Origin of the sequence: Shewanella morhuae (assembly GCF_900156405.1) — a bacterium.
Classification (GTDB): domain Bacteria; phylum Pseudomonadota; class Gammaproteobacteria; order Enterobacterales; family Shewanellaceae; genus Shewanella; species Shewanella morhuae.
The window spans coordinates 1-44,774 of the sequence record NZ_FTNN01000005.1 but is presented as its reverse complement, the minus strand read 5'-3'; the positions used below and the strand labels follow the sequence as shown (position 1 = coordinate 44,774).

Annotated in this window: 37 protein-coding genes, 1 tRNA gene and 2 pseudogenes; 19 read left to right on the top strand and 21 right to left on the bottom strand. The window is 45.0% G+C overall.

Annotated features, from left to right (window positions below; translation table 11 throughout):
- Nucleotides 1–691: 691 nt before the first annotated feature.
- Nucleotides 692–2,812 (bottom strand): fatty acid oxidation complex subunit alpha FadJ, encoded by a 2,121-nt coding sequence (gene fadJ / locus BW947_RS07615; protein WP_076498112.1) that lies wholly within the window; start codon nt 2,810–2,812, stop codon nt 692–694.
- A gap of 5 nt (nt 2,813–2,817) precedes the next feature.
- Nucleotides 2,818–4,128 carry an acetyl-CoA C-acyltransferase FadI gene (gene fadI, locus BW947_RS07610; protein ID WP_076498110.1) on the bottom strand — a complete coding sequence of 437 codons (1,311 nt, stop codon included), beginning with the start codon at nt 4,126–4,128 and terminating at the stop codon, nt 2,818–2,820.
- 262 nt (nt 4,129–4,390) lie between these two features.
- Between fadI and BW947_RS07605 the strand changes: the two genes are divergently transcribed.
- The 15 genes from BW947_RS07605 to BW947_RS07535 all read left to right on the top strand — a co-directional run bounded on the left by BW947_RS07605 (nt 4,391) and on the right by BW947_RS07535 (nt 22,335).
- Nucleotides 4,391–5,347 carry an AAA family ATPase gene (locus tag BW947_RS07605; RefSeq protein WP_076498109.1) on the top strand — a complete coding sequence of 319 codons (957 nt, stop codon included), beginning with the start codon at nt 4,391–4,393 and terminating at the stop codon, nt 5,345–5,347.
- Between the two features lie 24 nt (nt 5,348–5,371).
- Complete coding sequence (locus tag BW947_RS07600; protein ID WP_076498107.1) at nt 5,372–6,325, top strand: DUF58 domain-containing protein; 954 nt, start codon at nt 5,372–5,374, stop codon at nt 6,323–6,325.
- Nucleotides 6,326–6,327: 2 nt separating this feature from the next.
- Nucleotides 6,328–6,936, top strand: coding sequence for a DUF4381 domain-containing protein (locus BW947_RS07595; RefSeq protein WP_076498106.1), 609 nt, complete (start codon nt 6,328–6,330; stop codon nt 6,934–6,936).
- Nucleotides 6,930–7,946: a vWA domain-containing protein gene (locus BW947_RS07590; RefSeq protein ID WP_076498104.1), complete on the top strand. Its 1,017-nt coding sequence runs from the start codon at nt 6,930–6,932 to the stop codon at nt 7,944–7,946. Before BW947_RS07595 ends, BW947_RS07590 begins: the two co-directional genes overlap by 7 nt.
- Nucleotides 7,946–9,916, top strand: a complete 1,971-nt coding sequence (locus BW947_RS07585; protein WP_076498103.1) for a VWA domain-containing protein — start codon at nt 7,946–7,948, stop codon at nt 9,914–9,916. The genes BW947_RS07590 and BW947_RS07585 overlap by 1 nt, the downstream gene beginning before the upstream one ends.
- Entirely contained in the window at nt 9,910–11,571 is a 1,662-nt protein-coding gene (locus tag BW947_RS07580) for a BatD family protein (protein ID WP_076498101.1), read from the top strand. The genes BW947_RS07585 and BW947_RS07580 overlap by 7 nt, the downstream gene beginning before the upstream one ends.
- Nucleotides 11,572–11,666: 95 nt before the next feature.
- Nucleotides 11,667–12,230, top strand: a complete 564-nt coding sequence (locus BW947_RS07575; protein ID WP_076498099.1) for a sigma-70 family RNA polymerase sigma factor — start codon at nt 11,667–11,669, stop codon at nt 12,228–12,230.
- Entirely contained in the window at nt 12,223–12,927 is a 705-nt protein-coding gene (locus tag BW947_RS07570) for a DUF3379 domain-containing protein (RefSeq protein ID WP_076498098.1), read from the top strand. The genes BW947_RS07575 and BW947_RS07570 overlap by 8 nt, the downstream gene beginning before the upstream one ends.
- Before the next feature lie 146 nt (nt 12,928–13,073).
- Complete coding sequence (putP, locus tag BW947_RS07565) at nt 13,074–14,525, top strand: sodium/proline symporter PutP (RefSeq protein ID WP_076498096.1); 1,452 nt, start codon at nt 13,074–13,076, stop codon at nt 14,523–14,525.
- Nucleotides 14,526–14,878: 353 nt separating this feature from the next.
- Nucleotides 14,879–16,186, top strand: coding sequence for an OmpP1/FadL family transporter (locus BW947_RS07560; RefSeq protein WP_076498094.1), 1,308 nt, complete (start codon nt 14,879–14,881; stop codon nt 16,184–16,186).
- Between the two features lie 209 nt (nt 16,187–16,395).
- Nucleotides 16,396–17,112, top strand: a complete 717-nt coding sequence (locus BW947_RS07555; protein WP_076498093.1) for an SIMPL domain-containing protein — start codon at nt 16,396–16,398, stop codon at nt 17,110–17,112.
- A gap of 176 nt (nt 17,113–17,288) precedes the next feature.
- Entirely contained in the window at nt 17,289–18,302 is a 1,014-nt protein-coding gene (locus tag BW947_RS07550; protein WP_076498486.1) for an efflux RND transporter periplasmic adaptor subunit, read from the top strand.
- Between the two features lie 35 nt (nt 18,303–18,337).
- Nucleotides 18,338–21,568: an efflux RND transporter permease subunit gene (locus BW947_RS07545; protein ID WP_076498091.1), complete on the top strand. Its 3,231-nt coding sequence runs from the start codon at nt 18,338–18,340 to the stop codon at nt 21,566–21,568.
- A gap of 60 nt (nt 21,569–21,628) precedes the next feature.
- On the top strand, nt 21,629–21,841 hold the full coding sequence (locus BW947_RS07540) for a YgaP family membrane protein (protein ID WP_076498090.1): 213 nt from the start codon (nt 21,629–21,631) through the stop codon (nt 21,839–21,841).
- Between the two features lie 92 nt (nt 21,842–21,933).
- Nucleotides 21,934–22,335 carry a rhodanese-like domain-containing protein gene (locus BW947_RS07535; RefSeq protein WP_076498088.1) on the top strand — a complete coding sequence of 134 codons (402 nt, stop codon included), beginning with the start codon at nt 21,934–21,936 and terminating at the stop codon, nt 22,333–22,335.
- A gap of 180 nt (nt 22,336–22,515) precedes the next feature.
- Here the strand turns inward: BW947_RS07535 and BW947_RS07530 are convergent, their stop codons facing one another.
- The 10 genes from BW947_RS07530 to BW947_RS07485 form a co-directional block, all read right to left on the bottom strand.
- Nucleotides 22,516–23,058, bottom strand: a complete 543-nt coding sequence (locus BW947_RS07530) for a YaeQ family protein (protein WP_076498087.1) — start codon at nt 23,056–23,058, stop codon at nt 22,516–22,518.
- Between the two features lie 121 nt (nt 23,059–23,179).
- On the bottom strand, nt 23,180–24,091 hold the full coding sequence (locus tag BW947_RS07525) for a precorrin-2 dehydrogenase/sirohydrochlorin ferrochelatase family protein (RefSeq protein ID WP_076498085.1): 912 nt from the start codon (nt 24,089–24,091) through the stop codon (nt 23,180–23,182).
- A 19-nt stretch (nt 24,092–24,110) separates the two neighbouring features.
- Entirely contained in the window at nt 24,111–24,470 is a 360-nt protein-coding gene (locus BW947_RS07520) for a rhodanese-like domain-containing protein (RefSeq protein WP_076498083.1), read from the bottom strand.
- Between the two features lie 168 nt (nt 24,471–24,638).
- The gene (locus BW947_RS07515) at nt 24,639–24,956 is read right to left on the bottom strand and encodes a putative signal transducing protein (RefSeq protein WP_076498082.1); all 318 of its coding nucleotides are present in this window, start codon (nt 24,954–24,956) and stop codon (nt 24,639–24,641) included.
- 227 nt (nt 24,957–25,183) lie between these two features.
- The gene (gene secF / locus BW947_RS07510) at nt 25,184–26,131 is read right to left on the bottom strand and encodes a protein translocase subunit SecF (protein WP_076498080.1); all 948 of its coding nucleotides are present in this window, start codon (nt 26,129–26,131) and stop codon (nt 25,184–25,186) included.
- 12 nt (nt 26,132–26,143) lie between these two features.
- Entirely contained in the window at nt 26,144–27,994 is a 1,851-nt protein-coding gene (gene secD, locus BW947_RS07505; protein WP_076498078.1) for a protein translocase subunit SecD, read from the bottom strand.
- Nucleotides 27,995–28,011: 17 nt separating this feature from the next.
- The gene (yajC, locus tag BW947_RS07500) at nt 28,012–28,344 is read right to left on the bottom strand and encodes a preprotein translocase subunit YajC (protein ID WP_076498077.1); all 333 of its coding nucleotides are present in this window, start codon (nt 28,342–28,344) and stop codon (nt 28,012–28,014) included.
- Between the two features lie 26 nt (nt 28,345–28,370).
- Entirely contained in the window at nt 28,371–29,495 is a 1,125-nt protein-coding gene (gene tgt / locus BW947_RS07495) for a tRNA guanosine(34) transglycosylase Tgt (RefSeq protein ID WP_076498075.1), read from the bottom strand.
- 162 nt (nt 29,496–29,657) lie between these two features.
- Nucleotides 29,658–30,695, bottom strand: a complete 1,038-nt coding sequence (gene queA, locus BW947_RS07490; RefSeq protein ID WP_076498074.1) for a tRNA preQ1(34) S-adenosylmethionine ribosyltransferase-isomerase QueA — start codon at nt 30,693–30,695, stop codon at nt 29,658–29,660.
- Between the two features lie 63 nt (nt 30,696–30,758).
- Nucleotides 30,759–30,968 (bottom strand): hypothetical protein, encoded by a 210-nt coding sequence (locus BW947_RS07485; protein ID WP_076498072.1) that lies wholly within the window; start codon nt 30,966–30,968, stop codon nt 30,759–30,761.
- A 106-nt stretch (nt 30,969–31,074) separates the two neighbouring features.
- Here BW947_RS07485 and BW947_RS07480 point away from each other — a divergent pair, with 106 nt between their 5' ends.
- Both BW947_RS07480 and BW947_RS07475 read left to right on the top strand, forming a co-directional pair.
- Nucleotides 31,075–31,698, top strand: a complete 624-nt coding sequence (locus tag BW947_RS07480; RefSeq protein ID WP_076498071.1) for an acyl carrier protein phosphodiesterase — start codon at nt 31,075–31,077, stop codon at nt 31,696–31,698.
- 75 nt (nt 31,699–31,773) lie between these two features.
- Entirely contained in the window at nt 31,774–32,445 is a 672-nt protein-coding gene (locus BW947_RS07475; RefSeq protein WP_076498070.1) for an RluA family pseudouridine synthase, read from the top strand.
- A 77-nt stretch (nt 32,446–32,522) separates the two neighbouring features.
- Here BW947_RS07475 and BW947_RS07470 read toward each other — a convergent pair whose 3' ends face one another.
- Nucleotides 32,523–32,963 carry a hypothetical protein gene (locus BW947_RS07470; protein ID WP_076498068.1) on the bottom strand — a complete coding sequence of 147 codons (441 nt, stop codon included), beginning with the start codon at nt 32,961–32,963 and terminating at the stop codon, nt 32,523–32,525.
- Nucleotides 32,964–33,307: 344 nt separating this feature from the next.
- On the opposite strand from BW947_RS07470, the pseudogene BW947_RS07465 reads away from it, so the two are divergent.
- A pseudogene (locus BW947_RS07465) lies at nt 33,308–34,688 on the top strand (Gfo/Idh/MocA family oxidoreductase).
- Between the two features lie 118 nt (nt 34,689–34,806).
- Here BW947_RS07465 and BW947_RS07460 read toward each other — a convergent pair.
- From BW947_RS07460 to BW947_RS07430, 7 genes and pseudogenes are all read right to left on the bottom strand, one after another.
- Nucleotides 34,807–35,331: a CIA30 family protein gene (locus BW947_RS07460; protein WP_076498484.1), complete on the bottom strand. Its 525-nt coding sequence runs from the start codon at nt 35,329–35,331 to the stop codon at nt 34,807–34,809.
- A gap of 81 nt (nt 35,332–35,412) precedes the next feature.
- Entirely contained in the window at nt 35,413–36,636 is a 1,224-nt protein-coding gene (gene sstT / locus BW947_RS07455; protein WP_076498066.1) for a serine/threonine transporter SstT, read from the bottom strand.
- A 163-nt stretch (nt 36,637–36,799) separates the two neighbouring features.
- Nucleotides 36,800–37,696, bottom strand: a complete 897-nt coding sequence (locus BW947_RS07450) for a chemotaxis protein (RefSeq protein ID WP_076498064.1) — start codon at nt 37,694–37,696, stop codon at nt 36,800–36,802.
- Between the two features lie 139 nt (nt 37,697–37,835).
- Nucleotides 37,836–38,306: a phosphatase domain-containing protein gene (locus tag BW947_RS07445; protein ID WP_076498062.1), complete on the bottom strand. Its 471-nt coding sequence runs from the start codon at nt 38,304–38,306 to the stop codon at nt 37,836–37,838.
- A 72-nt stretch (nt 38,307–38,378) separates the two neighbouring features.
- Nucleotides 38,379–39,662: pseudogene (locus tag BW947_RS07440) on the bottom strand (DEAD/DEAH box helicase).
- Nucleotides 39,663–39,709: 47 nt separating this feature from the next.
- Nucleotides 39,710–40,267: a methylated-DNA--[protein]-cysteine S-methyltransferase gene (locus tag BW947_RS07435; RefSeq protein WP_076498060.1), complete on the bottom strand. Its 558-nt coding sequence runs from the start codon at nt 40,265–40,267 to the stop codon at nt 39,710–39,712.
- A gap of 67 nt (nt 40,268–40,334) precedes the next feature.
- Nucleotides 40,335–41,966, bottom strand: coding sequence for an AlkA N-terminal domain-containing protein (locus BW947_RS07430; RefSeq protein ID WP_244153234.1), 1,632 nt, complete (start codon nt 41,964–41,966; stop codon nt 40,335–40,337).
- 286 nt (nt 41,967–42,252) lie between these two features.
- Here BW947_RS07430 and BW947_RS07425 point away from each other — a divergent pair, with 286 nt between their 5' ends.
- Complete coding sequence (locus BW947_RS07425; RefSeq protein WP_076498059.1) at nt 42,253–44,082, top strand: ABC transporter ATP-binding protein; 1,830 nt, start codon at nt 42,253–42,255, stop codon at nt 44,080–44,082.
- A gap of 597 nt (nt 44,083–44,679) precedes the next feature.
- On the opposite strand, the gene BW947_RS07420 is transcribed toward BW947_RS07425, so the two are convergent.
- Nucleotides 44,680–44,755: transfer RNA gene (locus BW947_RS07420), tRNA-Glu, on the bottom strand.
- Nucleotides 44,756–44,774 lie beyond the last annotated feature (19 nt).

Sequence of the window (44,774 nt, the reverse complement as noted above, 5' to 3'; positions counted from 1 at the left end):
GGTTCTCCATATGTGAAATTCAAACCCCTTGAAGTTGCGGGCTCTCCATATGTGAAATTCAAACCACTAGAACAAGTTGCATAACATTAATCAGGTTAGGGAGAGTGACTATGCTAAATTCAATCAAAAAAGCACTCGGTTTATCTAAGCCAGCACGTAAAAAGGTTAAGTTACCTGATGGTTTAAACCAACTTGAAGTGATTTCAGCAAAGGGTTGGTGGAACTAGATTTAAGCCTTAAGTAATGAGTCTAATGAAGAAATAGCAATAAGAAATTAGATGACATTAGGCACAGTTTAAAAACTAAAGGGAGCATAGCTCCCTTTAGTTTTTAATATTTATTAAAAGCCACATCTTTAAAAATAACTAAAAATCATCACGCTCGGAATTTTACTCCTCATCAAAATACAATCGCTTGTGAGCCATTCAAATTAATACCCATGTTGATCTTCGTTCAAATATTAGACTAAGCGTTCTATGCGTACCCGCTATCAACATCTTTCACTAAACACTGAACTAACGCATCTAACTCAAGGGGATAAAATTAAAGTCAACTTCAACCATTTAAGGGCGCTGCTCATACAAGAATTACATCAGCATTGTGAGTGTTTTTTAGGCAAAACAATGCCTTGTGGCAATAAAAAAGCGGCAATATTATGCCGCTTTTTTGTTCAATATAGAATGGTGAAGACTTAGAAGAAGCGCGAGTTTTCTTGAGCCATCGTTTTTAAGCGTGCGCAAGGTTCGAATCTGCTACCTAATTGACTTTGATAGCCCTCAAGAATTCGCACTAAGTTAGCTGCACCTAAAGTATCAATATAATGGAATGGACCACCGAGGAATGGCGGGAAACCAATGCCGAAAATAGCACCAATATCCCCATCTCTTGGCGATGCGATAATACCATCATCTAAACAACGTACGGCTTCGTTAAGCATTTGCACGACGCAGCGCTCAGCAACCGCTTTGGCGTCTTTATTAGTGCCTGGCTTAATGCCTAACACGCCATAAACACTCTCATCGACAGCTTTGGCTTTCTTGCTCGATGCGCCATATTGGTAGAAACCTTTGCCATTTTTACGACCTTTTCGATCGTCAGCCAAAAGCCTTTCAAATGCCGCAGGTGCTCTAAAGCGCTCGCCCAATTCTTTCTCAAGAATTGGTGAAATCTTAGCGCCCACATCGATACCCACTTCGTCGAGTAAAGTAATAGGTCCAACAGGGAAACCAAATTTCACTAAGGCTTTATCTAAATGTTCAACACTTTGGCCTTCAAGTAATAATTGCGCGGCCTCGTTCATGTAGAGCGCTAGAATTCGGTTCACATAAAAACCTGCGCCATCCTGCACCACTATCGGCGTTTTACCTTGCTTACGAGCAAATGCGACCGTGGTTGCAATAGTTTCTGCCGATGTTTTAGCGTGGGCAATGACTTCCACCAGCGGCATTTTCTCTACTGGCGAGAAATAATGTAGACCAATAACGTTCTCAGGACGCGTCGCCGCCTCGGCGATTTGACTAATCGGTAATGATGAAGTGTTTGAGGCAAAAATAGTATGCTCGCCGCATTCACGCTCAATGTCTTTTACCATTTGGTGCTTAAGCGCTAAGTCTTCAAATACTGCTTCCACGACGATATCGGCATCTTTTACGCCTTTATACTCTGTGGTTGTAGTCATCAGTGCCATTAAATTGTCACGGGCAGCAGGCGTCATGTGGCGACGTTTTACGCCTTTATCCAATAACTTATAAGCGTAGGCTAGCGCATTGCTTAAACCTTTTTCACTGATATCTTTGACGCGAACGGGGATCTTAGCCTTGGTCGTTGTCACCGATGCAATACCGCCGCCCATTAAACCGCCACCTAAGATCACGGCTTTTTTCACTTTGCGGGGAATCGCACCCACGGCGCCGGTTTCTTTCTTCATTTCTGTAGTCGCGAAGAAAATACTGCGCAGCGCAGCAGATTCTTTTGAAACCACTAATTCAGCAAAATGGCTGGCTTCGACGTCTAATCCCTTTTGCATGCCCTTAGCAATCCCTTGGCGCACGCAGTCAATTATTTTGGCGGGTGCGGGATAATTGCCTTGGGTTTTCTTTTCGACTTGTTTAGTCGCTTGGCTAAAAATAATGTTACGGCCAAAGCTTGTGCCTTCAAGGACTTGATTAACAAGTGATTTTTTAACCGATTTCGGCGAACGCTTGCCCGCAAGCGCCATATCGACGGCGGTTTGTAACAAAATCGTCTGCGGCACAACATCATTTACTAAGCCCATTTTCAAGGCTTGTTTAGGTCGAATTTGTTTACCTGTCAACATCATGTCTAAAGCAGTCGTAATACCAACTAAACGTGGCAAACGTTGAGTACCGCCACCACCAGGCAATAAACCCAGTTGCACTTCAGGTACACCGAGCATAGTCTTGCCATCGTCACTGCATACCCTTTGATGACAAGCTAATGCTAACTCTAAACCGCCACCTAAACAGGCGCCATGGATAGCCGCAACCACCGGAATTTTTAACGCTTCTAACTCATTAAAAACCACATGACCTTGCTGAGATAAGGCTTTGGCGTCGCCCGCAGTTTTACAGGCATCGAGCATGGAAATATCAGCGCCTGCAACAAAAGAATCTTTTTTACCCGAAATAAGCACTAAACCACGAATATTCGGATCACTCTTGATCTCTGCCAGAATTTCACTGATTTCAGGGCCAAATTGTGTTTTTAAGGTGTTCATGGTTTCGCCAGGAACATCCATTGTCAAAATGGCAATACCGTCGTCGCGGCGGGTTAAATTAAAGGTCTTTTCCATGCCGATTACTCCACTTCAACTATCATAGCCACACCTAAACCACCGGCTGCACAAGCCGTAGTTAGGCCAGTTCCACCACCGCGGCGTTTCAGTTCACGACACACTTGCGTGATCAAACGAGTTCCCGTTGCAGCAAAAGGATGACCATAGGCCAGCGAGCCGCCGAGCACGTTAAACTTACTCATGTCGATTTCACCAATGGCGCGGTTACGGCCAAGTTTTTCTTCGGCAAATTTTTTCGAAGCAAACATCTGCATATTGGCTAATGTCTGCGCTGCAAAAGCCTCGTGCATTTCAATTAGCGTGAGGTCTTCTAACTCCATTCCAGCCCGTTTCAGTGCCAGTGGCGTTGCGTAAGACGGCCCCATCAACATGTCTTGCCACACATCAATGGCGCTAAAGGCGTAACTCTTAATGTAACCAATAGGCTGATAACCTAAAGCTTTGGCTCGGCCTTCACTCATCAAAATAATGGCCGATGCACCGTCCGTCAGTGGCGTACTATTGGCCGCCGTCACAGTGCCATGCTGCCGATCAAAAGCCGGACGCAACTTAGCGTATGACTCAAGTACCGAGTTGTCGCGGATATTGTTATCACGATCGATAAACTGCTTATATGGTGGCACATGGGCAACCATCACTTCATCGCGAAGTTTGCCAGCGGCCCAAGTTTCACTCGCTAACGTGTGTGAGCGGTGTGCTAACGCATCTTGGTCGGCGCGGCTAATATTGTAGGTTTTTGCCATTTGCTCAGCGGTTTGCCCCATAGACAAGCCCGTTGAATACTCAGCTACCGCAGGCGGCACTGGAAATAAATCTTTAATGCCTAAACGGCGGAATATTTGTAATTTTTGCCCAAAGCTACGGGCTTTATTCAAATCGACTAACGCATGGGCTAACTTTTTTGACACACCGATAGGCAATACAGAGGATGAATCAGCGCCGCCGGCAATACCGATTTCGATATTACCCGTCATGATAGATTCAGCTACGTTTACGGCAGATTGAAAGCTCGTCGCACAAGCGCGAGTGACACTATAGGCATCGGTCGATACATTCATGCCAGTACCAAGTACGATTTCACGAGCAATGTTAGGTGCAGCAGGCATTTGCACGACTTGTCCATAGACCAGCTGTTCAATCAGCTTAGGGTCAAGTTCAGAGCGCGCCAATAATTCATTGACCACCATTTTGCCCATATCGAGCGCCGACACACCGTGAAATGCGGTGGCTTGCTTTGCGAATGGCGTTCTTAAACCCGCTACAATGGCGATACGTTCGCCCTTGGCGTTCGTAACCTGTTGTCTATCACTCATTTGTCACCCTCTTTATGTGCGCAATCGCTGAGAGATTTCAGGCGGCGCTATCGATTTCCGTGTTTGACCCATTGATTTGCGGCGAAAATCGCCCAATAACAGGTCTGACCATTAAAGTGTGATCTGATTCTAACTTCTTGTCAGCAAGTTTTAAACACCTGTTTGTTTTTTTAACACTAGCCAAACCCTAAGGGAATTCTTTACCATAGCTGTTGTCTATAGCCCACATACGTATTTTCAACATAATAAAACGAGTAGCATCATGCCTTTGAGTCGCTTCCATGCATTACGCACTTACCTCAATAAGGTTGTTTTAGGGCAACCAGTATTGACCGAAAATCTGCTCATTGCCTTAATTGCCAATGGCCACTTATTAGTTGAAGGGCCGCCAGGACTTGCTAAGACCCGAGCGGTGAAAGCCTTATGTGACGGGGTTGAGGGCGATTTTCACCGCATTCAATTCACCCCTGATTTGTTACCTGCTGACTTAACTGGTACCGATATTTATCGCTCGCAAACTGGTACTTTCGAATTTGAAGCCGGACCGATTTTTCACAATTTAATCTTAGCCGACGAAATTAACCGCGCTCCAGCCAAAGTACAATCGGCCTTATTAGAAGCCATGGCCGAAGGTCAAGTTACCGTCGGTAAGCACAGTTATAAGCTTCCACCGCTGTTTTTAGTAATGGCAACCCAGAATCCGTTAGAAAACGAAGGCACTTATCCTCTGCCCGAAGCACAGCTTGACCGTTTTTTAATGCATTTAAATCTTGATTACCCAAGCGGCGAAACTGAAATCGAAATTCTGCGCCAATCGCGTAAAGAAGCATTAACCCACGAGTTGCCAACAATGGAGCCAATTGCGCAGGCGGATGTGTTTGCCGCCCGTGATGAAGCCATGGAAATCTATCTTGCCGAACCGCTCGAAAAGTACATAGTCGAAATCGTGATGGCGACCCGCGAGCCTTCACGTTACAGCGAAGACTTAGCGAAATGGCTAGAGTATGGTGTCAGCCCGCGCGCAACGATTTCGTTAGAACGCTGCGCCCGCGCCCGCGCTTGGCTGCACGAACGAGACTTTGTTTCACCAGAAGACATTCAAGCCGTAGCGCCCAATGTATTAAGACACAGATTATTACTGAGCTACCAAGCGCAGGCTGAAGGCGTGAGCCGCGATCACGTGATCAACCACATCTTGAGTCAAGTTGCAGTACCTTAACGGTGAAGATAAGGGTGAAATAAGATGAGTGACACTGCGCAACTTTCAGCCGCGGCCGATGGCTTGCCGCTTTTTGCCGATGGTTTGCACTTAACGGAGCAAGAACTGCTGGCGTGCCAAAATATTGCCCGCGCTATGCCCGAGCGTTACAGTCGTGCCCGCGCCAATTTAGCCGGCCATCGCAGCAGCTTAATCAAAGGCCGCGGCATGGAGTTTGCTGAAGTGCGCCACTATCAACAGGGCGATGATGTGCGCACCATTGATTGGCGCGTTACTGCTCGCACAGGCACGACTCACACTAAATTATTTGTCGAAGAACGTGAGCGCCCTATTTTACTATTAATCGACTTGAGCCAAAGCCTCTATTTTGGCTCGCGTTTATTACTGCAATCGGTGCAAGCCGGACACCTTGCGACCACTTTAGGTTGGAATGCCATTAACCATGGCGATAGGCTCGGCGCCTTGATTGCCAGCGAGTCCGAACATGTCGAGCTCAAACCCCGCAGTCGTCGTCAGGGCATATTGCAGTTAGTCTCAGAGCTGCGCCGCGTGCACGAAAATCAGCTTAACCGTGTTGGCAGTGCTCAGCGCGATCCCGATCATATTTTGCGCGCCTGTCAGCGATTACAACGTATCGCCAAACCCGGTTCCTTAATTTGGATAGTGACAGATGGCAGCCATTTTACGCCCCAGTGTATTGCACCATTAACTGAGCTAAAGCGTCATTGTGATGTTGGCGCCTATCTGATTACCGATCCCCTGCGCCAAGGCACTTTGCCGTTACCGCACAACTTTAGTTTACCGGTACGCGATGGCGATGAAGATTTAGTGCTCACCCGCCACAGTTATCAGGCTTGGCTCGACATGCAGCAGCGTCAGCAACAAGGGTTTATCAGCATGATGCAGCAATTGCGTGTGCGTACTCAGCTAATAGATGCGGGTATTCCTTTAGCTAATCAATTGGAATTATTGCGTTAACAATGAGTGCAGAAATAGTGAATTCACACATAGCGACTCCTGAAATAGCAAATCTACCGGCTGCACCGATGATGTCTGCCGTGCCAAATCCTGCACTTGCAGAGCTGCAGGATATTATACATCCCGATCCCATCGGTGCTTGGCCTTGGGCCATCGGTTATTGGTTAGTTTTAGCAATAGTAATTAGCCTCATTACACTGTTAGTTATTTGGCTAAGAAAACGTGCCCGTTACTTCGCGCCAAGAAGAGCCGCAAAACAGTTACTCAATCAGCTTGATAGACAAGCGCCCTCTTATGTCTCTGACGTCAATAGCATCCTAAAGCGCACCGCCATGAGTTACCTCAGTAGAGAAGCGATAGCGTCATTAGATGGAAAGGCATGGGCAACTTGGCTAGACAGCTATTTACCCGCGCATAAACGCCAACGTATCGGTCCCTTGCTAACCAAACGCCATCAAGCAACGCCACTAACATTGGATGAAGCCAATGAGTTACACGCGCTGGCACAGGCTTGGTTAGCATCAAAAGCCAAACTCAACGCCCCTGAACTTAGTCAAATTAACGCTCAAGTTATGCCTGTTGATAGTCAAAAATCGGAGGCACAATGGTAACTATTGCATGGCCTTGGCTATTGATATTACTGCCGTTACCTTTGATTTTTTGGCGCCAACAAACCATACAAGTAGAGGGTGGCCGGCTGCAATTACCGGGAATGAGCCAAACAGGTAAACAAAGCTTAGCCGCCAACACACGCCAGAGCCGTAAACGCTACTGGCTGATGTGGTGCTTGTTAGTGCTTGCTATCGCTCGTCCACAATGGCTTGGGGAACCCATCGAGTTGCCAAGCCAAGGCCGCGATCTGATGATGGCAGTAGATTTATCCGGCAGTATGCAGATTGAAGATATGGTGGTAAATGGTAAAACCGTCGACCGCTTTACTTTGATACAACACGTCGTCAGTGATTTTATTGAACGCCGCAAAGGCGACCGTATCGGCTTGATTCTATTTGCCGATCACGCTTATTTACAGGCACCGCTCACCCAAGATAGACGTTCAGTGGCGCAATTTTTAAAAGAAGCGCAAATCGGCTTAGTCGGTAAACAAACCGCCATAGGTGAAGCCATAGCCCTAGCGGTAAAGCGTTTTGATAAAATGGACGAGAGTAATAGAGTGCTGATTTTATTGACCGACGGCTCCAATAATGCGGGCAATATCGAGCCAGAACAAGCAGCGCAGATTGCCGCTAATCGTAAAGTCACCATTTACACTGTGGGTGTCGGAGCTGATGTGATGGAGCGGCGCACACTCTTTGGCCGCGAACGGGTTAATCCCTCGATGGATCTAGATGAAAACCAGCTTAAGCATATCGCTGAAGTCACCCACGGCCGTTATTTTCGCGCCCGTAACAGCCAAGAACTGGACCAAATTTACCAAGAAATTGACAAACTCGAGCCAGTGAGTCGCGACCAATTGAGCTATCGTCCGCAGGCAGACCTGTTCTATTGGCCGCTGGCTTTAGCGTTACTAACGAGTCTGTGGATTGCCTTAGGTCAATTACCATTTTTTGCTACGCGCCGAGTTAAACTCGCTGCAACGAGTTCACGGGGGAACATAAAATAATGAGCCTACATTTTATTCGTCCCGAATGGCTACTCGCCCTAGTGCCGCTGGCCTTGGTGTTACTCAGTTTATGGCGACAACACCAGAGTCATAGCGCGTGGAACCGTTATATTGCGCCGCACTTAGCCAAAATATTAGTCACCCAAGGCGATAAAAAATCCCGCCGTCCGCTGCATTTATTAGCCTTCACTTGGCTGATTGCGACGATTGCCCTTGCTGGGCCTGCCGTTAATAAACAGTCCTTACCCGTGTTTGCCACCGAACAAGGCCGTGTATTAGTGATGGATATGTCGGTATCTATGTTTGCAACCGATGTGACGCCAAATCGTTTAACCCAAGCCAAATTTAGGGCAACAGACTTACTACGTAATCTAAAAGAAGGTGAAACTGGTTTAGTCGCTTTTGCTGGTGATGCTTTTACTATCAGTCCATTAACGCGTGATACCGGCACACTACTCAATTTACTGCCCACATTAAGCCCTGAGATCATGCCAGTGCGCGGCTCAAATTTAGCTGCGGCGCTTACTCAAGCTAAAGCTCTATTGGCGCAAGGTGGCCATATTCACGGCGATATCATTGTCATGACCGATGGCATTACTGCCACGCAATTTGATGAGGCAAACTCGGTATTAAGTGGCACGCAATATCGTCTTGCCATAATGGCTTTTGGCACCAGCCAAGGCGCGCCAATCCGTCTACCCGATGGACAATTACAACGAGACAATAGCAATGAAGTTGTGGTTGCTGCGGTAAATTTTGGCTTACTGCAAAAGCTGGTTGCAAACAATAAAGGCATCTTGATTCAGAACCGCGCCGATGGTAACGATCTCGACCAATTACAAAGTTGGTTAAGTGATGCTGGCGATGCTAAAGCAACAGAGCTTGACGGCGAAACCTGGCAAGATCTCGGCCCTTATCTGGCACTATTATTGCTGCTTCCCGCGCTGTTCAGTTTTAGGCAAGGCATCATTGCGGGTATCGGTGGCGGGTTTGTTGCCTTATTGAGCGGCCTACTATTAGCGGCTGCGCCGCAATCTGCCCATGCCAATATATGGGAAGATTTATGGCAAACCGCCGATCAACAAGCAATGCAAGCCTATCAATCACAAGACTATGCTAACGCTGCTAAGCAGTTTGAGTCACCCCAATGGCGTGCTAGTGCTCAGTATAAAGCCGGTGATTATGAGCAAGCGCTCAAAACCTTCGAGCAAGATAACTCAGCCCAAGGCCTTTACAATCAAGGCAATGCGTTGATGCAACTCGGTAAACCTGATAAAGCGAAAGAACGCTATCAAGCCGCGCTTGAAAAACAGGCCGATTTCCCTGCGGCAAAAGCCAATCTTGAACTTGCTGAAAAACAATTGAAAGAACAGCAAAAACAGCAAGGTAATAACGGCCAACAGAGTAAAGACCAAGATCAAAAAGAAGATCCGCAATCTGGTCAAGATAACGATCAACAGAATGGTTCTGAGCAAAATAAGCAAGATCAAACAGGGCAAGAATCTAAGGAGCTGCAGGATACCAATGCTGAACAAGATCCTCAGCAAAGCCCTGAGCAGCAAAAAGCAGATGAACAGTCGTCAGAACAAAATCAACAAACTAGCAATGATCAAAGTAATAAGGATAAACCTCAACCTGATAGCCAAGAAAATCAGCCACTAGATAATGAGGCTAACATGCAGGCACAGGCTAAAGCTGATGCAAATAACAAACAAATGCCTGAGCAAGAAAAACAAAACGTTAGTGCTAAAGATACTCCAAAGCAAAATGATCAAGATAAACAAAACATTGCTATGGATGAATCTATCGAAGCGCCGCCAACAAACAGTGAGCCGCTTCCACCCGAAATGCAACGCGCACTGCGGGGCGTGAGCGAAGACCCTCAAGTATTACTGCGTAACAAAATGCAGTTGGAATATCAAAAACGCCGCCAAAATGGCCAAATATCAAAGGATAACGAACAGTGGTAATCAGACAATTTTTTATCCTGCTACTCCTTGCTATCGGAGTGGTTAATCCCGCTTTTGCACTCACTAAGATTGAGGCAACAGTTGATCGCAACCCCGTGATGTTGGGCGAATACTTTGTGCTTAATATCAGTGTTGATGATGAAATCGATACCGGTAAACTCGACACTTCAGCCCTATTGAGGGACTTTATTGTTGGTCGCACCAGCGTAAGTCGCAGTACACAAATCATGAATTTTGATGCGGTTAAAGAAACCCGCTGGCAAGTGCTGCTTGCACCAAAACAAAAAGGCCAATTGACTATTCCAGCCTTTAGTATTGACGGCATAAACTCGGCGCCTATTCCACTGCAAGTGGTCGAAAGCGGTGGTCAACCCGCACAAATGAAAAACCTATTTATCGACGCAAAAGTGTCAACTGACGAAGCCTATGTCGGCCAATTAATTACCTATAAAGTAAAACTCTATCTCGCGGTAGAATTACAGCGAGGTGTGTTGAGCGCACCGGTGATTGAGGGCGGGCAAATCAAACAAGTCGGTGAAGATAAAGATGGCTCTGAAATTGTCGATGGGCGTCGTTATCGCGTAATTGAGCGTACCTATGGCATTATTCCCGACTTACCGGGCCAAATTAATATTAAGGGAGCCACCTTTGCCGGCGATGTATTGGTTGAATCCCAACGCCGTGGCGGTATGTTTGGCTTTAATGAAAGTCGCCCAATGCAAGCGGGAGCGCCATCGCTCACAGTACAAGTCAATCCTGCTCCCGCCAGTTTTCTAGGTCAGTGGTTAGTTGCCGATCTGGTAGTGTTAAAAGAAACGTTTCCGGAGGACATTACAGAGTTTACCGTCGGCAGCCCCATCACTCGCACGATAACGCTTTTAGCCTCAAACGCTGATGAAAATAGTTTGCCAGATATCAACCAGACGCTTCCTGATGAGCTGAAGTTATATCCTGAAAAACCCCAGCGACAGACCTTTGTGCGTGAAGCGCAAATCGTGTCTCAGTACAGTATTTCGTCGGCTATTGTCCCCAGTAAAGCGGGAACGTTTACTTTGCCCGAAATCAACATACCTTGGTGGAACCCGCACCTTAAACGAGAAGAAACAGCAACACTACCAGCACGTACTATCGTGGTGAAAGGTGGCGCTATCACGGATACGCCCACAGCCCCCGCTTGGCAAGCTAACTCAACGGCTGATAACAATGACTCTTGGATGGTTAAGGCATTTGCTGCGCTATGGTTGATCACTTTAGTGGTTTGGATTATCACTTTAATTGCTTGGCGCCGTGCTTTAAAAAATCAAGTAACGGCACCGATTGCGCTTAACTCGGCTCCAGCAGCAACGATATCGGGTTTACACAGCTTAGAAAAAGCCTGTGCCAGTGGCGATGTGGGCCACATAATGTTGCAATTACAGCGCTATTTTAGCGAGTTAGAGCAAACGCCAATGACACTCGATAAGATTGCCGAGCAGTCTTTACCACTGGCTGAAGCGATACAACAACTGCAATTAGCCGCCTATAGTGCTAATGCTAATAATGCAAATCCACACTTAAGTGCCCAGTGCGCCGCGTTACTTAACGCGGTCAAAACCTATCAACGTCAGCACTCAAAACCAAAATCAGTAGCATTAAGCCCACTAAATCCTCGATAAACCCTTAACTAATAATAGGTTTAATGACTAGGTTTAATGACAAAAAAGCGAGCTCAACATGTTAAATATCCAGCGAAAAAACCAACAGGTAAAAAATGTTTACTAATTGGCGCAAGAAATCAGCAGAGCCTGCGGTCTCTTCTGACATGTTAAGCAAACAACGACGATATAACAGCCTAGTCAAGGCGCTACATGCCGATATCTTCCGTTATGCCTATTGGTTATCTGGCGATAAACACGTGGCTGAGGACATTACTCAAGAAACATTTTTACGGGCATGGAAAGCATTAGATTCCCTCAAAGATGATAAAGCCGCAAAAGCATGGCTTATCACCATTTTGAGACGGGAAAATGCGCGGCGTTTTGAGCGTAAACAGTTTGATTACTCCGATGTTGAGCAAGATACCTTAGAGGACAATATCTCTAATAGCAGTGAAGATCAGACCGATCAATATCTGATCCGTCGGCAAATTAGTCGGCTGGATATTGAATACCGTGAACCACTTTTACTGCAACTGATTGGAGGTTTTAGCGGTGATGAAATCGCCGAGCTCATGGAGCTTAATCGTAACACTGTGATGACACGTTTATTTCGGGCGAGAAACCAATTGAAAGTATTACTTGAAAAATCAGAGGTGAGAGGTCAGTCCAATGGATGAGCTTAAATTTAGACGTCAAGCCTATGAGAACCCTTACAATCAAGACGCTGATTTTCTGCAGCAGATAAAAGCTAAACCAGAAAACCAAGCGCTTGTGAATGAACTTAAACATCTCGATGCAAAACTGTGCAGTGCATTAAAAATTAGTGTGCCTGAAGATTTAGCCGATAAGCTAATTCTGCGCCAGCAATTGCAGCAACATCACAAACAGCGACGCCGTACAGGTTTTCTAATGGCAATGGCAGCTTCCATAGCCTTTGCTGTCGGGATAAGCTTTAGTTTACTGCGCCTTGGCCCCATAGATTTAGCAGAGCATGCTCTAGCCCATGTCAATCATGAGAGTGTCGCTTTACACTTGGACCAAAATGTCGACTTTAAACAAGTAAATGCTCGACTGGCTTCACTGAAAAACTTTGGTAATGCCAAGTTTATCCAACAGCCCGGTAAAGTATATTTCAGCTCTTATTGCGATTTTCAAGGTGTAAAAAGCTTGCATCTCGTGCTTCAAGGCGAGCAAGGTAAAGTCACTCTATTTATCGTGCCGTTGGAAAAACGTATGGTGCTAGATCAAACGTTTGCCGACAGCCAATATCAAGGTATCGGTTTTGAAACTGCAGACGCTTTTATTCTGATCGTTGGTGAAGATAAATCTGATCTTAACTATGTAAAAGACGAAATAAGTAATATCTTCATCTAAACCGATCATTTTTAAATCTAACCTTCGATAAAAACTCGTATCGCAGGTTAGATTTTAGTCACATATTTACCTCCTAATGGGCGATTGCTCAAACATCTGGTAGCATGCTTGCCACTTTTAATAATAAAAAGATGGGAAGAAACAAGATGACGATTGAAACCCCAATTTTAATCACATTTGTTAGCTATTTAGTATTGATGATGGGCATAGGTTTTTGGGCTTATCGTGCTACCGATACTGTTGATGATTATATTTTAGGTGGTCGAAAAATGGGCCCCGCCGTGACTGCACTTAGCGTGGGTGCATCTGATATGTCTGGTTGGTTATTACTGGGGTTACCCGGCGCGGTTTACTTAGGTGGTTTAGGCGAAGCATGGATTGGCATAGGCTTAATTTTTGGTGCTTGGCTAAACTGGTTATTTGTAGCAAAACGCCTACGTATTTACACTCAACTGGCTGATAACGCACTGACGTTGCCCGATTTTTTTGAGAAGCGTTTCCACGATACTCAAGGTTACCTCAAACTTGTTTCCGCCATCACTATTCTAGTATTTTTCACCTTCTACGCCTCTTCAGGCATGGTAGGCGGCGCGATTTTGTTTGAAAAAGTCTTTGGCCTTGATTACACCGTTGCTCTGGTTATTGGCTCAGCCATCATAGTCGGTTATACCTTTATAGGCGGTTTCTTTGCCGTGTGTTGGACTGACTTTTTTCAAGGTTGTTTAATGCTTATCGCACTATTAATTGTGCCGTTTGCGGTGTTTTCCAACCCTGAAAGTCAGGCCGGAATGGAATCGATTGATCCGGCGATGTTGGCACTCGTTAGCGATAACACCACTGTGATTGGCATGCTGTCTTTGCTCGCGTGGGGATTAGGCTATTTTGGTCAACCGCATATTTTATCGCGCTTTATGGCGATAAGCAGCGCCGATGCCCTGCCCTTATCGCGCCGTATTGCGATGAGCTGGATGATACTATCTTTGGTAGGTGCGCTGGCAACAGGGATTGCTGGATCTGTCTATTTTGCAAAAATGCCACTTGCAAATCCTGAAACCGTATTTATCCATTTAGCCCAAGCGGCCTTTAACCCATGGATTGGTGGTTTACTCATCGCGGCGATTTTATCGGCGATTATGAGCACTATCGATTCGCAACTACTGGTTTGCTCAAGCGTTATCACCGAAGATTTCTACCGTAAATGGCTGCGACCTAAAGCTGATGATCGCGAGTTGATGATGGTTGGTCGTTTAGGCGTACTGGCAATTGCAGTGATTGCAGGCGTAGTGGCACTTAATCCTGACAGCAGCGTACTGAGTTTAGTGAGCTACGCATGGGCAGGTTTTGGCGCCGCATTTGGCCCAGTGGCACTGTTGTCGTTATTTTGGAAGCAATATAGTCGTAATGGCGCGATTGCCACCATCATAGTGGGTGCGTTAACCGTGGTCATTTGGAAACAATTATCGGGTGGGATTTTTGAATTATATGAAATACTACCAGGTTTTGTATTTGCATCCATAGCCGGTATTTTAGTTAGTAAATTATCTGCGCCGAGTCAACAAGTGACAACAGAGTTCGAACAATTTAAATCTGCATTGTAATCTCTGCCCTCATCCATAATGTAAAAAAGCGTACACTTGTACGCCTTTTTACATTTTGTATCGTTTTAACTTTTCTACGCAGCGTTACAAATCGTTAACGTTAATTAAAACTCTTCATCGCACCCAAAGCCCATGATATCAGGCAACTGGCCAGACCATTCAATCACCACTTAAAAAACACTTTGTTTGAAATGTCCTTAATTAACTGAAAATTAACATGTTTAACATCTGGTCGGACTTGTTGGCAGTACATTCAATCCATAAGATGCAAAGGACAAAAAAGGATTTCGACACGGTACTGGGGAGTTCGGTCGAATAAAAATCCAATATTTATAAAAATAGAGAGAATAATAATGAAAAAATTCAACAAGACACTCATTGCCATTTCGGTCGCATTAGCCAGTACACAAACCTTAGCCGCTGGTTTCCAACTCAACAGCCAATCAGCCACAGGCATAGGCCGTGCATTCTCTGGTGATGCTGTTATCGCCGATAACGCGTCGGTAATATCTCGTAACCCTGCAGCTATGGCGTTATTTGATAAAGATTCACTTTCTGTTGGTTTAACTTATGTCGATGTTTCAGTTGATGTCAAAGATGTTAACTTTGCTGGCGGAGCCGTCGATTTAGGCAGTATCGATGATGCAGGCAGCACTAAGGCCATTCCTAATATTTACTATATCCATCCCATCGATGACAAATTTGCCGTAGGTTTTGCCGCTTTTTCTAATTTTGGGACAGGTACTGATTCTGCTACCTTGTCTAAAAATGTTGCTGCAGCACCCTTTGACCTATTAGGAAAAACAGAAGTTACCACAATTAACTTTAATACTAGCCTTTCATACCGCATCAATGACATGTTCAGCATAGGTGCTGGTATTGATGCTGTTTACGGTGAAGGACGCCTGACCCGTGACGCAGGCCCAACACCGCTGGTTGATGTTGATGCCGATGGCTGGGCATTTGGCGGTATCCTTGGCGCGACGATTGAGTTAAATCAAGATAACCGTTTTGGTTTAAGCTACCGCTTTAGCCCAACTGTTAATGTGAAAGGTGATGTCAATACTATTTCAACGAAAGACTTATCTGCATTAGGACTGGGGGCACAGACTACATTAGCCACCAGCTTTGATAGCTTAGATGTACCGCTAGCGGATATCTTCCAAGTAGCAGGTTTCCATCAGCTGACGTCTCAATTTGCGGTACATTACACCGCCCAGTTCACCAAATGGGGCGATTTTGAGCAAATTACTGCTAAAGATGGCGTAGCCACCATTTTACCAGGCCAAGCTGGCGCTGGCAGTACTGTAAATGCAGGTGATGTTGCTCTAAAAAAATACCAATGGAAAGATTCATGGTTATTTAGCTTAGGTGGTACTTACACGATTAACGAACAATTTACCGTTCGCGCAGGTTACATGCATGACATGGGTGTGGTTGATGATATTAGCTCAATCTCGATCCCAGATTCAGACCGTAACTGGTTTACTGCGGGCATGAGCTACCATGTTAATCCACAGAACAGCATCGATTTTGGTATCGCCTATGTTAAAGGTGAAGAAGTTCACTTAATTGAAAATAGCGCAATCGTCGGTCCGGTTAATGCGATTACTGAGTCAAGTGCTATGTACTACTCGGTGCAATACAGCTATCAGTTTTAAGATAAGCGCTACATCCCCAAAAGCCGCATTGATTGCGGCTTTTTTGTAGCATTAATTTACAATTTATGGTTTAACAATAATTCAAACTGATGCTTTCCATCCTTTCATGCCACAGGCTTTAAGCGGCGGCAATACCGAATAAACCCAGTGCATAACCTCCAGTAATTGCGTATCGTAGGCTTAGTTTATTTAATTAAGAGATTCTTTTCATGGTAAAAACTAATACCCTTCCAGCCCTTTTACTCGGCGGCTTCCTCTGTGCAGGCCTAGTATATGTCGGCCAAACCGCAAGCTCAGCTTTATTACAAATGAAAGCGATGGATCGTACTGTTACGGTAAAGGGCTTAGCCGAGAAAGAAGTTAAAGCGAATGTGGCTATCTGGCCAATCAATTTCACCGAGGTAGATAACAATCTGCCCAAGCTCTATGAAACGGTTCAACAAAAAACGGACCGCGTGGTGGCATTCTTAAAAGAACAGGGCTTTAACGATAGCGAAATCACCGTCTCTTTACCTTCCATTGAAGACCGTCAAGCCCAAGGCTATGTCGATCCAAACGTGAAATATCGCTACTCCGCAAAAATCAATTTATCGGTTTATACTCCACAAATCGACCTAATGCTTAATACCCGTAAGCAAATGATTAGTTTAGTGAAAGAAGGCATAGCAATCGCCAGCCAAGACTATGGTAACAGCGCTGAGTTCCTCTTCACCGACCTCAACTCAGTTAAACCTTTAATGGTGCAAGAAGCGACGCAAAATGGTCGTGAAGTGGCAGAAAAATTTGCCAAAGACTCAGATTCTCGCCTCGGTAAAATTAAAACTGCCAGTCAAGGCCAGTTCACGATTTCAGATCGCGACAGCAGCACACCTTATATTAAACAAATTCGTATTGTCTCCACTCTGAGCTATTACTTAAACGATTAGTGATATCGATTTATCGGTTGATAACCTATTAATAATTTGGGAATAAGAGGCATATTGGTCTTATTCCTAAATTAGCCAACCGCATTACATTAAATTTTTCTAATAAATAGTGATTGCCTATTCAGCCCAACTCCATTAGAATTTTCTCATGAATAACATCTGGGATAATTTTAATGCTGACGTCTATTTTTCGCACTCTGTTATTACTACTGCTATTTTCTAGTGCTCAAGCTCAAGCAGCTTCAGTCGACACTATCGACGTTTTAAATAAACCCTATGCAAATTGGGTTACCTTAGATGCCACCATTGAAGCGGTCAAAGCGGCAACGGTGTCGGCACAAACCTCTGGCCGTATCGTCAAGCTCAACTACGATGTTAACGATATTGTCCCCGAAGGCGCCGCCCTACTTGAAATCACCAGTAAAGAACAAGGCGCTGAACTCGCGAGCTTTGAGGCCGACTTAGCCAAAGCAAAAGCCTTAAATGTTGAAGCACAGGCACAATACCAACGTTATAAAGAGTTATTTCCCCAAGGCGCTATCTCACAGGGAGCGATGGATGAAGCCACTGCCAATGCTAAGGCAACCGCGCAAGCCGTCAGTGCAGCAAAAGCGCGAGTCATTAAAGCCAGCGAATCCTTAAAATACACGGTTGTTTCGGCACCATTTAGTGGCGTAGTCACTGAGCGTTTTGTCGAACTTGGCGAAACCGTGAGCCCAGGACAAGCGCTGCTGTCAGGGTTTTCAGCAAGCCAAATGCGCGCCATTACCCAAGTGCCACAGCGTTATATCAATCAACTGAAAAATGCCCCCGAATTTATCGTGCGTTTAAGTGATGGCCGCGAGTTGACCTCGAGGGATCTCACAATTTTTAGCTTTGCCGATCCCATCAGCCACAGTTACCAAGTGCGCATTAACCTGCCTGAGAATGAAGCCAATCTCCAACCCGGCACTTGGGCAAAGGCATCTTTTAAAAATGGCGAGCGTGAAATAATTCAACTGCCACTATCAGCGCTACTCACAATGAACGAACTGAGCAGTGTTTATTTAAAACAGGGGGATGGCTTTGTACTCGTCCAAGTCCGTGTGACTGAACCCTTAAATGGCGAGGTCGAAGTGCTCTCGGGTCTTAAGTCAGGTGACACGGTTGCCGTTGATGCTTACCAAGTATTGCTCAGCAAGAAGCAATAATTTTTTAGCGACGTTAGCTTTGTTGAGGTTGTTTTATGAAACATGCGCCAGCACCACAAACCACACTTGGGATTTCCGGTCGAATCGCCGCAGCCTTCCAAAATAGCGCCATCACGCCACTTTTAGCGCTTCTCGGGCTCTTACTCGGTTTATTCGCGATTTTGGTAACGCCAAAGGAAGAAGAGCCGCAAATTGACGTTACCTTTGCCGACGTGTTTATCCCTTTTCCCGGCGCAACGCCTACTGAAGTTGAAAGTTTAGTCACTCTGCCAGCAGAGCAGGTAATCTCCGAAATCAAAGGCATAGATACCTTATATTCATTCTCACAGCCCGATGGCGCGCTGATCATCGTTATCTTCAAGGTAGGCGTGGCGCGTAATGACGCCATTGTGAGTCTGTACAACCAGATTTATTCCAATATGGATAAATTACCAAGAGACGCTGGCGTTGGCGATCCGCTAATAAAACCCCGTGGCATCGATGATGTGCCTATTGTGAGTTTAACCTTGTGGTCTAAGGACAGGCAGGTTTCTGCCGAGCAGCTGACCCATGTCGCCCTTGGATTAGAAACTGAAATTAAGCGTATTGCTGGCACCCGCGAAATCTACACCGTTGGCCAACACGAAATAGTGGCCAACATACGCATCGATCCCGCCAAGATGAACAGCTTTAATCTGACCTACGACAAGTTAAGACAAAGCCTGAATGACAATAATATGGTCTCTATGCCTGTATCCTTAGTGCAAGGTAATCAAGAGATTAAAGTTCAGGCTGGGCAGTTTTTACAGTCTATTGATGATCTTAAGCAATTAGTCGTTAGTGTCTATCAAGATAAACAAGGTAAACCTATCCCCATTTATCTGGCGGATATTGCTGAAATCAGTTTAAAGAGTGATATCCCTAAGCAGAGCGTTTGGCATGCAGATAAAAACGATATTTATCCCGCCGTCACTATCGCAATTGGAAAACAAGCGGGACAAAATGCCGTCGATATCGCCGACAGTGTGCTTGAGCGGATTGCTAAGGTCGACAATGTATTGATCCCCGCAAATGTCGAAGTCACAGTGTCGCGTAACTATGGCGAAACCGCGGCGGATAAATCTAATACCCTTATTTTAAAATTGATTTTTGCCACCAGCGCCGTAGTCGTACTGGTCTTTTTAACTATGGGAGCCCGCGAATCCTTAGTTGTGGGTGTGGCTATTATTATCACACTAGCGATCACCCTTTTCGCCTCTTGGGCGTGGGGATTTACCCTAAACCGCGTGTCCTTGTTCGCCCTGATTTTTTCCATCGGTATTTTGGTCGACGATGCCATCGTCGTGGTCGAAAATATCCACCGGCATATGGCGCTCGGCAAAAAATCTTTTAGTGAGCTTATCCCTGTGGCGGTTGATGAAGTTGGTGGCCCGACGATTCTGGCGACGTTCACCGTTATTGCGGCACTGCTACCGATGGCTTTTGTGTCGGGCTTAATGGGGCCTTACATGAGCCCGATTCCCATCAACGCCAGTATGGGCATGTTGATTTCCTTGGTGGTTGCCTTTGTCGTCACCCCTTGGCTCAGTCGTAAACTGCTTAAACACAATGACAAGCACGATAGCGCCCAAGCCTCGCACGAGGATGAAGCCGAAACGAAGATGGTGCGCCTCTTCACCCACTTAATTGGCCCTTTCCTGCTGGGTAAAAATGCCCGTAAGGCAAGAATGGGACTGGCTGCTGGCGTATTTGTATTAATTGGCATCGCTGTCGCGCTCCCCATTGGTCAGCTCGTGGTACTGAAAATGCTGCCCTTTGATAACAAGTCCGAGTTTCAAGTGATGGTGGACATGCCAGAAGGCACGCCCGTAGAGCAAACACAAAGAGTGCTACAGGATTTGAGTCGCTACCTGACTACCGTCCCCGAGGTCGAACACCTGCAATTGTATGCCGGCACTAACGCGCCAATGAACTTCAACGGCTTAGTGCGCCACTATTTTTTACGTAACAGCCAAGAACTTGGCGATATTCAAGTGAATCTGGTAGATAAAAAACACCGTAAGCGCGACAGCCATAGCATTGCGGTATCAGTGCGGGAAGATTTGCAAAAAATTGGCGAGCAATATCAAACCAATATCAAAGTAGTTGAAGTACCACCTGGGCCACCAGTATGGTCGCCGCTGGTGGCCGAAGTTTATGGCCCAAGCCCCGCAATTCGCGAACAAGCCGCTTATGAAATGCAGGCACTGTTCCATGAAACCAAAGATGTAGTCGATATCGATATTTTCTTGCCCGCAGCCCAGCAAAAATGGCAAGTGATGATCGACCGCAGTAAAGCCAGCCTGATGGCCGTACCTTATAGCAATATTGTCGATTTGATTGCCACTTCCGTTGGCGGCAAAGACGTGAGTTATTTACACCAAGCGCAGCACAAAAAACCTGTGCCGATTCGTTTGCAATTAGAAGAAGGCGCAAAAGTTGATTTAGACCAAGTGCTGAATATGAAGTTACTTAGCCAGACAGGTCAATCTGTACCTATTTCTGAGTTAGTAACCATCAAACGCGGCACCATTGATGCACCGATTATCCATAAAAATATGGTCCCGATGATCATGGTCGTCGCTGATATGTCAGGTCCACTGGACAGCCCGCTCTACGGTATGTTCGATATGGCAGGCAACATCGATGGCAAGGATGGTTTAGGGTTTGAACAACATTATATTCACCAACCCACAGGGCTCGATTCTATCGCCGTGCTTTGGGATGGCGAATGGAAAATCACCTACGAAACCTTCAGAGACATGGGCATAGCCTACGCTGTAGGCATGATCGCGATTTATCTTTTGGTGGTGGTGCAGTTTAGATCGTATCTGGTGCCGCTCATCATCATGGCGCCTATCCCACTGACGGTAATTGGGGTGATGCCAGGCCATGCACTACTCGGTGCCCAATTCACTGCCACATCTATGATAGGCATGATAGCGCTGGCGGGGATTATTGTGCGTAACTCAATATTATTGGTCGATTTTATCAATCAAGAAACCGCATCCGGCGTGCCCTTTGAGCGAGCGGTGATCCACTCAGGTGCAGTACGGGCAAAACCCATTATGCTGACCGCTTTTGCAGCCATGATAGGCGCCTTGTTCATCCTTGATGACCCTATTTTCAATGGCTTAGCGATTAGTCTGATCTTTGGTATTTTTATCTCAACCATACTGACGTTAATCGTTATTCCAGTGCTGTATTACACAACAATGAAAAATCGTATGACCCTAAATCAACCCTAAACTAACCACAAAACTAACCACAACAAAGGCCGCTACCCAGACGGTCTCAAGGAGTAAAGTATGTCAATAGAACGCAGCATTATGGCTTTTGCCGGATTGATGGTGTTATTGTCACTGGTGCTAACCGCGTATGTGCACCACAATTTTATATGGTTAACCGCATTTATTGGCGCTAACCTATTACAAAGTGCTTTTACAGGTTTTTGCCCTGCGGCCATGGTGTTACGCAAATTAGGTGTAAAATCAGAGGCTCAAATTGCCAAGCAAAGCTAACCAATACCAAGTCAGTACATAATAGTAAGGTTAGCGAATACCAGCTTGGCTACACCAAGCTGGTCTAAAACAAGTCTTCAAGGAGAGATAAAGTGATCCACAACCTTATTACACGTGGCCAAAACCTAATGCGCTTAGCGCTGTTAAGCCTATCCTCACTAATGCTAATGCCGATGATGGCAAACGCTGCCGATCAAAATCCAGCCATTGCGTGGGATAAAATTGCGACAGGCGCTATGGTGCTTGATGTCAGAACACCTGAGGAGTTTGCTGAGGGGCATATCGCCAATGCCGTCAATATTCCCTTTGAGCAAGTGGCTGAAGAATTTGCTAAGCGTGGCATCGCCAAAGACGCCCATGTTGTGCTGTATTGTCACAGCGGCCGCCGTAGCAGTATTGCAACCAAAGCCTTAGTCACTGCTGGATACACGCAAACCTATGATGGTGGCGGTTATTCAAGCTTAGTTGAAGCGCAAGAAGCGCCAGCTAAGTAATCAGCTCCATAAAGTGAATCCTGACGCGCTAAGGTGATATTTAAAAAGAAGTTTTACTCAGTTAATTGCTTTTACCCAGCCGATTGTTAACAGACTAATAAACTAACAGCGCCGATAGTTAATGCCGCATACTTTTAAGTGAAGGCATTCGCTATCGGCGCTTTTTAATCCGATGCGTGATTAAATATCTTTAAGGATTTCAGGTTCGATCAGCACGCTGTTTTCGCTATCCGATAGCCAAATTTGGCCTTCACTGATAGAAACCTGCAATGCCATATTACGGCCAACAAAGATTTGCATCGCCGCTACTGACTCTTCAGCAATATTCCATACTTTAAGATTTTGATAACGCTCTAACGTTTGCTGATTTTGCTTCCACCAAATAGGCACGCTGCGGCCACCATAGGTAAATAACTGCACTACTTTGGCACGACCACTGGCCTTTCTCAGCCATTTTTCATCGGCTTGACCAAACTCAACCCAAAGATCAATTTCACCGGATAAAGTTTTATCCCACAATTCAGGCTCGTCCTCAACGCACATGCCTTTACTAAAACTTAAGCTTTCACTGGCATTAATAATAAACGCCAATAAACGTACCATCATGCGACCATCGGTTTCTGAAGGATGCTGGGCCAATGTTAGTTGATGATCTTGGTAATAATGTCGATCCATATCGGCAATCTGTAAATTGACCTTAAACACGGTCGCTTTGGGGGCCATAATCATCCTAAGTGCAGAGTAAGTACTGAGTGAAATCCTGAAAAAGCGAAATCCTAAAATAAGGTCGCTGAGTCTACCTGAGACTCAGTGTTAGCTCAAACGAACAATGGCACATTGAGTATTAAAGTGCGCCTTGGCGTAAATGTTTGGCCATAGGGAAATGTGCTTTCAACTGATTGATTTTTTGCGTATCAGCCACTAGCAACATCCGAGCGCCTTGCTCGTACTGTTGACTCAATTCACTAAGCGCAGGTAAAGAACCACGATTAGCATCACGACGCACGAGTTCAGTCAGTGCATCACTCACCTCATCTTGGCTATATATCCAATCGAGCCGTTGTAATAGCGGTATCGCCGCGAGCGGTAATAAATCAATTTGAGTAGCATCATCAATTAGCAATATTTCACCACGACTGACTAAACTATCAAACGCATTGTAATAATGTTCGGCAGTACGATTATCAAAACGGTCGCCATTGGTATCGAAAAAGCGTTCCCAAAATAAGCGACGTTTTGATGTTGAATCGAGTTTATCTTGCACTTCTACACGTCTATCGGCGACAAAATCAAATAAAGGCTTAAGTGATTGCGGCAAGCTGGTCTCTAAACGTGAGCGAATGGTACGCGCAAATACCGGCGCGGCGCCCGCAGTGCTTATGGCCACCACTAAACGGCCACGATCGACAATGGATGGGGTAATAAAACGGCAAAATGCAGGATTATCAACAGCGTTAACCCAAATACCCCGCGCGGTTGCTAGGGTCGCTAACTCGGCATTTAAACTATCATTAGCGGTGGCTAAATAGACTAAATCATAGTTTTGAATATCAGCGTGGACCACATTACGTTCAGAAATAAGAATACGGCCTGCATCCGCATAACCCCGCACTTCAGGATTAATCTCTGGGGCTATCACGTGAATATTAGCCTCGGTACGTGTTAATAGTGCTAACTTACGGCTGGCCACATCGCCTGCCCCCACCAGCAAGACATTCAAATTAACTGTATCGATAAATAAGGGGAAATATTGCATTGAAATGGGTCCTAGACGCTTAATCCTGTACAACAGGTAATTGTCGCTGTATCCAGCCCTTATAACCACCCACCATAGAGGCAACGCGGGTATAACCCATGAGTTGCAGATTATGGGCCGCCAAGGCTGATCGCGCACCACCGGCGCAGTAGAGCAAAATGGGAGTATTTTTATCGGGGAAACGTGTTTCAATATCACGCTCTAAAATACCGCGACTTAAATGTTGAGCTTGGGGTAAATGATCCTGTAGCCACTCGCGATCCTCACGCACATCAATTAAATGCCAGCTGTCATCTAATTGATAAGCTTCTATGGTCACTTCGGTTATTTTTGGCAAAATAGCATTAACAAGAGCAGAAAAGGCATTGGGGGACTGCATCGCAGACTCCTAGGTAAGATATTGAATGATGAGGTGAAGTTAGCTTATAAGCAAAGTCAGTTTATCAACAAAGTGTAATGCGCTCATCTGGCTCAAACAATCTTTTTACGGCACCATTAATAAAGAATTAACCTTAATAGCACTACATGTTTAGATAACGTACTTAGATTAATTGTGGCTTTCGCTACGCTCCGAGCTGCATTGCCAACAAAGCTCAAAACTACCTTCATTGGTTTCATGGCACAACACACATTGCCATTGTGGACTTTCAACATCCAGGGCTTCTAACTGAATTTGTGCAGGCCCATGTTGGGACTCTCGCACCCATAACTCCACATTTTGCATTCCGGTAGGGAGTTCACCAACACCACCTAACAACGCTTCACCTCTGAGCTCAACGTGAATACCACAAGTTTCTAATAAACCTTTCCATGTATGGGCTTGTAATAGATTACCACCTGCAACTAATACCTTACGTTCTTCCATGGGACATCCTACGGCTACAAGTCTCTAGAATTTGGGTTGCCGTCATCCTACTGCTAAATAGCCAAGTCTGTCGAGTGCTGTTTTTTACATCATTCATTAATAACATTAACAACGACATTTTACGCAGCAAACCATAGTGAGCAGGGAATTTGGCAAGCAACATGTGTCACCCATTCTTATATGCAAAAAAAAACCACCCGAGGGTGGTTTTTACGCCAACGTAGCAGTTAAGGCATCATTGGAGGTTGGTCTGCACCTTCTTTTTCTATCTCAACTGGCATCATATGTTCACGATTGATGCCCAGTTTAATGGCCAAGAAACTCGCCACATAAATAGATGAATAGGTACCCACAAAAATACCCATCAGCAATGCAGTCGCAAAGCCATGGATCATTGTGCCGCCCTTAAGGAACAAAGCTATGACCGTCACTAAAGTCGTACCTGTAGTGATAATCGTCCGGCTCATGGTTTGAGTGATAGAAACGTTGACGATTTCTTCAGGGTCACTCTTACGCATCTTAAGGAAATTTTCACGGATACGGTCAAATACCACGATAGTATCGTTGAGAGAATACCCCACAACCGTCAATAGACCCGCTAAAACGGTCAAATCAAATTCCAATTGGAATACCGAAAAGACCCCTAACGTCACAATCACGTCGTGTGCCAGAGCTGCCACTGAACCAAAAGCTAAGCGCCATTCAAAACGAAATGACACGTAAATCATGATACAGATCAGTGCCACTAATACAGCTAAAGCGCCTTGTTCAGCCAGTTCTTTACCCACTTGTGGACCAACAAACTCAACCCGCTTTTGCTGTACTTGTGGATCAACTTTCTGCGCTGCTTCCATGACGGATTTAACTTGCACATCACTTTTAACGCCTTCTTTAACCTGTAAACGTACTAAGACGTCACGGCTAGAACCAAAGTTTTGTACGATGGCACCTTCAGAATCTGGCGTTGTCAATTGCACTCGCAGCGCGTTTAAATCAACTGGCTGAGTAAACTCCATTTCAACGACGGTACCGCCAGTAAAATCAAGCCCCCAATTAATACCATTGACGCCTAGTGATACTAGCGATGCCAGCACCAACACTGCTGACATAATACTGATTGGCAGAGCATGACGGAGGAAGTTTACCGTATGTTTAAAAGATAAAATTTCAATCATTATCACTTCCCCTTAGATAGACAGAGTCTTCACGCGCTTACCACCCCAAACCGCGTTAACGATTGAGCGAGTACCCACGATAGCGGTGAACATGGAAGTTGCAATACCTATCATTAAGGTCACGGCAAAACCTTTAATCGCCCCCGTACCTACGGCAAATAAAATTAGCGCCGTAATGAAGGTGGTGATGTTAGCATCCGCAATCGTTGAGAATGCATTACCATAGCCTTCATGGATAGCTTGCTGCACACTACGACCTGCGCGTAATTCTTCACGGATACGCTCATAAATCAGTACGTTACCGTCAACTGCCATACCTACAGTCAATACCATACCGGCAATACCCGGTAGCGTTAACACCGCGCCAGGGATCATCGACATCACGCCAACAACCATGACTAAGTTTGCGGTTAACGCAAGGTTGGCGATCAGACCAAAAGCGCGGTAGTAAATCAGCATAAAGAGTAAGACAGTTGCCATTCCCCACATCATGGCTTGCACACCGCTTTGAATGTTTTCAGCACCTAAGCTTGGACCAATGGTACGTTCTTCAACGATAGACACCGGTGCAATCAGGGCACCCGCACGCAGCAATAGCGCGAGGTTTTGTGCTTCACCATGGCTTAAGCCAGTGATCACAAAATTACGTCCTAAACGAGCTTGGATAGTTGCAACAGAAATCACTTCTTGAATTTTGCGCATCTTGACGCTGCCATCGGCATTGCGCTCACCACTGTCTTTATATTCAATGAACAAAGTGGCCATAGGCTTGCCTATGTTGTCTTTGGTCACGTCAGAGAAAATGGTACCGCCTTTCGCGTCTAAGTTAATGCTCACCTGTGGGCGACTGTATTGGTCAAAGCTAGGCTGCGCGCCAGTGATATGATCACCCGTCAGCATCACTTCTTTCTTCAATATAACAGTGCCACCTTCACGGCGCTGATACACTTCAGAACCTGCAGATACCCGACCAGATTGCGCAGCATTCGGATCAGCTTTGTCATCCACCATATGGAATTCAATCGATGCCGTAGCACCGAGAATTTCCTTAGCACGAGCGGTATCTTGCACCCCTGGTAGTTCAACGATAATGCGCTCAGCGCCTTGACGTTGTACCACTGGTTCCGCCACACCTAATTCGTTAACACGATTACGAATAGTGGTAATGTTTTGCTGCAGTGCCTCTTCTTTAACTTGCTTAATATAGGTATCGCTCATGACCGCTTGCAGGGCGAAATTTTCACCACGGCTCACATCACTAAAAACCATATCGTTACTGCGAGTCTTAAGGAAACGTTCAGCACTGGCTAAGCTTTCAGCATCACGAAACTTAATTTCGATACCTGCACCATTATTACGAATGCCGGCATAACGAATTTTTTCATCACGTAATTGCGAACGAAAATCGGCAACTTTAGCCTCTTCCATCTTACGAATGGCTTCGCCCATGTCCACTTCCATTAGGAAATGCACACCGCCACGAAGATCGAGCCCGAGTTTCATTGGGCTACCGCCCATTGACTCGAGCCATTTAGGCGTTGCAGGGGCTAAGTTTAGCGCCACTGTAAAATTGTCACCGAGGCTATCGGCAATCACTTCTTTAGCCAGTAGTTGTTGCTCCGGATTTTGCACTCGGACCAACAACTGACCTTTTTCAAGCTCAGAGCGCTTTACCGCAATGCCCTTGCTGGCTAACAGCTCGTTCACACTGGCTTGGGTAGATGCGGTTACTTCAGCACCCCGAGTCGCCACAACTTGCACCGCGTGATCTTCACCAAAAAGGTTCGGTACGGCATAGAAACAACCTATAGCGATGACAAGCACCACCATAATGTTTTTCCACATTGGGTATTTATTTAACACGCCTGAGCCCTCTTGGCTTACAACGACTGGATAGAGCCCTTAGGCAATACAGCTGCAATATAGTCTTTTTTTATCGTGATTTGAGTCGTGTCGTTTAAGCTCAGTAACACGTAATCGCTTTCATCGCTGATTTTTGCAACCTTACCTAAAATTCCGCCACTGGTTAGCACTTCATCGCCTTTACCAATCGCTGACATAAGGTTTTTGTGCTCTTTAACGCGTTTTGACTGCGGACGGAAAATCATGAAGTAGAAAATCAGGCCGAAAATCGCCAGCATGAAAATCAGTTCCATCGTGCCGCCACCTTGTGGTGCGCCGGCAGCGCTTGCGTATGCATTTGAAATAAACATAGTTTTCTCTTCTTATTAGTAAAAAATCAATCAACAAACTCTGGTACTTCGCGACCTTGATTGGTATAGAAGTCCTTTACAAAGGCGTCTAATGTACCCGTCTCAATCGCACCGCGCAAACCTTCCATTAACATTTGATAGTATCTCAAATTGTGCATGGTGTTTAAACGCGCACCCAGAATCTCATTACAACGATCTAAGTGATAAAGGTATGCCCGTGAATAGTTCTTACAGGTATAACAATCACACTTAGCATCAAGTGGTGATGTGTCATCTCGATGACGCGCATTGCGTATTTTGATCACACCTTCACTCGTAAACAGATGACCATTTCGAGCATTACGGGTTGGCATGACACAGTCAAACATGTCAACACCGCGACGTACGCCTTCAACGAGATCTTCTGGTTTACCGACCCCCATCAGATAGCGAGGTTTGTCAGCAGGAATTTGCGGGCAAATATGCTCAAGAATGCGATGCATATCTGCTTTGGGCTCACCTACGGCCAAACCACCGACGGCATAACCGTCAAAACCAATATCCACTAAGCCTTTTAAGCTTTCGTCACGTAAATCTTCATACACACCGCCCTGAATAATACCGAACAGAGAGTTAGGGTTATCTAAACGGTCAAATTCATCGCGTGAACGCTTCGCCCAACGTAAAGACATTTGCATTGATTTGCGCGCTTCATCTTCAGTGGCGGGATACGGGGTACATTCGTCAAAAATCATCACCACATCACTGCCCAACGCATCTTGAATTTGCATTGATTTTTCAGGATCTAAGAAGATTTTCTCACCATTTATAGGCGAGCGAAAATGTACTCCTTCTTCGGTGATCTTACGGATATCACCGAGACTAAATACTTGGAAACCACCCGAATCAGTTAAGATAGGACGTTGCCAGTTCATAAAATCATGCAAGTCACCGTGCTTACGCATGATTTCTTCGCCTGGACGCAACCATAAATGGAAGGTGTTACCGAGCAGAATGTCAGCGCCAGTGGCACGTACTTCTTCTGGCGTCATACCTTTAACCGTGCCGTAAGTTCCCACGGGCATAAAGGCTGGAGTTTCTACTGTACCTCGTTCAAAAATCAACCGACCACGGCGCGCGCGGCCGTCAGTAGTATCTAATTCAAATTTCATAATTTACCTCGCCAGAAAAACAGTCTGACTACATTTTTAATGGCCAATGCCATTTTGATTAACAATAGAGATGGGGACAATGCAAAAAGGTTCAACCTTTTGATAAAATAAATTTGCCCCCATTACTCACTGTGGGCGGCTATTTTAAAGCAAAATCATACTCTAGTGGGCTTTTTTCGTCACAAACATGGCATCACCATAACTAAAAAAGCGATATTTTTGTGCGATTGCATGTTGATACGCCGCCATAACATGATCAAAACCCGCAAAGGCAGACACTAACATGATTAAGGTAGATTCTGGCAAATGGAAGTTAGTCACCATAGCATCAACTACTTGGAACTGATAACCGGGATAAATAAAGATGTCGGTATCACCGCTAAAAGCTTTGAGCTCGCCCCCACCTGCGCGCGCAGCACTTTCGAGTGAACGCACTGATGTTGTGCCAACGGCAACCACACGTTTACCCGCCGCTTTAGTTCGCGCGATTAAATCGACCACATCCTGCGGTACATTAGCCCACTCAGAATGCATCTTGTGCTCAAGAATTGTGTCAACGCGTACGGGCTGGAAAGTTCCTGCACCGACATGCAAGGTCACAAAGGCAATATTCACGCCCTTAGCCTTTAATGCTTCAAGCATCGCATCGTCAAAATGTAAACCAGCCGTCGGCGCTGCAACCGCGCCAGGGTTTAGGTTATACACAGTTTGATAGCGCTCTTTATCGGCATCTTCATCGGGTCTATCGATATAAGGCGGTAGCGGCATATGCCCTACGGCTTCGAGTACTTCTAAAATGGTCAACTCAGCTAACAGTTCGAGTTCAAATAAAGTATCGTGGCGCGCCACCATCTTCATTTGATAGCCACCATCAAGGTGGATTAATGAATCGACTTTAGGAGATTTAGAGCTGCGAACATGGGCGAGAATACGCTTATCATCGAGCATACGCTCAACTAAAATTTCTAACTTACCACCACTGGCTTTTTGGCCAAACATACGCGCGGGGATCACTCGGGTATTATTGAATACCATTAAATCACCGGGATTAATCATCCCCAGTAGATCGGTAAATTGTTTATCACCTAACGCGCCAGAGTTGCCATCTAAAGTGAGTAGGCGTGATGCATTACGCTGCGCCATAGGATAACGAGCGATCAGCTCATCAGGGAGATCGAAACAAAAGTCAGCAACGCGCATAGTGGCCTCAAGATAGCGTTAAACGGCGGCTAGTCTATAGGGTAGAGGCCAATAAGATCAAGATTACTTATTGCCAGTGTCTATTTCTTGCTCAAGACACTGTGGATTGGCTCCTTCAGAGGATACATTCTCATCGGCAGCATATTTAAGCCGTGCGGGGCTAAAATCATCCAAGCTAAAAGGGTGTTGTTCAAAGGGGATTTCAACTAATATTTTTTTGCGCTTAGGCCGCTCGTCTTTACCGAGCATTTTAGTAAACCAGTTCCACATCATCCATGATCCTAAAAAAGTGAAAAAAAACTACATTTTTACCTTGGGCGCTTTCCTAAGCGCACTACTGCATGCTACCGTGAACCGACGTGGTTAACCAAGCATATATATGAACTTTCTTACACACTTACATCTTGCCGATATCAGTAAAACTCATCTTGCCGCTAATGTGGCGGGTAACTATATTCAAGCACCAATAGCGCAAGCGCCTATGGAATTACGGCAAGCTTTATGGCTCAACCAAGAAATTAACACTCTGTGCGCTAGCCACGAACTCACTATCGAACTAATGGAAGCCTTTCCTGTAGCCTTAAAAAGCATAGCAGCAGAGCTGATGGCGGTGAGTTTTGATCATTACTTGGCTTACTATTGGGAAGAATATCATCCAGAACCACTCGATGCATTTAGCCAGAAGGCGTATGGCGCCCTAGCGTCTTTCGCAGCCCAAGGCCATGATCAATATCATCCTCAATCTCTGTTAACGCTCATTCCACCCATGCGCAGCGAAGACTGGCTAGGCAGTTACACTAACGAGCAAGGGCTACGTCGCGCTTTAGCACAAGTGGCAAAACAGCACCCACAAGCTGCGCTATTTAAAGACAGTCATAAAATTATCGATAAAATGCAGATCGAAATTGAAACGGCGTTTCGCACTTTTTACCCGCAATTAATGGCTTATAGTCGTATTTGGAGTCGTAAGACGCCAGCCGAATTTTTACCCTCTCCCCTCTAAACATTAGCAAGCATAAAATTATGCAGTTGGCCTAAGTAAATTTTGTTAATATGGCCGCGAGAAAATGAGGATAAGATGCAGATATTTGATTACCACCCCCCCGCAGTTCCTTGGCTAGACATACGCTATAAAGATAGAGACCTGATTATCATCAATAAACCTTCGGGATTATTGTCCAATCCCGGTCGAGCAGCACACACCTTCGATTGCGCGCTAACCCGTTTGCAAAGCCTATATCCAGAAACAATTTTAGTGCATCGGCTCGACTGCGCGACCTCGGGCATTATGGTGTTCGCCCGTAATAAAAAAGCCGAGTCACATTTAAAAACGCAGTTTCAAGATAGGCAGAGTAAGAAAGTTTATATCGCCGAAGTAATGGGAGATGTGACGCAGGAACAGGGCGTTATTGACTTCGCGATAGCGCCAGACTCAGAGCATCCGCCCTATCAAAAGACGTTACAAAAGGGAGCGACTGGCGGTAAAAGCGCCCTCACCCACTACCGTGTACTAGAGCGCCGAGAAAACAGCACCTTAATCGAGCTTTCGCCAGAAACAGGCCGCACTCATCAATTACGTGTGCATATGCTTGCCCTAGGCCATGCGATTTTAGGTGATGAGTTTTACGGTGATGCCGAAGTTATCAAAGCCAAACCGCGTTTATGCTTACATGCACAAAGCTTAAGTCTGACTCATCCGTATTCGAATAAGCCATTATTTTTTAGTAGCAAACATCCCTTTAACGGCTAACCTTCTACACATAAACTAGATAAAATCAAAAGGTCGCTAATGCGACCTTTTGATATATTAAAATATTGAACATGCATTTACGCGACGCGCATACTTTGCACCGGATGTGCATCGGCCGCTAATTTGTCTACTTGGAAATAACAGCCTTGTTCATTACAAAATTGTAATTGCTTTGACTGAGTCACGATAAAGAATTCACCAAAAAAATTACCACCGACATCTTCTAGCTTATGGCCCTCAGATGTTTGCGTCATATAGACTTCATCTAAACTATGGCACCCATCGCTAAACCAGGTTTCTAAAAAATATTTATCGTTTTCTTTATAGAGGGTAATTTTATCACCCAATAAAGGACGTTCATCTAACCAACGGCCTATAATTTCGCGATTTTGCATATCGGTCTCCCGCCAATGAAGGCGACGGCGTTTTTCGATTCCTGACATCCTGATATCCTTATGCAATACCCAATCACCTGAGGTGAAAGCCAGTTGTGGCAGTACATTAAGCATAGAACCCATTTGACTCTTTACTCCTTGTAGCAACACATTACTTTAAATAACTTATATTATGTGATCATTTTGTTAATTAATGTTTGCTAACTATTTAAATAATAAGATAAATGCTCTTGATTAATTAATCGGCAGTGTAGCCCAATTAACAAATTAAAACGTGATCAAGATCACTCTTTACCGATTGCTAAAATAAAGGTAGCTAAAAGACTTATTTATCGGGCGAATGTACTGTTACATCTTTTCTTGCCAATTTGAATAGGGTTTCTGATATAACCAATAGGTGAGTTATCGCACTAATAAAACCAAGTGATATTTCAATATCTTCAGGTAAAAATAAAGCAGGAAGCCTTATGCATAATATTCATCGTCGCAATTTTCTTAAAGCTGCAGGTGCCGCTACCGCAGGACTCGTCACCGCCAATATAGCCCTCAATACCAACGCCAGTACTGTTGCACCTAAACCGCAAGCGGGTAAATCCGTTATTGGACTTGTGGCGCCTAAAATGGATGTGGTTAGAGTCGGCTTTATCGGTGTCGGCGAGCGAGGTTTTAGCCATGTCGAGCAATTCTGTCATTTAGAAGGTGTTGAGCTTAAAGCCATTTGTGACCCCCACCAAGCGGTACTCGACAGAGCCGCAGATCATATCGTTAAACAAAATCGGCCAAAACCTACTGTCTATACTGGTAATGACCTGAGCTATCGCGATCTATTAAGCCGCGATGATATTGATATTGTGATTATTTCGACTCCGTGGGAATGGCACGCGCCTATGGCGATTGAAACCATGGAGAGTGGCAAACATGCCTTTGTCGAAGTACCAATGGCACTCACAGTAGATGAGTGCTGGCAAGTTGTTGATACCGCAGAGCGCACTCAGAAAAACTGCATGATGATGGAGAACGTCAACTACGGCCGCGAAGAACTTATGGTACTCAACATGGTACGCCAAGGCGTGTTTGGCGAGTTACTCCACGGCGAAGCCGCTTATATCCATGAGCTACGCTGGCAGATGAAGGAAATCGACCATAAAACGGGCTCATGGCGTACTTATTGGCATACAAAAACGTAACGGTAACTTGTATCCAACCCACGGTTTAGGCCCAGTTTCACAGTACATGAACATCAACCGTGGTGACAGATTCGATTACTTAACCTCAATGAGTTCTCCCGCCCTTGGCCGCGCACTTTACGCTAAACGCGAATTTCCTGCCGATCATGAGCGTAACCAGCTCAAGTACATCAATGGCGATATCAACACCAGCCTGATTAAAACCGTTAAGGGCCGAACCATCATGGTGCAACATGATACTACGACCCCAAGACCTTACAGTCGCCACAATTTAATCCAAGGAACTAATGGCGTATTTGCTGGTTTCCCGAATCGTATCGCCCTAGAAAATGGCAGCTTGGGTAACAGTTACCACGAATGGGATATGGACATGCAAAAGTGGTACGACAAATACGATCATCCATTGTGGCAACGTATAGGTAAAGAGGCTGAAATCAACGGCGGCCACGGCGGTATGGACTTTGTAATGCTATGGCGCATGATTTATTGCCTACGCAATGGCGAAGCCTTAGATCAGGATGTGTACGATGGTGCGTCTTGGTCGGTGGTGAATATCTTAAGCGAACAGTCAGTCAATGATCGCAGTAACTCAGTCACCTTCCCTGATTTTACTCGCGGGGCGTGGAAAACGGCCAAACCGTTAGGGATTGTCGGCGCTTAAGCTAACACATTAGTCAAACTCACCAAAAGGATAAGCGCCTCGGCCTTATCCTTTTTCTATTTATTTTATCAAGCTGCTGAATAATAAACTCATCCGTTATAAAAAATAGCAGCAGAAATTAGTAATAACCTATTTCTTTGATTTTCAGTGCAAAGTCACCACTTTGCTGGGCACCAATCACCAGCCCTAAGCTACAGAGTTGGCTTAACGCAATACTCGGACGGGAAACCGCTTTGCCACGACATTGTGGCTGAAAATCACTGAAAGGAATATCGATGCGCTGCCAATTTACTGTTTTTGTACAGCTTGCACTAATCGCTTGATGACTTGGCACAGGCATTGGTGCTTGATATACCGTGCTTTGAGGGGTGTAAACATCTTTTAAATTCACTTTATAGTGTTTATCTTGTTCGCTATCAAGTTCAAGATAAATCCCCGTAAAGCCACTCACATCTATAGGATTAAACTCACAACGCACCGAGGCAAAACCACCGCCATTGGCCAGTGAAACATGGCCACTGAACTCGGCATAATCTAATGGCGAAACCGTCATTTTACTGCGGGACAAACCGCCCATCACAGTATCATTTATACCATACCAAGGTTTTGCCGCATCTAACGCTTTAAAATCACAAAAGATCATAACGACGCCCATAAAAAAGCAGCCACCAAAGTGACTGCTTTAATTGCTTATAAAACGAATAACCGTGCTAATTAACTTAACTTAACTTAGTTTAGCTTTATTTTCAGCGGCTTCACAAGCGGCAGCGGTAAAGATAACGTCCGTTGAACTATTTAATGCGGTTTCAGCGGCATCTTGAACCACGCCAATAATAAAGCCCACGGCAACCACTTGCATGGCAACATCGTTAGAAATACCAAACAAGCTACAAGCCAATGGAATCAGTAGTAATGAACCGCCAGCAACGCCAGATGCACCGCAAGCTGAAACAGCAGCGACAACGCTCAGTAACAATGCTGTTAGTAGATCAACTTGAATACCTAAGGTATGAGCCGCGGCTAAAGTCAATACTGTAATGGTGATCGCTGCGCCGCCCATGTTAATGGTGGCACCTAAAGGAATAGAAACAGAATACGTGTCTTCATGCAGATTTAATTTTTCACATAGCGCCATATTCACGGGAATATTTGCCGCACTCGAGCGAGTAAAAAATGCGGTAACGCCGCTTTCACGCAAACATTGAAATACCAACGGGTACGGATTACGTCTAATCTTCACATATACAATCAATGGATTAACGATTAAAGCGATAATCGCCATTGCACCTAATAACACTGCCAATAGCTGTGCATAACCTGCAATTGCCGCAAAACCGGTTTCGGCAAATGTCGCCGCAACTAAACCAAAAATACCGATAGGCGCTAAACGAATAATAAAGCGCACCATTTGTGAAATACCATGGCTCATGTCAGCAAACACTTGTTTAGTCGAATCGGTAGCGTGATGTAAGGCTAAACCTAAACCTACACCCCAAGCGAGAATACCAATATAGTTTCCCGTCATTAACGCATTAACTGGGTTATCGACCAATTTGAATAATAAGGTATGGATGACTTCGCCAATGCCTTGTGGCGGACTTGTGCCTTCCACCCCAGCCACCAGTACTAAATCCGTCGGGAAAATTGAACTTAAAATCACTGCGGTTAATGCTGCGGCAAACGTCCCTAATAGATACAAAATCACAATAGGGCGCATATTCGTTTGAGTATTTTTCTTTTGATTGGCAATCGATGACGCCACTAAGATGAATACTAATATTGGCGCTATCGCTTTTAATGCACCCACAAATAAGCTACCTAAAAAAGCGATATCTTTTGCGCTGTCAGGTGACAAAGTGGCTAAAATCACACCCGCGATGATGCCTAATAAGATTTGTAATACCAGACTGCCATTAGCCAATTTAGCTAATAATGATTTTTGTTTCATGATTTAACCTATCGTTATTATATTTTGGTTGAGATCCCCAACGCACGCCTTCGAAAATGAGGCCATTAGGTTTTATAGGATGTGACTGGACTTGTCTAGTCTTACCAAGAAATAAGCGAGCAAAATACCCCTCTTGCCCGCCTAAAGCTCACACGCTACTTGATTAGTGCTTATTGATAGCTAAATCAGCACCACGCAACATGGCATCAATCAACTCGTGGGCATCAAATTTCGTTAGCGCTTCATTTGCCCCGACTTGATGAGCTTGGCTCACGCTAATTTCGCTGGATAAAGATGTATGCAAGATAATATAAGCATTAGCAGTTAACGAATTATCACGCACCTCAAATGCCAATTCATAACCATCAAGCCCAGGCATTTCGATATCACTCACTAAAATATCAATAGGATGATGATCCAGTGCCGCTTGCTCCATAATCGCTAAGGCTTCTTTACCATCTGCGGTCACCCGATAAGGTATGTTGATCATATCTAGTGCGTCAGATAATTGCTTACGAGCAACTTTAGAATCATCAACCAGTAGAATATTCATCGGCTTCAGTTTTTCACGCTGCACATCGGTCAAAATAGCGCGGTTAGCTTGTGGGTTATCGGGGAAAATTTTTGATAATAACAGCTCAACATCGAGCAACTGCACCAATTGATCTTGAAAACGGGTAACGCCAGTCAAATAGGCATTTTTACCTAAGTTGGCAGAAGGAGCTTCAATATCGCGCCAGTTACACTCGATAATTTTATCGATACCACGCACTAAAAAGCCAATAATCATCCGTTGGCAATCTGTGATAATGATATAACACTTCTCTAATTCCTCGGCTGTAATTGGCCTATAGCCAATCGCGGCCGCCATATCAATAATGGGGATCGTATGACCACGAATGGTCGCCGCACCAAGAATTGTCGGGTGCGATTGAGGAATTTTACTTAATGGCGTGTACGGCACTAACTCACGAATTTTTAGCGTGCCTAAAGCAAACACTTGGGACTGTGATAACTTAAACAGCAGTAATCCCTGCGACTGACTTGCTTTGCTTTTCATAATGATATGGGTAACTCACTAAAATTAACCTAGGGGTAGCTTAACCTTAAAATCATAAAAATTTGATGATGAAGGTCAAACACATGAAAATCACTACCTATTAATTAGTCGATTTAACGACCAAATGGCTTTTAAAAACTTAGTCTTGTAATGCGTATAAGACGTCGAAGGCAAATTGATCCCAACCTTCTGCAGTAAAAGCAATATCGCGAATATTGCGTACTTGGCTCACAGCATGTAATGGTGCAGCACCATTAACCATTAGATAATACGCCATAATTAAACCCGTGCGATCTTTACCCGACCGACAATGAATAACCACAGGAACATCATCAGCTTCACATTGCTGAATAAACGCTAAAGCCTTAGGTAACTGAGCCACACAAATCGCCACATCGCCATTTTGGGGTGGCACATTACGCGACAATGGAATGCATTCGTAACGTAAATCGAGCTGTTTAAACGCACTCGGTTCGCAGCCTTCACCGCCATTAACTGACAAAACGGCGCCAATGCCAGCGTCTTTGAGGGTTTGTAAATCCCAAGAATCTTTATTGGGACCACTACGCCCTGCGACTTTACCTTCAACTAACCAAAATAAGTGCTGCATAAACCTTACCTACGACAAGTGAGATGACAAGGAACATTGGAGATAAGCTAACAATAGCTTATCTCCAATGACTTAAGATTGCTTACCCCAAAATTCAGTATTGGCTGGCGGTAACTGCTTACGTTTTTTTTTGCCCGTACCTTCGGGCTTAGCGACAGGCTTTTCTTGCTCTAACAGTTCGGCTGGTATTTCATCATCGGCTTCAAAACCCACAATTTGTTCACGCACGAGCTTAAGCTTATTCTTTTTTTCTATAATGCCAAAGTGGTGATAATCCTCATGGGAAATCAAAGTCACGGCTAAGCCAGCTTCACCCGCGCGGCCACTACGACCAATACGATGCATATAATCTGCTGGGCTTCTAGGTAAATCAAAGTTGATCACCACAGGCAGTTTATCGATATCGATACCACGAGCTGCAATATCAGTAGCAATTAACACACTGATCTCACCATTTTTAAAACCATCGAGCACCCGCGTACGCGCACCTTGAGCTTTATCGCCATGAAAGACTTCGGCACTGATACCGCGTTTAGATAATTTTTGCGCTAAGTGATTACAAGTGTTCTTGGCACTAACAAAAATTAGCGCCTGTGACCACTGGTGCTCTTTTATCAAATGCGCTAATAATGCGGTTTTCATCGGGCGGTTAACGGTAATCACCCGCTGATGAATCGTGCTTTCTTGCTCACTTTATAATTGGTACTCAAGCGGATTATTAAGCAGTTTTGTCGTTAATTCACGCACTTCTTCAGGAAAGGTCGCAGAGAATAACAATGTTTGTTTTTTCGCTGGTAAAGCATCAAGTACTTGGGCTAATTCGTCTGTAAAACCAAGACTTAGCATACGGTCGGCTTCATCAAGCACTAAGACACTAACGCGGTTCAATTTAATCGCATTACTGGATAATAGATCTAATAAACGACCAGGGGTTGCCACCAACACATCAGCGCCAGCACGTAAACTTTGCATTTGGGCATTAACGGATACACCACCAAATGCGGCAACAATTTTCAGTTGGCCATTTAAATGCGAGGCATAGGACAAAAAGCTATCAGCAACTTGCTGCGCTAACTCACGGGTTGGCACTAAGACCAAACAACGAACATAAGCGCCACTTTTATCATCGGTTTTAGCTTCAACGAGTTGCTGCAACACTGGTACGGCAAAGGCTGCCGTTTTACCCGAGCCTGTATTGGCGCCAGCTAACACATCTCGCCCGGCGAGCACAGCAGGAATTGTCGCCGCCTGAACCGGTGTGGGCAAAACATAGGCTAATTCGGTTAATCGATTTAGCAATGGTGCAATAATGCCGAGTTGGGCAAAGTTTGCCGCAGAGGAAGAAGCCTGAGTCATAGAAAGTTTAACTGCTCACCAATATCTTAATAGGACGCTATTCTAGCTTAAATATTGATACTGTGCTTGTCAGTTTCCAGCGAGAGTAGCTGTTGTTTCATCTCAAGTCCGTAAGCATAACCGGTGAGTTTACCATTTTTGCCTATCACTCTATGGCAAGGCACAATAATGGCGATAGGATTTGCGCCATTGGCGGCGCCTACCGCGCGTACCGCTTTGGGACGACCTATTTGCTCAGCAATCTCTCCATAACAGCAGCTCTGGCCGTAATCTAAATTAAGCAAAGCTTGCCAGACTTCACGTTGAAATAGTGTGCCCTTGGGCGCGAGCTTTACATCAAACTCAGCACGTTTACCCGCAAAGTAATCCGTGAGCTGTGCCTGAGTTTCGCGAATATGCACCGTGGCTTGATTGAGCGTATCCGCACTCACCTTAGCAAGGATAATCTCAGTACGATCTGAGCCAATAACCGTTAAATGGCTCAGTCCGTAGGCGTTAGCATGTAATTGCAACAGGCCAACAGGACTCATAAAAGTATCTACGGCGCAGGGCTGATACGCTGCAACGTTTGGAGCTTGGCTCAATTGACGAATAGGATGCTTCATTATCTGTCTCTTCATTTAATGTAAACGATGTTCTACATTGTCAGTTTAATTTGGAACTGTTTGACGGTTATTGGTGCCAGAGCTGGAAGGTTAAATAACTGCCCCAAGGCGCGATGCTTTGGCTAAGCTGCTGACATAAATCAGGATAACTTATCGTAGTAGCAGATTCATTCTGCGGATGTGTTGTAGCATATAAGGCCAATAAATGCTTTTTGACGATTAAATCTGAATGTAAAAACACGTTTGGATCGCCCAAGCCACGAAGCTTGGCATAGGCTATTGTCCAAGGACCAATACCCTTAACACTAAGCCACTCATCAACGCTTGCCTCTGGATAATCGCAGATAAATGCAGCCAGAGCATTGAGCGCCGATTTACGTGCCCCCGGCATTTTAAGCTCAGTAAGACTGGCTTTGCGAATGATCTCAGGTGTCGGGAATAAACGATACTCTCGGCCATTGAGGTAAAAGCGCTCACCATAGGCTTCAACCAATAGATTCAATAATTTAGTTGCCTGCACGACCGTCACTTGTTGGCCCAAAATTGCGCGGCACACCGCTTCAAATAGCGATCCTGCGCCAGGAATACGCAAGCCTGCCAAAGGCGTTAATTCTACATGGGATAGTGTACTTAAGCTTTGTTCAATCTGTTGCATATCCGCATCAAGATCTAAAATTCGCCGTATCTGCGTCACTAATTGCTGTAATTCATCTACGGTAGAGTCTTCGGTCAACGCAATAGACAGCTTGAATCGATTTAGCTTAGGCTCATGGGACATTTGCACTGTGCCGCGCATGTTACCTAATGCAAAACAACGACCATATCCGAGCCCGTTATCGTCAAATTTAGCTTCCGCGGCAAGGTGTGCTTCATCTGCAACTTGAACGGCATCACTCGATTGTGGATGACTCACTTGCGACGTGAACCATTCCATCCCTGTCACCGCACGTAAGCGATAAAATGCCAGCTGCGATGGCCAATCCAATGGTGGTCGATAGTATTGATATAGGGTTAATCCATAGTGCGGTACAAATTCACCCATAGCATCAATTTCGCTTAATCCTGTTGATGGATCAATAACGTGCTCCTTCGCCGCCTTGATTAATGCGGTCTTTCTTAATTGAGTTGGCGTTAATTGCAAGTTTTGCTTAAACGCTTCATTAAAACGACGAATACTATTGAAACCCGCCGCCAACGCCACTTGAGTGATAGGTAACTGGGTTTGATGTAATAATTGTTTCGCAAACAGTAACTGTCGGTATAAGGCATATTGTTTTGGCGAAGTGCCAAAACCTTCGGTAAATAGCTTATTCAGATAACGACTGCTGATGCCTAATCGGTCAGCCAATTGTGTTACAGTTAAAGCCGCTTCTCCCGATGATCTCCCTGCCAATGCGCCTGCTTCAATCAAACTAATGGCCCTTGCTAAAGTCGTGCCTGTACCCTTCCACGGATTTGATCCTGGTGCACTGTCGGGTCGACAGCGTAAACAAGGCCGTAACCCCGCCTGCGCCGCTTTAACAGCTGAATCAAAATAACGCACATTTTGCTCTTTTGGCGCAACTGCCGGGCAAACGGTACGGCAATAAATGCCCGTGGTTAACACGCCAACAAAAAACTTACCATCAAAACGCACATCGCGGCTCATCCTTGCCTCTCGACAAACCGTTGCTGAAAGTAGTCCATCACTGAGCAACATATCAGCCGAACGATTACTCTCTTTTTTTATCAAAACCACAGGCGTGTTACTCGTCTTCATCATTTATTAGGCCCGACAATATCCGCTCACAATTTATGTCTTGTTGATTACTTTACGTAAAACTAACATGTAGCACTAGCGGAAAACGGAACTCAATCATTTCCATGCTGTTAATGCATGAAATCCTATATGCTATACCCAAGCTACCTGAGGATACGAGTTTCAACATCAGCTGGTTATTTAGGTATAAATACGACTATTTTTTATCTCAACATAGAGTTAATTCATGTTTAAACGATTTGAATCTTGGGTTGAAGCCCTCCCCGATGACGAACCCACTAAGCCACCTACTGGGGTTTATGCTTTTTGTCGTCACTATACTAAAGGCTACGAGCTGCCATTAATCCTAATGTCTATTCTGACCGCAATGCTGGCCATGCTTGAGGTGTCATTGTTCGGATTTATGGGCCAGTTAGTTGATTGGCTAGTGAAAAAAGATCCACAGACCTTATTTCAAGATGAAGGGACAACCTTAATACTCATGGGCGTGATGATGCTGATTGTCATGCCTGTGTTGGTATTACTGCATGCGCTTATCATGCATCAAACCTTACTCGGCAATTATCCTATGTCGATCCGTTGGCTCGCACATCGTTATTTGCTGAAGCAAAGTGTGTCATTTTATCAAAATGATTTTGCGGGGCGAATCGCGACTAAAGTGATGCAAACCTCCTTAGCCGTGCGCGAAACTGTGATGAAATTGCTCGATGTACTGGTATACATTTTAGTGTATTTCACCTCTATGCTAGTGATGATCGCCAGCGCCGATGTGCGTCTCGTACTCCCCATGTTAGTGTGGCTCGCATTGTATGTTGGGCTGCAATGGTATTTTGTACCTAAGTTAAAAAGTGTCTCTACTGAGCAAGCCGATGCACGCTCAACCATGACAGGCCGTATCGTCGACAGCTACACCAACATCACCACAGTAAAATTATTCGCTCACACACAAAAAGAGGCTGAATACGCTAAATCCAGTATGCAAATATTTTTAGATACTGTGTATCGTCAGATGCGTTTAGTGACTGGCATTAGTGTCAGCGTGCAGATTATTAACTATATGTTGGCCTTTAGTATTGCAGCGGTATCGATTGCCTTATGGACCGATAGCGCTATTACTGTCGGTTCCATTGCCATAGCGGTGAGTTTAGCACTGCGTTTAAACGGCATGTCACAGTGGATAATGTGGGAAATCAGTTCATTATTTGAAAATATTGGCACCGTCATCGATGGGATGAATACGCTATCAAAAACAACAATAATCCAAGACGAACCTAACGCAAAACCGCTTATCGTTAATCAAGGTAAGATTAATTTCAAACATGTGTGTTTCCATTACGGTGAACAGACTGGCGTGATTGAAGATCTGAATCTGAATATTAAAGCGGGCGAGAAAGTCGGTCTTGTTGGCCGTTCTGGCGCGGGTAAATCGACCCTAGTCAATTTACTCATGCGTTTTTATGATGTTGAAAAAGGTCAGATAAATATTGATGGCCAAGACATCAAAACGGTAACGCAAGATTCACTGCGTTCGCAAATAGGCATGGTCACGCAAGATACATCACTTTTGCATCGCACTATCCGCGAGAATATTCTTTACGGTAATCCAAGTGCCAGTGAAGAACAGCTCGACAGCGCCATTAAGCAAGCTCAAGCCTATGACTTTATTCAAAGCCTAAGCGATCCTAACGGTAACCATGGCTTAGATGCTCAAGTCGGTGAGCGGGGTGTAAAACTCTCTGGCGGACAAAGACAACGTATCGCCATCGCACGGGTTTTATTAAAAAATGCACCGATTTTACTACTTGATGAGGCCACCTCTGCGCTAGATTCAGAAGTTGAAGCAGCAATACAAGAAAGCTTATATGAATTAATGCAAGGTAAGACAGTGATCGCCATTGCCCATCGACTTTCAACCATTGCCGCAATGGATAGGCTAATCGTGTTAGATCAAGGCCGAGTCGTCGAACAAGGCACACACCAAGAACTTATCGCCGCTGGCGGTATTTATGCCCAACTATGGGCGCACCAAACCGGTGGATTCTTAGGTGTAGATTAAGCCAAAAGTTAGATGACGAAAGGCGACACTCAGTAATGAATGTCGCCTTTTTTATCTCAATAGGTTTCCGCCTAATTCTCCCTCTTCCCGCAAAGCTTCACTCTTATACTTATACTCGCTCTCATATTCCCTAAAATTACGAGCCAGTTTAACGCAATATTCCTGAAAAATAGGTGTTGTGACAACGGACTACTTCAAATTGCACTCGTTGAGTGATTGGAAACATGGATAAATCGCGATTAACGGTTCCAAGTATCAGCGTTGAGAGTGACAGCATTCAAAGTGCCAACATTGAATAATCCCAAAAGTGAGTTTTTGTATTGGTTTAGAACAGGATTAGGTTAGAAGACGCCTCAACAAGCTTTAATGCGTGATTGAACAAAGTTACGTCACCAAGCAAGGTAAGCCTATCTAAGCATTATTGTTTTTATTTGGTAATTTGGAATTGTGGGTAAGTCTAATGAATAACTTGGTGCGTATGAATCGCAACTAAATCGGGCGACTCTCAATTAAGCACTCAAAATGTAGAGACAAAAAAACCACCTTAAAGGTGGTTTATTGTCTTTAACCAAAGTTTCGATAAACCTTGATTAAAATTGGTATCCCCTAGGGGATTCGAACCCCTGTTACCGCCGTGAAAGGGCGGTGTCCTAGGCCTCTAGACGAAGGGGACCCGGACTTATGATTTAACT

What these genes read in the sequence shown, in the direction of transcription:
- fadJ (WP_076498112.1), bottom strand. Translation starts at nt 2,812, where the DNA reads ATGGAAAAGACCTTTAATTTAACCCGCCGCGACGACGGTATTGCCATT.
- fadI (WP_076498110.1), bottom strand. Translation starts at nt 4,128, where the DNA reads ATGAGTGATAGACAACAGGTTACGAACGCCAAGGGCGAACGTATCGCC.
- BW947_RS07605 (WP_076498109.1), top strand. Translation starts at nt 4,391, where the DNA reads ATGCCTTTGAGTCGCTTCCATGCATTACGCACTTACCTCAATAAGGTT.
- BW947_RS07600 (WP_076498107.1), top strand. Translation starts at nt 5,372, where the DNA reads ATGAGTGACACTGCGCAACTTTCAGCCGCGGCCGATGGCTTGCCGCTT.
- BW947_RS07595 (WP_076498106.1), top strand. Translation starts at nt 6,328, where the DNA reads ATGAGTGCAGAAATAGTGAATTCACACATAGCGACTCCTGAAATAGCA.
- BW947_RS07590 (WP_076498104.1), top strand. Translation starts at nt 6,930, where the DNA reads ATGGTAACTATTGCATGGCCTTGGCTATTGATATTACTGCCGTTACCT.
- BW947_RS07585 (WP_076498103.1), top strand. Translation starts at nt 7,946, where the DNA reads ATGAGCCTACATTTTATTCGTCCCGAATGGCTACTCGCCCTAGTGCCG.
- BW947_RS07575 (WP_076498099.1), top strand. Translation starts at nt 11,667, where the DNA reads ATGTTTACTAATTGGCGCAAGAAATCAGCAGAGCCTGCGGTCTCTTCT.
- BW947_RS07570 (WP_076498098.1), top strand. Translation starts at nt 12,223, where the DNA reads ATGGATGAGCTTAAATTTAGACGTCAAGCCTATGAGAACCCTTACAAT.
- putP (WP_076498096.1), top strand. Translation starts at nt 13,074, where the DNA reads ATGACGATTGAAACCCCAATTTTAATCACATTTGTTAGCTATTTAGTA.
- BW947_RS07560 (WP_076498094.1), top strand. Translation starts at nt 14,879, where the DNA reads ATGAAAAAATTCAACAAGACACTCATTGCCATTTCGGTCGCATTAGCC.
- BW947_RS07555 (WP_076498093.1), top strand. Translation starts at nt 16,396, where the DNA reads ATGGTAAAAACTAATACCCTTCCAGCCCTTTTACTCGGCGGCTTCCTC.
- BW947_RS07545 (WP_076498091.1), top strand. Translation starts at nt 18,338, where the DNA reads ATGAAACATGCGCCAGCACCACAAACCACACTTGGGATTTCCGGTCGA.
- BW947_RS07540 (WP_076498090.1), top strand. Translation starts at nt 21,629, where the DNA reads ATGTCAATAGAACGCAGCATTATGGCTTTTGCCGGATTGATGGTGTTA.
- BW947_RS07530 (WP_076498087.1), bottom strand. Translation starts at nt 23,058, where the DNA reads ATGGCCCCCAAAGCGACCGTGTTTAAGGTCAATTTACAGATTGCCGAT.
- BW947_RS07525 (WP_076498085.1), bottom strand. Translation starts at nt 24,091, where the DNA reads ATGCAATATTTCCCCTTATTTATCGATACAGTTAATTTGAATGTCTTG.
- BW947_RS07520 (WP_076498083.1), bottom strand. Translation starts at nt 24,470, where the DNA reads ATGCAGTCCCCCAATGCCTTTTCTGCTCTTGTTAATGCTATTTTGCCA.
- BW947_RS07515 (WP_076498082.1), bottom strand. Translation starts at nt 24,956, where the DNA reads ATGGAAGAACGTAAGGTATTAGTTGCAGGTGGTAATCTATTACAAGCC.
- secF (WP_076498080.1), bottom strand. Translation starts at nt 26,131, where the DNA reads ATGATTGAAATTTTATCTTTTAAACATACGGTAAACTTCCTCCGTCAT.
- yajC (WP_076498077.1), bottom strand. Translation starts at nt 28,344, where the DNA reads ATGTTTATTTCAAATGCATACGCAAGCGCTGCCGGCGCACCACAAGGT.
- tgt (WP_076498075.1), bottom strand. Translation starts at nt 29,495, where the DNA reads ATGAAATTTGAATTAGATACTACTGACGGCCGCGCGCGCCGTGGTCGG.
- queA (WP_076498074.1), bottom strand. Translation starts at nt 30,695, where the DNA reads ATGCGCGTTGCTGACTTTTGTTTCGATCTCCCTGATGAGCTGATCGCT.
- BW947_RS07485 (WP_076498072.1), bottom strand. Translation starts at nt 30,968, where the DNA reads ATGATGTGGAACTGGTTTACTAAAATGCTCGGTAAAGACGAGCGGCCT.
- BW947_RS07480 (WP_076498071.1), top strand. Translation starts at nt 31,075, where the DNA reads ATGAACTTTCTTACACACTTACATCTTGCCGATATCAGTAAAACTCAT.
- BW947_RS07475 (WP_076498070.1), top strand. Translation starts at nt 31,774, where the DNA reads ATGCAGATATTTGATTACCACCCCCCCGCAGTTCCTTGGCTAGACATA.
- BW947_RS07470 (WP_076498068.1), bottom strand. Translation starts at nt 32,963, where the DNA reads ATGGGTTCTATGCTTAATGTACTGCCACAACTGGCTTTCACCTCAGGT.
- BW947_RS07460 (WP_076498484.1), bottom strand. Translation starts at nt 35,331, where the DNA reads ATGATCTTTTGTGATTTTAAAGCGTTAGATGCGGCAAAACCTTGGTAT.
- sstT (WP_076498066.1), bottom strand. Translation starts at nt 36,636, where the DNA reads ATGAAACAAAAATCATTATTAGCTAAATTGGCTAATGGCAGTCTGGTA.
- BW947_RS07450 (WP_076498064.1), bottom strand. Translation starts at nt 37,696, where the DNA reads ATGAAAAGCAAAGCAAGTCAGTCGCAGGGATTACTGCTGTTTAAGTTA.
- BW947_RS07445 (WP_076498062.1), bottom strand. Translation starts at nt 38,306, where the DNA reads ATGCAGCACTTATTTTGGTTAGTTGAAGGTAAAGTCGCAGGGCGTAGT.
- BW947_RS07435 (WP_076498060.1), bottom strand. Translation starts at nt 40,267, where the DNA reads ATGAAGCATCCTATTCGTCAATTGAGCCAAGCTCCAAACGTTGCAGCG.
- BW947_RS07430 (WP_244153234.1), bottom strand. Translation starts at nt 41,966, where the DNA reads ATGTTGCTCAGTGATGGACTACTTTCAGCAACGGTTTGTCGAGAGGCA.
- BW947_RS07425 (WP_076498059.1), top strand. Translation starts at nt 42,253, where the DNA reads ATGTTTAAACGATTTGAATCTTGGGTTGAAGCCCTCCCCGATGACGAA.